The following is a 56115-nucleotide window of genomic DNA, read 5'->3' on the forward strand; positions in this document are numbered from 1 at the left end:
CAAGGCCACCACCGACGAGCGCGGCATCGCCTGCAAGATCAAGGGTTCGCACTCGATGTTCAATATCGCCTTCGACTACGCCTCGCCGAAATTGGTGCGCGACAAGATCGCGGGCACCAATATCAAGGCCAGCATCGCCCTCGCCTACTACATGCGCCCGCACGGGGTGTACTTCCCCGAACTGCACGGACTGTTCCTCAACGCCGCCCACACCACCGCCGACCTCGACCACATCGCCGAGGCATTCGGCAAATGCGTCGGCGAGATGGAAGAACACGGACTGTTCCTCGCCTGAGCCGCACCATTTTTCGAGGAGACGAGTCGAAATGCTGATGGAGCGCATCGAATCCGACGACCGGCGCGCACTCGCCCCACCCGGCCCTCGCCTGCCGTGGCCGATCCAGACCGTGGTGTTCACCTGGTGGCGGCACCTGTGGGCCAAGAGCCTGCGCGAACGCTACGGCGATGTCATCTCGCTGGATATCTACCCGTGGCGCAAGGTCATCCTGCTCTACGATCCCGCCCACATCGGGGCCATGTTCACCTCCCCACCCGCCAGATTCCATGCGGGCGAGGGCAATCGGGTGATGGCGCCGGTCATGGGCGAACGCTCGGTCTTCATGGCCGACGACGCCGAGCACCGGCGGCTGCGCAAACTGATGGCACCGCTGTTCGGCAAATCCGCCGTGCGCGGCTACCTGGACACGGTGCGCGAACTGACCGAGCGCGAGGTCGAAAGCTGGCCCGTGGCCGCATCATTCGAAAGCCACCACCGGATGCGCGAGTTGACCCTCGACATCATGTCGCGGGTCACCTTCGGCCTCACCGACGGCCCGCGCCTGCATCGGCTGCGCGAACAACTCGGGCGACTGCTGAATATGGACCTCGCGGTGCTCATGGGACTCAATGTGCCCGCCGCGCGTCGCTACGGGCCGTGGCGGCGCGCGCTGGAACTGCTCGGCCGTATCGATGCCCTCATCTACGAGACCATCGACGAACGCAGGAACGCACCGGATCTCGCGCAGCGCGGCGATGTGCTGTCGCGACTGCTCGCGGCAGGTGACGGCCCGGAGCGACTCAGCGCCAAGGAAATCCGCGACCAGGTGATCACCCTGCTCATCGCGGGCCACGAGACCACCGCCACCGGATTGGCCTGGGCGCTGCACGAATTGGCGCGCAACCCGAAGGTCGCGCGCGACGCGGCGCGGGCCGCGCTCACCGACGACACCGCCTACCTCGAGGCGGTGGTGAAGGAATCGCTGCGGCAGCATCCGGTGATCTTCGAGGTCACCTGGACGCTGACCGAGGACGTCGAACTCGCCGGCTACCGCCTGCCCAGAGGCGCGACCCTCATGCCGATGATCGGCATCGTGCAGAACGATCCGGCCAACCATCCCGAACCCGATCGGTTCCGGCCGGAACGCTTTCTCGGCGGGGAGATTCCACCGTCGACCTGGATTCCGTTCGGCGGCGGCGCGCGCCGCTGCGTCGGGGCGAATTTCGCCATGATGGAGGCCACCGAGGTGCTGCGGGTGCTGCTGTCGCGGCGCACCATCACCACCGATCGGCGGCGACCCGAGGCGGCCAGTTCCAAACATGTCGCCTTCGCACCCGCCGGTGGGGCACGCATCAGCGCACCGCCGCTGTCCGAGATCGACCGGGTGCCGCGATGACCGGCTATCTCGACCGGACAGCGGTCATCACCGGCGCCGGATCCGGTATCGGACAGGCGCTGGCGCGGCGGCTCGCGGCGGCGGGCGCGCGGCTGGCACTGTCCGATATCGACGAGATCGGATTGGCCGAAACCGTCCGGCAGGCAAAGGTTTTGGGCGCGCAGGTACGCAGCGACGTCGTCGACGTGCGCGATTCGGTCCGAATGGCGAACTACGCCCAGACGATTCGCGCCCAATTCGGCACCGTGCATCTGATGTTCAACAATGCGGGCACCACCTTCGCCGGATCGGTCGAGGAGACCGAACTCGCCGACTTCGAACGCGTGCTGGCGGTGAACTTCTGGGGTGTGGTCAATGGGACCAAGGCATTCCTGCCGCATCTCATCGCCTCCGGCGACGGACACCTGGTCAATGTGTCCAGCGTCTTCGGTCTGGTCGGGTTTCCGGGCCAGGGCGCCTACAGCGCCTCGAAATTCGCGGTGCGCGGGTTCACCGAGGCGCTGCGCATGGAACTGCGCGCCGCGCATCGCCCCGTGCGGGTCACCTGTGTGATTCCGGGCGGGGTGAAGACGGGCATCGTGCGGAATTCGCACGCGGCCAAGGGCATCGACCTCTCCGCGCTGGTCGAGTCCTTCGACCGCGATCCCGGCGTGACCGCCGACACCGCGGCCCGCGTCATCCTCGACGGTGTCCGGGCCGGGCGCGCTCAAGTACTCGTCGGCCGCGACGCGCTGGTCCTCGAACTGGGCCGTCGACTGCTCGGAACCGGATACCAGCGCATCGTCGGCCCCATCGGCGCGCGCTGGCTCGAACAAGTGCGCGCACCGCGCCGGGACCTACTACGGGAGCCGAAATGAGCCCGGAAATCACCGAAGCGGAGTTCGTCTCCTACGTCAGCGCCGCCACCGACAGCGAATTGGCCGCCCTCATGGCCGATCCCGACCAACGCCGCACCATTCTCGATCGCATCTTCGAACTCTGGTGCGCCGGAATCGATACCAACAAGACCCGCAAGGTCGAGGCCATCATCCGCTGGATCATCGGCACCCCGCCCGACACCTGGGATATGCACATCTGCCGCGGCGCCTGCACCGCCATCCACGGCCCCGGCGGCCTGCGCGCCGACACCACCATCACCGTCGACGACGTGGCCTTCCTGCGCGTCATCACCCGCCAGGCAGGCGGCCTGCAACTGCTCGCCACCGGCCGAATGATCGTCAAAGGCAGTATGTCCACCGCCCTGCGCATGGACGGCTGGTTCCGCTGAATCCGTAGCGCCGCAGCCCATCCGGTCGCGAAACCGGATGGGCTGCTCACGCCTCGAAGGTTCCTTCGAGTCTGCTGCGGGATCCGGGATGCAGCAGGCGGGCAGAGCTGACCAGGCCCTTGGCGGACCAGGTGCGGCGGCGGATCTGCAGGCAGGGTTCGGTGCGGCGGATGCGGAGGAGTCTGGCCTCCTCCGGATTGGCCTGCACTGCTTCCACCACGTGCTCGCCGCGCACCAAGGGGGCTACCGCGCTCAAGTAGCGGTTGGGGGTGACGGTGGTGAAATCCTGGGCGAGATAGTCGGGGACGATCACCGGGTCGACGAAGCGGTCCTCCAACTGGATCGGCACATCGTCGTCGAAATGCACCAGCACCGAATGGAAGACGTGATCGGCGGACCAGTCGGCCGGCAGGGGATGTTCCGCCAGAGGCTCGCGACGCAGCAGGACCACGCCCATGCGATGACGGTGGCCGCGGCGCTGGATCTCGTCGGCGATATTGCGCACCTCGAACAGCGGGGCCGCCACCTTCGCGGGGGCGACGAAAGTGCCGACGCCCATATTGCGCACCACCACACCCGCGGCGGCCAGCTCGCGCAAAGCTCGATTGATCGTCATCCGGGAGATACCGAGTTCGCGCACCAACTGGTGTTCGGAGGGCAGTTGGTCGCCCGCGACCCAGCGTCCCGCGCCGATCTGCGCGCGAATCAGCGTCTTTATCCGCTCGTAGGCGGGCGCGGAACGCGGTTCGGCGGCGGCGTACAGCTCCCGCAGATCCACATCGTCCACCACACCGGCCATTGCCGCGCCTCCCTCGGTCCAGGCACAGCCTAGCCGTTGACACGAACCTGTATATACAGGAATATGCATCTGGGTTGTTTCAGTGACCCAGGGCACAACCGAGGGCGCAAGCCGGGCTCCACCGCATCGCACTTCCGTAGCTGCTCCTCCATCGACGGAAGGCGGAAATCCATGCCGCACAACGAGTCCGATAGAAGGCCTGCCATTGAGCAGCGCACCATCGAGGTCATCCCCGACGCCGAACGCCACGGCACGCCACTGAGCCAGTTCACCCTGTGGTTCGGCGCGAACATGCAGATCACCGCCATTGTGGACGGCGCGCTCGCGGTCGTCTTCGGGGCGGACGCGCTGTGGGCGATCATCGGCCTACTGCTCGGCAATGTGCTCGGCGGCATCGTGATGGCACTGCACTCCGCGCAGGGACCCAGGCTCGGACTGCCCCAAATGATCTCCAGCCGCGCCCAATTCGGCGTGTACGGCGCGGTGCTGCCCTTGCTGCTGGTGATCGTGATGTACCTCGGATTCGCCGCGACCGGCACGGTGCTGGCCGGGCAGGCGGTGAACAAGATCCTGCACATCGACAATCCGACCGTCGGCATCCTCATATTCGGCGCGATCACCGCCGTCGTCGCCGTGACCGGATATCGACTCATCCACGTTATCGGGCGCATCGCCACGGTCGTCGGCGTCCTCGGATTCACCTACCTGGGTATCAGGCTTTTCCTCGAATACGATGTGAGCGCGGTGATCGGCGCGAAATCCTTCGACGCCGTCACCTTCGTCCTGGCCGTCTCCCTCGGCGCGGGCTGGCAGCTCACCTTCGGACCGTACGTCGCCGACTATTCCCGCTACCTGCCGCGCCACACGAGTGAGCGCGCCACCTTCTGGGCGACCTTCGCGGGCAGCGTGATCGGCTCGCAGTGGTCCATGACGCTCGGCGCGTTGGTCGCGGCAGTCGCCGGCAAGAAATTCCTCGGCAACCAGGTCGGATTCATCGGCGATCTCGCCGGGCCGTCCATGGTGGCGCTGCTCATCTACCTCGTGATCGTCACCGGCAAGCTGACCGTCAACTGCCTCAACGCCTACGGCGGCTTCATGTCCATCCTCACCTCGGTGACGGCGTTCACCGGGCGCTCCACCACCTCGGCCCTGGCCCGCGGCGGCTACATCGTCGGTTTCACCGCCGTCTCCATGCTCATCGCCATCGCCGCCAGCGCCGACTTCCTCGACAATTTCAAGAATTTCGTTCTCACCCTGCTGATGGTCTTCACCCCGTGGAGCGCCATCAACCTCATCGACTACTACCTGATCTCCCGCGAACGCATAGATATCCCAGCCCTTTACAACCCCGACGCCCGCTACGGCCGCTGGAACCGCACCGCCCTCACCGCCTACCTCCTCGGTGTCCTGTCCCAAATCCCCTTCCTCGCCCAAAAGCTCTACACCGGCCCCATAACCACCCTCCTCGGCGGCGCCGATATCTCCTGGCTGGTAGGCATCCTCGTCACCGCCGCCCTCTACTACCCCCTGGCCCGCCGCACCCCCAACACCCCCACCCAAATGATCTATCCCCCAAACTTCCTCCCAGATTCCGCTACCTCTCAACCCCATTCACGTACATAGTCATCAGCCCGGAGCCCTGACCGGTGCGATCCCGAAGCCGGGTAGACTTCCGCACGGGTCGGGGTTGGGGGCCCTCTTAGCCGCAGGACTGACGAGCGAGGAGTGGCCGTGAAATATTTCAACACCTCCGGGCCGTGCGACCCGGATCTGCACTACATGCTGCCCGCCTCCGAACGGTTGCCCAATGCAATGCGTTACATTTCGCGCGGACAGTACTTCGTCGTGCACGCGCCGAGACAGTCGGGGAAAACAACCACCGTTCAGCAGATGGCGTATCAGCTCACGGCGACAGGCAAGTATGCGGCCCTGAGCTTTTCATGCGAAATGGCAGCGCCCTATGGTGGTGATTTCAGCGGGGCAGAACAAGCGCTTCTGGACAACATCACCTTGCAAGCCGAATTGCAAGCGTTGCCACCAGAGTGTCAGCCCCCGACCGAGTGGCCTTCCTCTGCGGCCGGATCAGCTTTGAATAAGGGGTTGGGAACTTGGGCACGTAACTGCCCGAGGCCACTCGTTCTGTTCTTCGATGAAATCGATGCGATGGGCGGCGAAAGCCTGCGCAGCGTCTTGCACCAGCTTCGAGCTGGATACACATACCAGAAGAAGAGTTTTGTTCATTCGATTGTGCTGTGCGGACTTCGCGATGTCCGCGACTACAAGGCGGCTTCGGGAGGCGATCCAACCCGGCTCGGCTCAGCGAGCCCATTCAACATCAATGTCGAGTCGATGCGAATCGCGGACTTCACCCTCGCAGAGGTGACGGAACTGTATCGACAGCACACCGCCGAAACCGGACAGAAATTCACTACTCGCGCAATCGATCTCGCCTATTACTACACCCAGGGACAGCCCTGGTTGGTCAATTCGCTCGCCGCCGAGGTGATCGAACAGATGCGGGTCGAGACCGACATCACCGACGACCACATCGACGAAGCAAAGGAGCGGTTGATCCTGGCGCGCGCCACACATTTGGACTCGCTCATCAAAGTACTCAACGAGCCGCGGGTACAGTCGGTTATCGAACCGATAGTCGCTGGAACACTTCCGGATGTCGATCCCGTCTTCAACGATTCCATCGCCTATGTGCGTGATCTCGGACTCATCGCCCCCACCCGGCCCGCCAGGATTGCCAACCCGATCTACCAAGAAGTCATCGTGAGAGTCCTCGGCGGCGTCATCGAAGAGGCGATCGTCGCCGAACCGCGCAACTTCCGCCTCCCTGACGGCCGCCTCGATTTCCGGCTACTCCTTACCGAATTCGCCAACTTCTGGAAGCAGAACGGTGAGATCATGGTCGCGAAACACGGCTACCATGAAGTTGCCCCTCAATTGGTGATGATGGCGTTCCTGCATCGAGTCGTGAACGGCGGCGGCCATATCGACCGCGAGTACGGCGTTGGTCGAGGCCGGATCGATCTTTTGATCCGTCAGCCGTACAAAAACGCCGAGAACCAGCGAACCTGGCAACTCGAAGCACTCGAACTCAAGGTATGGCGCGACAAGCAGGCCGACCCGCTTGCCACCGGACTCGCCCAACTGGACGGTTACTTAGACCGCCTCGGTCTGAATACGGGGGTGCTGGTGATCTTCGATCGACGCAGCGATGCCGAATCCATTGACAAGCGAACCAATTTCACGACGGCTGCGAGTCCTGCGGGGCGGGAGATCACACTCCTTCGCGCATGAGGTTCAGCGAAGCCGTCGTAACGGTGGCGAACGCGCTGTTGGGGGTATGAGTCGTTGCCGCGGAGGAGAAACCGGCGGCGGCGGTGAGGCCGATGGCGAGGGTGCCGGAGACCAGGGCGAGGGCAGCCATTCTGGTCATCGCGCGTTTGGTGCGCGGGTGGGGTTGGGTGGGAACTCGTCGCATCGTGGCTCCTTTGCCTTTCTGCCGGCGACTTCTTCTACTGAGATCCAGAGTAGGTAGTCGGCCGCTCTGATCGCCGACCGGTGAGGTAGGACACCGGTTATGCGGAGCACATCCGAGAGAGCGGGGAATCAATCCGGTCGCTGCGTCGATATCAACTACCGCCGAACTCACCGACCTCGATCCGACCGATCCCGCCGAATCCCGTCTGCTGGCCGCCGCTTTGACCATCCACCGGCTCTATCCCGCGCAGGCGCGCGAGGATCGCTGACACGCCGGGCCGGGTCACCCAACCTGCCAATAACTAATGGTTTGCTAACTGCACCGGAACCCCTCCGGCGTTAGGAGCGATCCGGCCATGGCACACCTACTACGCATCGCCGCCGTGACCGCAGCGAGTTGCTGCGCCGTCCTGATCGCGGCCCCGATCGCGACCAGCGACCCGTTCGAACCCGTACTCTCCGCCGATCTCGGCTCCAGCACCCCCGCTCTCGCCTCGAAGATGATCGCCCGTTTGATCGTGCCGCCGCATCATTTCGCGGCCTTCGACAGCATCATCACTCATGAGAGCGGCTGGAATACCTTCGCCATCAACCCCGCGAGCGGTGCGTACGGTCTCGGTCAGGCACTGCCGCCGGAGAAGATGTCCTCGCACGGCTGGGATTGGCAATTCAATCCGCTGACCCAAATCCGTTGGGCCTACGACTATATGAACCTCCGCTACGGGAGCCCTGAAGCCGCGTGGGTGTTCTGGCAGGCCCACCACTGGTACTGAAATACCCTGGGGCACAGCTCAGATAGGTGTCGGCCGATCGCCCGCGAGCAGCATCTGCGGGACCTGGGTGAAATTCCAACGATCCGTCGGCGCCGCGCGATTGAAGACGTAGACGATGTCGTAGCGGTCGCCCGGCCATGAGGTCGGCGGCGCCGGCTCGACCGGCCCCAAATGCGCGACGATCGCGGCGATATTCTCGTGCTGCCAACTGATCAGCACCGGATCGGTGGCACCCGCGAGCCCGGAAACCAGTTCGGCTTCTTGGCCTTTGGTGAATCGCTGATTCGGTGTGAGACCGAGCGCGGCGGCCAGCGGGACAATCGTCTGCAATGGACGCTTGCTGCCATCCCCATTGGGGGCGGAGGCGAAAATCGTTGCGGGCCGGACCAAGTGCGGACGCAGCGGCGCGGGCGCGCCGTCGGAGCCGCGCGGATCGAACAGCGCCGTCAACGCGCCTGCGCGATTCCAGCCGAGCACGGTCAGCGATTTGTCGTCCTTCTCCCCCGCCTCGGTGATCCCGTCGGGTTTGCCCGAACCACTGGGTTTCTCGGCATGGCGGATGATCATCACCGTGCCGGGCATCGGCGCGCCGGGACGCGTGGGCGGCGGCGCGGCGGCCGGTTTGTCGTGCGCCTTCTTCTTTTCCGGACCGCACGCGGTCAGCAGCGCGCTCGACGCACCGAGCGCCAGCAGCGATCGTCGGTCCACAGGCATAGCGCACACGGTAGCCGACCGGTGCGGCACACCTCTTGCACGGTCGGAACAACAATCGGTACCGCCTGCGGTATTTGGCCAACGATTGGCGGCATACAACCGATCAGGCGCTCCGCGCGGCATCCGACACGGAGGGAACCCGGTCGAGCCATGATCCAAAAACATACCGTTTACCTGCAAAAAGGGGAGCGACTCCCCCATAGACACCAATGATCGCCGAGCGCATCATTGACCCAGGTCCTGTGCCGTTCGTCGGGGGAACGTCAAAGGTAAATCGGCAAGGATGAGGACTGTTCAATGTTCATCAGAAAATTGGTGGCAACCTCGGTGCTGGCCATAGCGGCAACGAGCATCACCACCGTCATGGCGCACGGCGAGGCCGAACTCGCGCACGATGTCACGATCAATGGGGTGGACGGCTCCGTCGCCTACACGACCACGCTCGCGGCCGACCATTCCACTGCGGTCGTCGATCTCGCCTCCGGCAAATTCGTTCTCGGCGGCGACGGCGTCACCGTGGTGGCCGCCGATGGCGCGACGGTGGGCACCATACCGACGGTGCTGCGGGTGCCAACCGGTGAAACCTATGCCGTCACACCGTCTTTGAGCCGCAATGACACCTCGTTGACGCTGACCCCGGTGGGTGGTCCCACGCAGGCCGCGCTCGATTCGCGGGATCTGCCATTCACGCATCAGGCCGATAGCGACGGCGGCGCGGTCGTCGCGGGCGCGGTGATCGGATGCGTCGTCGGCATCGTCATCGGTATCTGGTTCTTCCTGGTCGGCGCGATTGTCGGCTGCTTCATCGGCGCGATCATCGGTGGTTTGATCGGGCTGGCCCTCTGAGTATCGAACCCATTGCGAACGGCGAGCCGAACCGCGGCGCGAACTGCCCGCGGCTCGGCTCGCTGTTCGGGGTCCCGGTCATCGTGCCCGCACAAGCCGGACTGCTCGCACTGCCGTGTCACACTCCGAGGTTGGATTTCGTCATCATCGCGAAGGCCGAAACAACGAAGGGAAGTGCTCCATGAGGATCGCGGTGGCGGGTGCGAGCGGACTGGTCGGAAGCGGAGTGGTCGAACTGCTCCGCACGCGCGGGCACGAGGTCGTGCCGATCACCCGCGCGGCCGGTGTCGATGTCTACACCGGCATCGGACTGCTCGAAGCGCTGACCGGTGTCGAGGTGGTGATCGACGCGCTCAACGCCCCGGAGAATCCCGACACCGACGCGGCGGTCGACTTCTTCACTCGGACGGCCACCAATCTCCAGCGGGCGGCCGAGACCGCAGGCGTGCGGCGCATCGTGCTGACCTCCATCATCGGCATCGATCCGTTCGTGAGCGGACACAATGCCGGGAAGCTGGCACAGGAGCGGACGCTGCGGGCAGGGCCGGTGCCCGTGCACATCGTCCGTGCCGCCCAGTTCCACGAATTTCCGCGCATGATGCTGGAGTGGACCACGCAGGCCGACACGGCCTACATTCCGCCGATGCGCACCCAGTTGGTGGCCCTGCCCGCGGTGGTCGACAAACTGGTCGAGATCGCCGTGGATCCGCTGGCCCCGGAGCTGGTGAATATCGCAGGGCCGCAGGAGTTGCGTCTAGTGGACGCCGCGGCCGAATTGGCCGCGCGCCGCGGCTATCCCGCGCGAGTCGAGGAGATTCCGGTCACGGACGCCACCACGAAACTGCAGGACGCGGGCGCACTGCTCCCCGGACCGGATGCGGTCCTGACCGGGGAGACCTTCGGCGCGTGGCTCGACCGGAACTATCCGGTTCACTGACCTCGCGCCTGCTGCTCGAATCCGTAGCCGAGCCGGATATCGTGCGTGGCGCGGCCGCCGGTGACGGTGACGCGGCTGGTCACCGGCGGATAGCCGCGCGCAACGACCGTGTACTCCCCTTCCGGCAGATCGGGTACGAGGTAGCGGCCCGCATCGTCGGTGTGGGCGGTGGCGGTCAGATCCCCGCCGCCGTCGAGCAGCATGATCTGCACATCGGGCACGGATCTGCCCTCGGCCCATGCGGTTCCGGCGAGCACGGCCATGGGGTCGAGGGTGATGTCGTGGTGCAGTCCGCTGTCGGAGACGGTGAGGGTGGCGGCGGCCGGGCGCATGTGGTCGGCCACCGCGACCATGGTGTAGGCGCCCGAGACCACGCCGTGGCAGGAGTAGACGCCCGCCTCGGTCGTGACGGCCGCGCCGACCACCTCGCCGTGCGGGTCGGTGAGGGTGACCGTCGCGCCCTGCAGCGGATTGCCGCTTGCCGCCGAGCGGACCGTCCCGGAGACCTGTCCGGCGCCCATCAGTGTGAGGTCCAGATGCTGCGGCCACGGCCCGGCCACCACGCTGATGGCGGTGGGCTGGTGGCCGTGGGCCGAGACGATCAGCACGTAGCTGCCGTTCTCCGGCGCGTCGATGGTGTACCGACCGCGACCATCGCCCGAACCGCGCGATACCTGGCGGCCGCGCTTGTCGATGAGGGTCAGCGCGGCGTCGGGTACGGGGCGGCCGTCCTCGTGGCGGATCGAGCCGGACAGCGAATGTTCCAGTGCCACCGGCTCCTGCGTGAATTCCGCGACGGCGGTGCCGAATTCGGCAGCGGGCGCCTCGCCTTGCAGTGGTAGTTCCCGCATGAACAGCAGCACCACGCCCGCCAGCGCCGCGACCGCCGCCGCGACATAGAACACCGCCGAGATGGCGTCGGTGAACCCGGTCAGCACCGGAATCTTCAGTTGTGCGGGCAATTCGGTGATCCCGGCGGTATTGCGCTGGAGCTGATCCAGATGTTCGGCGGCGAAGCCGGGTGGCGGCGCGCCGCCGAAGGCCGCGATGATCTTGTGCGGCAACAGGTTGAACAGCACGGTGAGGAATACCGCGACGCCGAGTGTGCCGCCCATCTGCCGGAAGAAGGTGGCGGCGGCGGTGGATACGCCCATATCCGAACGTGGTCCGGCGTTTTGGGCGGCGAGGATGAGTGTCTGCATGCACGCGCCGAGTCCGGCTCCGATGACGGCCTGATACAGCAGCGAATGCAAGACCGGGCTGTCGTAGTGCACCCGCCCGAACAGCGCGGCCCCGCCGGCGATGACGAAACACCCCGCGATGGGCATCATCTTGTAGCGGCCGGTGTACTTGGTGACCATGCCCGCCGCCTGCCCGCCCACCATGATGCCGAGTACCAGCGGCAGCATGAGCAGACCGGATTTGGTGGGCGAATATCCGCGCACCACTTGGAAATACAGCGGCACCAGCACGATGGCGCCGAACATGGCCACGCCGAGTATGGTGCCGCCCGCGATGGCGACGCTGAAAGTGGAACTGCGGAACAGCCGCAGCGGAATGAGCGCGGCATCCTTCATCACGTATTCGGCCAGCAGGAACAGCACCAGTCCGGCGAGGGCGACGCCGTAGCAGAGCAGTGCGCGATCGGAGCGCCAACCCCAGGCGCGACCCTGCTCGGCGACGATGAGCAGCGGCACCACGGCGATGCTCAGCAGGAGCGCGCCGAACCAGTCGACGCGGTGATCCTGGCGCAGGTGCGGCACATTCAGCACCCTGGCCACCACGAGCAGCGCGAGCAAGCCGATCGGCACATTGACCAGGAAGACCCAGCGCCACCCCTCCAGACCCCACAGCAGATCCAGGCCGGAGAAGAATCCGCCGAGCACCGGGCCGAGCACCGTGGCCCCGCCGAAGACGATCATGAAATAGCCCTGGTAGCGCACGCTTTCGCGCGGCGGGACCAGATCACCGATGATGGTGAAGGCCAAGGACATGAGCCCGCCCGCGCCCAACCCCTGGATGGCGCGGAACCCGGCCAACTGGTACATCGAGGTCGCGAAGGTACACGCGATCGACCCGAGGACGAACACCCCGATCGCCAGCAGGTACCACGGCTTTCGACCGTAGATATCGGCCAGCTTTCCGTAGAGCGGTGTGGAGATGGTGGCGGTGATCAGGTAAGCCGTTGTGGCCCAGGCCTGTTCGTCGAAGCCGTGCAGGCTGTTGGCAATGCGGACGATGGCGACGCCGACGATGTTCTGATCCAGCGCGGCCAGGAAGATGCCGAGCAGCAACCCGGAGAGAATGGTCAGGATCTGCCGGTGCGACAGCGCCGCGCTGGAGCCCCTGTGCTGGTCCGGCGGCGACTCGGGGGCCAGGGTGGTCGTATTCGTCATGGATGAGCCCTGATTCTCACTCGGTCAACGATGGCAATATCGTGCGAAACAACAGCTGTGCGAAAAGCAATGGTGCTGGGCACGGGCGAAAATGCGCGGTCGAACTGATGGTGAATCTCAGCGTGCGGCAATGTCGGCGAGCTTACCGCTGTCCGAATCGCCACCGCCGCCGAGGCTCTCGTAGCCGGACCTGCGGCGATCATTCCGTCACTGGACGAATCGGCATTCTTCGCGGACCTTGGAGCCATGATCATGCGGCACAGGAGAACCACTGCGGCATCGACCGCACGGACAGGCGACACAGCAGGGGCCGTATCGACAGGCAGGGTCGCGCTCGCCGCACTGCTGGTGGGCACCGCGGCGCTCGCGGCCTGCGGGCGCGCCGAGTCCAAGCCCGAGACTCGCGACGGACTCTGGGAGAGCACCGATTACGCCGGGATCCTGGACATCGAGGGCGACCAATTGCAGATCTACGAGACCACCGCGGTCAGCTGTCTGAAGGTCGAGACCAGCACCGGGTTCGCCGCACCTGACCGCTTCCTGATGAAGGAGGGGGATGGCGTCACCGTGCGCGTCATCGACGCCGACCGTGCCGCCCTGCACCTCGAGGGCGCACCGGGCGACCGCCCGCTGCGACGGCTGTCGGGTCTGCCCGAGACGTGTAAAGCCGCACCGCCCAGCGCTTTCGACGTGTTCTGGCAGACCTTCCAGGACAACTACCCATTCTTCGCGGCGAAAGGTATCGATTGGAACCAGGTCCGGGACCGCTGTCGTGAGCGCGCGCTCAGCGCCGAGCGCGCGGGCGACGACGCCGGACTGTTCGCCGTATTGAAGGAGATGATCACCCCGCTCGACGATGCCCATGTCATGCTCACCGACGGGAAAACGGAGATGGTGGCCGAAGCGCGGCCCGGCACCACGCTGCCGAGCAAGGCACTCGACGAGCAGGTGCGGACCTTCCTCCGGGAGCGCGATCTCGGCGGGCAGCCGTGGGCCGAATTCGCCAATGGCCGTGTTGCTTTCGCGACACTGCCGAATCGACCCGAGATCGGATACCTGCGCGTCTCCGGCTTCTCCGCCTACACCGCCGCCCGCACCTTCGAGGCCAATAGCGCCGAACTCGCCCGCGCCCTCGACACCGTCTTCGACGGCCCGCGCCTGGCCGGGCTGCGCGGACTCGTCCTGGATGTGCGTCTCAATGGCGGCGGTTCCGACAGTCTGGCCCTCCAGTTGGCGGGCCGATTCACCGATCGCTCATATCTGGCCTACACCAAGAAGACTCGCACCGCCGACCCGCGCCCGATTCAGGTAGAACCGGCCCATGCCCCATACACCGGCCCGATCGCCATACTGACCGGCGGCTCCACGATGAGCGCGGGCGAGACGTTCACCCAGGCCATGATGGGCCGCCCCGGCCGGACCCTGCGCATCGGGCAGCCGACCCAGGGCGTGTTCTCGGATGTGTTGGGGCGCAAGTTGCCCGGTGCGAGCCGCGCCGAATGGAGCTTCGGACTGCCCAATGAGATCTTCCTGACCGCCGACGGCAGGGCCTTCGACGGGCCGGGTATTCCGCCCGATATCACCGAACCCGTCTTCACCGAGGACGAATTCGCCCAGCGTCGGGATTCGGCATTCGATCGGGCCGTGGCCGAACTCGGGCGCTGAGCGGCGCTCACGCCAGTATCTCGACCAACCGGTCCCGAACCATCCGGGCCACATTCGGTGTGAGCCCGACGCGCTCGGTGAGCAGTTCCAGGCTGCGCACCACTTGGAGCGCCCGAATGCGTTGCGGCAGTTGCGGTTCGGCCAGATCGATGCGGGCGGCGGCCAGGAATTCCGGCCACGCGGCCTCGAGCACGCCTTCGCCCGCGAAACCCACCGACCAGGCCCACCAGGCCGGGTCGAATAGTCGATCGGCCATGCGCACCGATTCGAAGTCCAGCAGGCCCGTGATCGCGGTGCCGTCGCTGAGGACATTGACCAGTCCGTAGTCACCGTGTGCCAGCACGGGTTGGCGGCCCGCGAAAAGGGCGGGCAGCTCGGCGATCACCGCGTCCACCGCCGCCCGCCCACGCCGTGGCAGCTCCGGAACAAGCTGTGCGGCCCAGGTTTTCGCGCGCGTGGCGAGTCGATCCGGATCGGACCAGAGACCGTCGAGCACCAAACCCGCCGTCGGCAGCCGCCGGAACGCGGCCAGCATCCGCCCCATCTCGACCGCGATCTCGCCGAATCGGTCCGAGTCGTATCCCATTTCGACGTGGGCGGAGACCGGGAGACCGGGCAGCGCGTCGAAGACGATCCAGGCCGGGTCCGCGTCGAGGTCGAAGTGCCGGATGCGCGGCACGACGATACCGCGCAGGGCGGCCGGTTCGCGCAGCGCGAGCATGACCCTGGCGCGCCGCTCGGCACTGGCGCGGCCCCGATAGCGTTGCAGCACAACGCGTTCGCCATCGGCAAGGGTCAACAGTTCGGTGCGGTTGCGAAACCCCCAGGCGTCGGGGGCACTCTCGGCGATGGGTTGGCCGACGATCTGCTCGAGCCAGTCGTACTGCGCGCGATCCACCCGCCATACCCTAGCGCCTGATGCTCGAGTCACAGTGGATGCCTTCGCCGGACGCCGGGGACTTGTGCGGCACGCACCCGAGGCCGATCTCAGAACAGCGTCATCGGCGCGGCGCGCGCCGGGTCCGGCAGCGGCGACAATTCCGGCAGACGTGCCCGCACCGCGTCGTGGAAGCGGCGCGAGAGTTCCCGCGCGGCGGCATTGTCGGGGGTGTGGATGAATACCGTGGGCGAGCGCCCTTCGCGCAGCCATTCGGTGACGACATCGAGCCAGGGCCGCCACCCGGCCACGGTGCGCGCCTCCTCGGCGCGGCCGTGATAGCGCACGATGGGGAATTCGGTGAGCGCGCGGGTGCGGCGCGGCACCCGCGGCTTCTTCGACCAGGCCTCCTCCTCGGTGGCGGTCGTGGGCGGACCGTCGAAAAGTACGGTGGTGTCGAACGGTATCCATTCGCCACCGACTCGGGACAGCACCCCCTCCAATTGCGCGGCGGCCCGCTCGTCGGCGAAGAAGGCGGGATGACGAACCTCGACGGCGGGCCGATACTCGGTCGGCAGCCGACGCAGGAACCGCGCGAGCACACCCAGGTCGTTCGGGCCGAAAGAGGCGGGCAGTTGCGCCCATACCGCATGCAGCCGAGGACCGAGCGGTTCGACGGCGACAAGGAACTCGCGCATCTCCGCCGCCACCTCGGTGAGCCTGCGCTCGTGGGTCACCGTGCGCGGCAACTTGATGACGAAGCGGAAATCCGGATCCGTCTGGCGCGCCCAGGATTCCACGGTCGCGCGGGTGGGTGTCGCGTAGAAGGTGGTGTTGCCCTCGACGGCCGTGCAGTGATCCGCGTACGCGCGCAACCGCGCACCGCTCGGGCCGCTGTCGTGCCAGGCCGGGTGCGTCCACATCGCACATCCCACGTGAAGCCGCATACCGTCGAAGTTAACGCACCTGCCCGACACCGATCGCGCCCGTCCCGGCCGGATTTCGGCTTCCGCTACGGCGCGTCGTGGCGCACACTGCTTTGCTATGACGACTCCGCAGTGGCATCGAGGAACGGTGCGCTGGTTCGACGCCGAAAAGGGTTTCGGCTTCCTGGATCCGGACGAAGGGTTCGGCCAGGTGTTCGTCGAGTACACCGCGATCACCACCCCCGGCTACAAAACGCTCGCCGCCGGCCAGCGCGTGGTGTTCGCCTACGAACTCAAACCGCGCGGTATGGAGGCGAGCGCGGTGCGCCGCGAATGAGCTGAGGCACCAACCGTTCCGTACCTGCCGGTACGCTGGCGGCATTGTCTGTTCCAGGTCTTTCCGAGTCTTTCCGAGCATTCAGCACGGCAGCACTGACCCGAAGGATGGCGAGCACGGATGAGTACGGCACCCACCACCTCGACCCGACGCGGCGCACCGCTGACCCGGCTGCTGCGCGGAGCACTGCTGCTGATCGCGACCCTGCTCGGATTGTTCGCGGCACTCGCGCAATTGGCCGCGATCATCCCGGTCGGCTGGACAAAACCCTTGCTGCGCAACGACCTTGCGCAGACAGCGTTCCTTCTGCTCGGCGGGCTGCGCGATCCGCTGGGCTCGTGGAATGTCGCCCTCGCGGTCGTAGCGGTGCTCATCGCGCTGGTGGCCCTGCGCATGCGCGGCCGCAGGCGACTCGCGGGCGCGATCACGCTGCTCGCCGCGACAGGTCTGGCACTCGCGCTGGTCACCGGCGTCGGCCTCATGGTCTCGGTGCACAGCGCGACGGGCCGCTGGATCACCTTCGCCCCCGAAATCCCCTATCGCCAGGCAGGCGAACCACCCACGCGCACCGTCGAATACGCGACTTTCGACGGCGTCCCGCTGCGCGCCGACCTCTACCTGCCCGAAACCGCCGCTCCCGCACCGCTGGTCCTCAGCATCCACGGCGGCGCGTTCATCATGGGCCACCGAGGCACCAACCCGTACACCACCTGGCTGGCCGACCAGGGCTATGCCGTCCTCGATATCGACTACCGACTCGCCGACGATCGAAACCACCGCTGGGATACCGAGGAGGGCGACGCCGCCTGCGCGCTGACCTGGGCGAACGCCTATGCGGCGGAATTCCGCCTCGACATGAATCGCGTCGCCACCATGGGCGGTTCGGCGGGCGGCAATCTGGCCATCAATGTGGCCAACAAGGTGAATGCCGGTGCGCTGCAACCCACTTGCGGCACAGCCGCCGACCTGCCGAAGGTGCGCGCCGTGCTGGCACTGTATCCGGCGGTGGATCTGACCGCATCGGGCACCGAGACCGCCGTGGGCGTCGATGCCGCCCGCCAGTATGTCGGCGGCCCGCCGTCGCAGTTCCCGGATCGCTTCACCGCCGTGGACTCCGGCCCGCACCTCACGAAGGCTTCGCCGCCGACGCTGATCATTCAGGGCGGCGGCGATCATCTGGTGCTGGCCGAACACTCGGCGGCCTTCGCGAAACGGTTGGCAGACGCCGGAATTCCCAACAGCTACGTCGAATTACCGTTCCTGGACCACGGATTCGGCGGCACCTCCCTCGATACCGGCGCCCAAGTGACCCGCGAACTCGGACTGTCCTGGTTGCGCCGATATCTCTAGGGCACAGGCCCTATGCCCCACCGAGTGAGTCGAGCATCGCGAAGAATTCGTGGGTGCCTTCGATATCTACCTTCCTGCCGAGGACCTCGGTCCTGGCCATGAGTTCGATGCGCCCGTTCCAGCGGTAGACGTGGTGACTGACCGGCCACGGGAGCCGCGCGTAGCCGGTCGCGGCGACTCCCGCCAGTGCCGCCGCCGCGCGCAGCGCTTCCCCATCGTTGATCGGGTAGGTGAAGAAGGGGCGTTTGGTCGGGATGACGAACAGCGCGCCCGCCGCGCCCAGCAGCTCCGGGTAGCGGTCGAGCCAGAGGATCTGCGCGGTGGCGTACTCCGAACCGCCGACGACCGAGATGGGCAGCCCCTCCGAGAGGGGATCGGCGAAGTCCGCGCGCTGTATCTCGAGGCGACCGTCCGCGCGCACATTCGCCTCGGCCAACGCGAACAGGTCCCGTTCGCCGATCGGCCACTCGCGCAGCATGTCGTAGGTCACCGCGTGGACGGCGTTCACCGAGTCGAACACCACGCGCTGGGCGAGGCCGGGTGCGATGAAGCGCCGCACCGCGCCGTTGGCCGGGCTGCCGCTCGGGTAGAGCCTGGTCCGCACGAGCGCGCGCACCTCGTCGAAATCGCGATAGACGATCGGGCTCTCCTGATCGAGTTCGAATGCGGCGATTCCGGTGCTCATATGGTCGGCGACCAGGGCGGGCCACTCGTCGCGCTCCTCCACGGCGGCTATGCGGCGCAGATTGGCCAGCGCCATGACGAATCCGTCCCCGTCCAGGATCAACCGCACCTCGTCCGGGCCGAGCACCTCGCACCGGTAGCCGAATTGCCGCGCGGTCTGCTCGATCATGCTCAGCAATGGATCCTCGGCGACCACAAACTCCCCCTCAAATAGACCCGCTTATTCTAGGCGTACCTCCGCCTTCGCTCCGGCCATGCGCAGGTCTGAGGACGGCTACGCCGACAGCGACCACTGTGATCCAAGCCACCAGGGCCGAATCGGGAATAGGTCCGGGACCAACCCTGTTCATTTGGTTGCCACATCCACCAAATGGATGGCAGACTACCCCTGGGAAGGAGGGTGTCGTGCAGTTCGGAATCTTCACCGTCGGCGATGTGACCGCCGATCCCACCACCGGTCGCACCCCGACCGAGAACGAGCGCATCAAGGCCATGGTGGCCATCGCCCAGAAGGCCGAAGAGGTCGGCCTCGACGTCTTCGCCACCGGTGAGCACCACAACCCGCCCTTCGTGCCGTCCTCCCCCACCACCATGCTCGGCTATATCGCCGCGCGCACCGAGCGGCTGCAACTGTCCACCGCGACCACCCTGATCACCACCAACGATCCGGTGAAGATCGCCGAGGACTTCGCCATGCTGCAACACCTGGCCGACGGCCGGGTGGACCTGATGCTCGGACGCGGCAACACCGGCCCCGTCTACCCCTGGTTCGGCAAGGACATTCGCGACGGCATCGCACTCGCCATCGAGAACTACCATCTGCTGCACCGGCTTTGGCGCGAGGACGTGGTGGACTGGGAGGGCAAGTTCCGCACGCCGCTGCAGTCGTTCACCGCGACGCCCCGCCCGCTCGACGGCGTGGCCCCCTTCGTCTGGCACGGATCCATCCGCAGCCCCGAAATCGCCGAGCAGGCCGCGTATTACGGCGACGGCTTCTTCGCCAACAACATCTTCTGGCCCAAGGAGCACTTCCAGCGGCTGATCGAGCTGTACCGCCGCCGCTACGAGCACTACGGCCACGGCCCGGCCGAACACGCCATCGTCGGCCTCGGCGGACAGGTGTTCATGCGCAAGAATTCGCAGGACGCGGTGCGCGAGTTCCGACCCTACTTCGACAATGCCCCGGTCTACGGGCACGGCCCCTCGCTGGAGGAGTTCACCGAGCAGACCCCGCTCACCGTCGGCAGTCCACAGGAGGTCATCGACAAGACCCTCACCTTCCGCGACACCTTCGGCGACTACCAGCGCCAGTTGTTCCTGGTCGATCACGCGGGCCTCCCGCTGAAAACCGTGCTGGAGCAACTGGATCTGCTGGGCGAGGAGGTTGTTCCGGTGCTGCGCGCGGAATTCGCCGCCCGACGCTCCGCCGGGATACCGGACGCGCCCACCCATGCCGCGCTGGTCGAGGCCGCGCAGCGCGAGGCGGTGACCCGATGACCCGCATCGCGGTCGTCTCCGCCGGGCTGTCCCAGCCCTCCTCCACCCGGCTGCTCGCCGACCGACTGGCCGCCGCCACCGAGCGTGCACTCGCCGACGGCGGCCGCGAGGTCACCCTCGATGTCATCGAATTGCGCGACCACGCACACGATTTGGCGAACAACCTGGTGACGGGCTTCGCGCCGCCTCGGTTGCGCGAGACCATCGAGCGGGTCACCGCGGCCGAGGGCATCATCGCGGTGACGCCGATCTTCAACGCCTCCTACAGCGGGCTGTTCAAGACGTTCTTCGATGTGCTCGAGGCGGATTCGCTGATCGGCACGCCGGTGCTCATCGGCGCGACCGGCGGCACGGCGCGACATTCGCTCGCGCTGGAACACGCCGTGCGCCCGATGTTCACCTATCTGCGTGCCGTCGTGGTCCCCACCTCGGTCTACGCCGCGTCGGAGGACTGGGCCTCCGGACAATCCGACGGATTGAATGCCAGGATCGCCCGCGCCGCAGGAGAATTCGCCGACACGCTCGGGGTGGGCCGACCGAGCCGACCCGTCGACCCCTACGCCGATCCGGTGCCCTTCACCCAATTGCTCGGCGACACCGCCCGCTGAGCCGACGGCTCGACTACATCGCACGCTGAACCATTCGGCAGCGCCGCCGAATCCGCCCACCGGACAACCGAATACCCAAGTAGTTCAACTCTTGATCAAACGAGGAGACATCATGTCCACCAGCACCGCCAACACACTCGCCGCAGGCACCTGGGTCATCGACCCGAGCCATTCCACCCTGGGCTTCTCGGTCCGCCACCTGATGGTGAGCAAGGTCCGCGGCCGCTTCACCGACTTCTCCGGCACGCTCGTCATCGGCGAGGACGGCAGCGCGAGCACCGATGTCGAGATGCGCGTGGAATCCATCACCACCGACAACGAGCAGCGCGACGGGCACCTGCGCACCGCCGACTTCTTCGATGCCGAGCAGTTCCCGGTGGCCACCTTCAAGTCGACCGGATTCCGGGTCGTCGGCGACGATTTCGAGGTCGACGGCGAATTCACCATTCGCGGTGTGAGCAAGCCGGTCACCCTCGAGGTGGAATTCCTCGGTGTGAACGCGGGTATGGGCAACGGCCCCGTGGCAGGCTTCGAGGCCAAGACCGTGATCAACCGGCGCGATTTCGGCATCACCATCGATATGCCGCTGCCCGACGGCGGTGCGGTCATCGGCGACAAGATCACCCTGTCGCTGCAGGTCGAGGTCGGCCTGCAGAGCTGAGTCGAAGGACCTCAGCCGTCGTAGGAGACGTGCGGCGTCCATTCGGATTCGGGTCGGGTGGCCGCGGCGTAGAGCGCCGCGGCCACCCGCTCCCGTGTGAAGGGGCCGGTGTCGAGTACGCCGTTGACCTGCACCGCTACCGCGCGCACCCCGTCCGGGGCGAGCGCGGTGTCCAAACTCGTGACCAGGTTGCGCACCGCCGCCTTCTGCACGCCCAGGGAAGCCGCCCGGTACCAGGGCTTGTCGGCGGCGGCGCTGCCGGTGACCAGGATCCGCGCACCCCTGCCGAGGTAGGGCCGGGCCGCCTGCACGGCGGGCAACAGGGCGGCCGCGCCGATGGTGAAATCGGCCACCAGATCCGCGACCGTCAACTCCAGCGGATCGACCTCGCGAAAGATGCTGGGGTTGAAGTGCAGCACATCAATGCGGCCGTGGCGGTGGCCGATGGTGGCGACCATGCGGGCCACCTCCTCCGGATCGCCCAGATCCGCGCCCGCGCCCCACGCCTGGTGCCCGGCCGCGCGCAGCCGCTGTGCCAGCGGTTGGGCCTCGGTCTCGGTGCGGGTGCACAGCACGATCGAATAGCCGTCGCGGGCAAAGCATTCGGCCACATTCAGGCCCAGGCCCGGCCCCGCGCCGATGCCGAGGAATACCGGGGCGGTCATATGCGCTTCCTCTCGCCGAAAAGCCTTCGCCGCTCGACGCTAGCAGTACCGACCGAACGCCCCGATACCATCGGGTCCATGGATCGAGGAGTTCATTGACGTGTCGTATGCCAAAGCCGCCGACGGCGTCCGTATCGCCTATCAGAGCGCGGGCGCGGGCGCGCCGCTGATCCTGCTGGCCGGACAGGCCAACAACCACCACTGGTGGGACGACATCCGCACCGATTTCCACGGCACCCACCGCACCATCACCATGGACTGGCGCGGCGCGGGCGACAGCGACAAACCCGACCGAGCCTGCACCACGGTCGATTTCGCCGACGATGTGATCGCCGTGCTCGACGATCTCGGGATCGAGCGGGCCGATGTGTACGGCACCTCGATGGGCGGACGCGTCGCGCAGTGGGTGGCCGCCAGGCATCCGGAGCGGGTCGGCGCACTCATCCTGGGCTGCACCTCCCCCGGCGACGCGCACGGCGTTCCGCGAGCACCCGAGGTGCGAAGATCACTGGCGCAACCGGATCGGGTGGCGGCCCGGCGCGCGCTCAAAGAGCTCATGTACACCCCCGCCTGGCTCGCGACCCACACCGGCCCGTTGCAGACCCTTGGCGATCCGACTATGCCGCCCTACGCCCAACGCCGGCACCGCATCGCCAGCGCCCAGCACGATGCGTGGGATGCCCTGCCGCACATCCGATCCCGCACCCTGGTCCTGCACGGCGGCGACGATATCTTCAATCCGGCCGCCAACGCACCGTTGCTCGCCGAGCGCATTCCGGGAGCCGAACTCCGGGTGATACCGGGAGCCCGGCACGCCTACTTCGACGAATTCCGGACCCTGGCAAGCCCTTTGGCGCTCGAATTCCTCACCGCCTGATCAGGAGAAGGCCCGCGCGACGAACGGCATGCTGTCGGGCAGCGACCCGGCCACCGTCGCGCTGTGATCCAGGCCCGGATAGATGTGCACCTCCGGGCGCACACCGTGAGTCTCCAGGTCCGCGATCAGCTTCAAGGTCAGCGGTAGGAAGACGTCGGTGTCATTGGTGCCCTGGCCGAGGAATAGCGGCCGGTCGTATCCGGTGAGCGGCACATCCATCACCTCGTGCGCGTACTCGGCGAAGGGGCCACTCGAAAGCGGTTGGGAGAAAAGCTGGTTCACGGTGATCGAACCGAACTTCTCGGCGGCCTGCGCGGTGAGACACATCTGCTCGGCCGCCGTGACCACTTCCTTGCCGATCGGGGTCAGATAGGCGTCCGCGTCGAAGGCCGGGCGCGCGGCCTTCAAACCGACCATGATGTAGGCGGCATAGGCCGTGAGGTGGCTGGACGGGATGGGCGGTGTCTGCGGACCGATCAGGGACGCCGCCTCGACCACATTCGAGGCCGGTCCGGTCGCCACCGCGCCGCGATAGTCGAGTTCGGGCGCGTACCGGGTCGCCATCGCCGCGGTGAAGACCGCCGCGCCACCCCCTTGCGACTGGCCGATGGCCATCCATTTCGCGGCCAGCGTGGGATCCACCGCCCGTGCGGCACGCACCATATCGATGCCCGCGTGCGCCTCGGCCCGACCGTCGAGGTAGGTGTGCACGCCGGGTGTGCCGAGGCCGATGTAGTCGGTGGCGACCACGGCGTAGCCCTGCTTCAGCCAGGTGGACAGGTAGTTCTTGTCGCGGTCGGAGCGACCGGCCACCGAGGGCGCGCACTCGTCGGCCACGCCGACGGTGCCGTGCTCCCACGACAGCACCGGCCAGCCGCCGGGCGGCGGCGTGCCCGCCGGGACGAAGATCGCTCCGGTGGACAGCGCGGGCTCATCGAGCGAGGTCCGGGTCCAGTAGGTCAGCCTGCGGGCCGAGCCGGTGCCGTCCAGCCACAGCTCGGCGGGCAATTCCGTGTTGCCGACGACCGCGCCCGGCGCGCCGCCCGCGGGTTCGGCCAGGGCGGCGCCCGCCAGGGATCCGGTCAATAGTCCGGCCGCGGCCAGGGCGGTCACTGCGCGTCGCAATTTCACGGGCGGCATCCTCTCGAATGGAATCCGATGTCACATTGAGACATCTACTGCGGACTATTCTTACCACGCCGCATCGAGGCGGCCGGTGATGTGACACACAGAACGGGAGGGTCGATGACGGCGGCGACGGGTGTGCGCGAGCGCGAGAAGACCAGAGTCAGACAGGAACTCATCGATACCGCACTGCGCCTGTTCGAGGACAACGGCTTCGAACAGACCACCGTCCAGCAGATCGCCGACGCGGTGCGCGTCTCCCGACGCACCTTCCACCGCCACTTCCCCTCCAAGGTGGCGGTCGTCTTCGCCCACGAAGAGGACCTGATGGGCCTGCTGCTCACCGCGTTCGATCGCCGACCACCAGGGGAATCCCCGCTCACCGCCCTGCGCGCGGCCATCCGCGAATTCCTGCTCGACCAATCCAATCCCGACCTGCGCCGCCGGATCGACACCGCCCGCAGGGCCCGCCACCTGCTGGTCACCAATCCCCAACTGCGCCAAGAGAATTTCATCGGCGCACTGGGCCGCCAGCACGCGCTGACCCGCCGTATCGTCGCGCGCTGCGGCCTGCCGGAGACCGATCTGCGCCCGCAACTGGCCGCCGCCTGCTGCTTCGCCGCCTTCGGCGTCGCCCTCGATCACTGGATGCTCACCGCGACCCCGGATATCCCGACCCTGCACCACATCCTGGACGCCACCATCCGCACCTTGCAGCGCGGAGTGGACTTCTAGGGTCTGCGTCGGAGACTCATTCGGATGCATCCGTGGCTCAGCTCGTCGTCTGGCAAGCAGGGGGAAGCACTCCTACACACATGTGTAACCCTTCTGAACAGGGACGATACCAATATTATGACCTTCACCACATAGCGTGGCTGAGTCGATCCGGGTGGCACGAAACCCGATGGCTCAGCGCGCGATGTGACCGATATCCTGCGGAATCGTACCCGCGTCGGATGTCAGTCCCTGGTGCGCTCGATGCCTTTACCCCGACCACCGATATCTCGGCTCCGGCCCTGGACTTGCGGGGGTTCTTGCCCCTCCCGCTCGCGTTCGCTCTCCAAGCCGGGTGCTTGCTGGTGTTGTATGAGCGCGGCCACCTCCGGGCTTATGCCACGCTCCCGTAGTGCTTGGCCGTACGCCTCTCGCGCTTCACGGGCTTCCCGCTCGCGCTGCGCCTTCTCCGAGGCTTCGCGCCGCTGAGCCTCCACCGCTTCGCGGCGTTGGTCTTCACGCTGCACGGCCAATGCAATGCTGTTCAAGTCCTTGACAACATCCTGCCGCCGTTCTTCCCGAGACAGTTCAAAGTTGAGTTCCATCTCGCGGGCTTGCTCTTTGCCCAAGCCAAGTGTTCCAAGCATGTCTCGGGTTTCTTCCCGTTCCTGCTCGCGAACCGCATCCAAGCCTTGCGTGAGGTCTTTGTGGATTTCATAGAGCCGGTCGGCATCTATTGTCCTACCGGCTTCTCGATCTTTCGCGATCTGCTGCGCTTGAGCCTGGATATTCTCGCGGAGTTGTTCGCGCATTCTGGCGGTTTCTTCACGATGCCGGGCTTGTTCTCGCTCCCTCTCTTCTCTCGCTCGCTCGACCCTTTCGCGGGCTTCTGCTCGGCCACGCTCCGCCGCCTCCCGGAATCGCTGCATCTCCCGAAGACGTTCGGCACGTTCGCGCGCCTTCACGATTTCCCGAATATGTTCCAACCGTTTGCGAGCACGGTCCGCGCGGTCCAGTTCGTAAGCCCGAAAGAGTTCGAGTTGCTGCGATACCAAGGACTGCCCGAGTTTCATTGCGCGAAGCGCATCCGCCCTCGCAACCTCCAGACACTCGTAGCGGCCGGGGAAGTCCTTTTCCATCGTCCGAATTTCATCGGCTACTTTGGGGTGGACATTCTCCCCGGCCACCCTCTCCCATGTATCACGTGTGATCTGGCCGGACGCGAGTCCGGACCGTTCTTTCCGCAATTGATGGAGTGCCCGCTCATCAATCTTCCCCGACTTGCGTTCCCTGGCCTCGGTTCCCGTGCCGTCGGTGCGAGCTGAATCCAGAACGCGCTCACCTTTACCGGTTTCAATCCGGAATTGCCGGACCCATCCCCGGTCCGGAGTCTCTCCTCGCTCGTGCGCCCGCCCAAGCTCGAAATATAATCCGCGCTCGTAGTTGCTCAGACCTTTGCGGAATTTGTCGTATTCATCGGGCACGATTGCACCCTCCCCCGCCATGCGGATATTACGAAGAACGCCTCGCGTTCGTGATCACGTAATCGGCCATGTGTGGGCCGTCATCGAACAGGTAGTCGGTCATGGAAACCATGCTATGAATGTTGGTTCCGTCTCCGTTGTGCACCGCTGGGCTGAAATCGCTGTACAGCGGAGCGCCGCTCCATTCGGGCCGGTTGGTCCATGCCATCCCGACCCGCCGCACAAAACATTCACCGTAGAATCGGATGAAACCGTCCGCGGCATCCCTGTTTTCGGGCGAGAGGAACCCGTCGCGGTCGTGGAACAGGTCCTTGGCGGCTTTCAGGATTTGTTCCGTCGTCGGTCGCTTCCACCACTCCGAATCGAAGCCTATAGACGGTGCGGCCTGCGCCAGAAACGCTCGGATACCGGATTCCATTCGTTCGGGTGCAGCCCAATCCAGATAGGCTTGGGTTTTGGCGTCCCAATCGATATCGAAACCGAATTGGTCGTCGCTCACAGTGCCTCCTCGTGTCCAGGTGTGTCCAGGTGCCGAACGCTCCAGTATCTCAGCGTCGGCACCTGGACACGTTGTTCAGCCGCCCAACTCGCGGCAGTGCACCGCCAAGGCCCCCGACAAATGTCCAGTGTCGTTGTGGGCCACCAGGACAGCGCGCCAATCGCCCAGCGAGTACGGGTGCGGCTCGATCTGCCACCGGGTGATACCGGTGTGGTCGATTGTCATCTTGGCGTTCGACGGGATACCGAGAAGGGTCTCAGCGCTCGCGGTGATGTTCTCCACCGACCCGAACAACACGACATGTTGACCGACATGGGCGCTGATCACGTGGTCGAGTGCGAAGCGTATCGATGCCCTGTAGTGGCTCCTGGTCTCCGCACCCGGCGCTACCGGAACATCTCTCCGCAGCAGTAGCGGGTTCTCCTGGCGAAGGCGGCGCAGCGCAGTCCAGGGCATCCCCTCCGCCGCCCCGTACCCGAAATACCGCCAACCCGGCGAGTTCTCGACCGTGAGACCCAACCGCCGCGCGACCGGGACCGCTGTCTCACGCACCCGTGCCAGACGTGTGGAGTAGACGGCGCTGATCGGGTCCTGGCGGTCCTCGGCGCGCAACCGGGTCGCGAGGTGGAGGGTTTGCTCACGCCCGCGCTCGGTCAAGCCGGTACAGGTCTTCTCGCCCCGGATCACCCGTTCGATGTTCGAGACGGCTTCGGCGTGCCGGATGAGAGTCAGCCTCACAGTGGATCCCGCTTCGGTCATGACCGCATCCGCCTGTACATGTATTTGCAGGCTCGCACCGCGTAGACCACACCCGTCGCCACAACTTCCGCCATGACGGCAAGCTTGATGGTTTCGATGATCACCTTTCCCCCTCGTCATCGTCGTGGTACCGCATCGCATCCCGGCGGACCTTGAAAACAGCCAGCGGTGCCGCGATCACGACCACTCTCAGAACCTCGACCCAGCTCACGGCCGCCTCCCCGATCCGACCTCACGCACAGGCCAGTACCGCAGTCCGGCATCACGCCGGACACGAACCCGGTGCCGATCGACTCGCAGCATCTTCGCAATGATCACCGCAGGCACCACCACCGCGAGAATGGTCGCTACCATCTCCATCAAGGTCACGACTCCACCGCCTCGGTAGATGTCGGTTCACGCATTCGTCTTCCTTCTTCTTCGTAATTGTTTGTCTCGCAACTGGTTTCATGGCTCGATGAGGTCATCGCGCTCGCCGAGTCCCCGCGCCGCGACCGCATGATCTGCTCCCACATGACGACCACCAGCCCCCCACCGATGGGCAGCGCCACCGCGAACAGCTCTTCCCAGCTCACGCCCGCACGGCTTTCATCCGGCCCGACTCGGCGGTACGGACTGCTGCGGTCGCGGCCAAGTACTCCATGCGGGCAGTGACCACCGCATCCCGCAGCGGCCCCACCAGCGGGGCTCGCGCCTTGTCCCAGGCTTTGGCGGCACGCTCCCACGCCTTCCGGGCACGGTGGCAGCGGCGGACAACGGTCACCCAGATCACGACCGCATCCCCGGGTTTCTGGACGGACCGGCCCCCGCTTTCGCGGCGTCCAGAAGCTCGGCCACAACCGCCTCCATGCGCTCCCACACCGGCCCCTCGACCGGGCGGCCGACTATGTGCCAGGTGTCCAGGGCGGCGAAATACTCCGTGATCGCACGGGCTTGACGGGAATTCACGACACCCCTGTGGGTGCGATCCGGGTGAACTTCGCCCTCGGCTCCATCACCAGCACATCGGCCAAGCGCATCAGCGCCTCGGGCGGCCGACCGTCTCCGAAATGCTTCAGGCTCGGCACGATCACGGCGGGCACCCCGAGGTTCGCTACCAGAGCGATCAGGGCTCTTTCCGAAGCGAATGGATCGGAAAGAGCCAGGGTCTTGGTGTAGCTGTATCCGAAATCACCTGCGGCGCTGCGCATCAGGGGCTCTATCGCCTGCTGGTGGATACCGGCGATGTCACGGCGCAGGTACCCCAACACATTCGGGCGGGTCATGACCACGCCTCCTCAGAGGGTTGAGTGATGGCACGAATCCCGGCCAGCACGTACGCCACCCACTCCGACGGCGGCAGTTCGAAACGCTCCCCGGTGTCCAATGCCGGATGCATGTGTGTTCCCGGAACCCGTTCCTGCGGTGCCTCTTTCGCCTCAGACATGGGTTTCCACCTTCAGTGCACATTCAGTGATCGCCACCAGTACCGAACGCAAGGACGGCAGAGGCACGTCCACGGCGGGTGACACCACCCATTCCCTGCGCTCGACCCCCGTCGTAGCTGGGGTCGGCAAATCGACTTCCAGCCCGGCGCAGATCTCTCCCACACCGAACCCGCGCAGCGCGCGGTACAGCTTGGAAATCGTCCTGTCCAGATCGGGGCGTACCAGCACCGTCCAGCGGTTGTTTCCAGGATCGCGCAGGATCGGCCCGCACGCACCCGTGGCCCGTGTGAGATGCGCTCGCACCCGCTCGCCCGGCATCACCACCGCACCGACCTGGGAAGATGTCCGCACTGTGATCCGGCCCGTATCGGGATGGAGTGTCACGGGGAAGTTGAACAGGTTGCGGTAGTGGCGGTGTCGCGCTTCCGGCGATTCTGCCTTGGTATCCATCGATAGACCTCTGATCGCTATCGGAGTGAAGTTGGGAGTGCGCCCGGCCCTGGCGTCCCCAGGAAGCGGAGGTCCGTGGGAGGGATGGGACGGAACCCCCAACCGGGCGCACCTTCAGTTCAACACCGGCGAATGCCAGATGGATACGTATGGTGAATATTCAAAGAGATTGATTCAAACACCGAGTAGATACTCACAGTGAATGCGAACATCATTCAGAGTGAATGAACACCCAGGTCGGAGGTAAGACGGATGGATGGTGTCGGGTCTACGTTCCCGCGCAGGCAGTTGGGGCGTCACCTACGCGAGTTGCGGACATCGGTCGGGTTGACGATCGAAGCAGCGGCCGAGCTGATGCAGTGGAGCTTTGCCATGCTCCAGCGCCTTGAGAAAGGGCAGGTGGACAAGGTTCGCGACGTGGATGTCCGGGAGCTGTGCAGGATCTACGAGGCAGACACCGGAGACGTTGACATGCTGATCAAGCTTGCGCGACAAGCCAGCGTGCCCGAGTGGTGGCAAGCATACGAAGACCTGTTGCCCGAGAAGTTCGACGTTTACATCGGCTTGGAGAACTCCGCGAAGAAGCTCGTGGCCTATCAGTCGGAGTTGGTGCCGGGACTTCTTCAGACAGAGCGGTACGCGCGAACGCCGATCACTGCGGGCTTCCCTGAGCAGTCTCCGAGTGAGATTGAGAGGCTAGTTCAGTTGCGAATCAAGCGGCAATCGCTGATCACCCGGTCTGTCGCCCCACTGCATTTGGAGGTTGTGATCCACGAGTCGGTGCTGCGAACCGTGATCGGGTCGCGGCGGGTCATGGCTGAGCAGCTCAAGGCACTTGCTGACGCTAGTACGCGCGACAACATCAAGATTCAGATTCTCCCGTTCGACGCGGGATACCCCACAGGCAATCAGATCGGACCGTTCACCATCATGGATTTCGGCACAGGAGGGAAGGGGCGGCCGGTTGAGCCCCCGGTCGTGTACGTGGAAGGCTTTACAGGAGCGCTGTACGTCGACCGCCCCAAGACCGTACAACGGTATCGTGAGGCACACGGGGTACTCAGGAGTAGCGCTCTTGATGTCCCGGCAAGCCGGAGGAAACTTCGGAATCTCGTAAAGGAGTTGGAACGTGAGCTATGACCTGTCCGGCGCTCGGTGGTTCAAGAGCAGCCACAGCGGAGCGAGCGGGGACTGCGTAGAGGTGGCGCACCTTAGTGGGGGTCGGGTCGGCGTTCGGGACTCTAACAACCCTGGCGGCCCTGCCCTGGTCTTTACCCCGAGCGAGTGGGATGCCTTCCTTGCAGGCGCACGTGACCGCGAGTTCGACCGGCCCTGAGGCGCGACTCCAGACCGCCTGCACTCCAGGTCTTGAAACGCGAAACAGTGCCCCACCTGCACAAATGCAAGTGGGGCACTGGTCTATCTAGATGTCTCGGCCGTGAATCGCATCCACACGTCATATGGAGTGGAAAGCGTTCGGCCGCTACTGTTTTCATGTCAACGGCTGGAGTCGCCCCCGGTTTCGATGGTAGGACTATCCCATGACCGTCCGTTTGAAAGTCGCGGCGATCGGAGCGGTGACCTTCGCAATCGTCCTCGGTGTTGGCGTCCTGTCATGGAGCTACCACGACGGCAAGTCCGCGGACGTGGGCAGCGGCCCGCACGCCGAGATGGTCTCACAATGCCAGCAAGCTGTACGCGACAAGTTGAAGGCACCGAGCACAGCGGCTTTCGGCCCGATGGATGCCAGGACGCCGATGAAGTCCGCTCCGGGGTGGGTGTACAGGTCGTGGGTCGATTCGCAGAATAGTTTCGGGGCACTGCTGTGGGCGGATTTCGAATGCGATGTGTTCGTCAAGGACGGTCGAGTTGTCCAGGTCGTTCCGATCCTGACTCAACGGGAATAGTGGCCGAACGCATGGAATGCCCCGTTTCCATCTGAAGCGATGGACACGGGGCATCTTTATTTTTGGCTGACTCGTGGTCAGATATCGGCGGCGGCCCAATCATCGATTCCCCAGCCCACACTGTCGTAGTTTCCGAGGAAATTCTTGTTGCCGACAACGATGAAGACGGGGCGGCGATAGTCCGGGCCGGTCGGGACGATTCCTGCTGTGTCCACCCATTGGCAGACCTGGGCGCTTCCGATATAGGCAGTGTAGGTGTTGTCGATTGCGGTGAGGCGCAGGCGTGATCCGACGCCGATGTTCAATCCGGTTTTCTGTGCACGTTCGGTAGATTTCCCGGTGTTGTCGTAGCTGTAGATCGAGGCTTGGTTATCCCACATCTGGGCTACGACACCGGTACTTGATCCCGCTTTGAATCGTGCGCCGACACTGACCCCGTATCTGTTCGCGTTCAAAAGATTTTCTAGCCCGTCCTTGGGCGATACTGCGACCGCCGATACTTCGATATCGTCGGTAGCTAGCGGCTGTCGCCAAACACCCCAATAGAAATTGGTCACGCCGGCCGATTTCTCATCGGGCCGACCAGCGGCATTTCCGTATATGTAGGCCGAGAGGCCCGACGTATCCCAATTCGGCCCGAGTGGACCATTGGCGCGGTCGAAATTATCGGAGAATTCCTGCCGATTGGTCCAGATCAACGATGTTCCGACCGATATTCTCCGGACTCCTGCGCCGCCGATGCTGATGGCCTTGATTTCGCTGGCACCGATGCTTTGCCCCAATTACGCCGTCCTCAGATAGACGGTATTCGGATCTTTCGATGCCAGTGCGGTGTACTGGGCTTCGGTGCCTACCCAGAGTGTGAGGGATCGAGGGCCGGACTGGTCGCTGCCGGTTACCCGCCCGGTCGCGAGTTTGGCAGTGGTCACTGCGCCGTCCGCGAGCTTCGCTGTGGTCACGGCCTGGTCTGCGAGGTCGCTGGTCGGGACACCGCCCGCGGGCTTGGTGTACTTCGCTCCGATCGTTGCCGCCGTGGTAGCCGCGTACGAGGCATCATTGCCGATGGCTGCCGCGAGCTTCTTGAGCGTGTCCAATGCGGTTGGCGCGGAATCCCGCACTGTGGCAATCGCATTTGCAGCCGCCCCAGAGGGCTCTTTGGAATCGATGGCGGTTTGAAGCCCGGTCACATCCGTGATGGCGTGCGAATGGCCTGGCTGACTGGCGGTATCCGCTTTTGCCAGGGACGCCCGAATTTCGGGTTTCAGTTTCGGCGCGGCGACTCCATCGTCGGGCAGTACCGCGCCGACTGCGGCATCGGCCCACTTTTTCGCGTCGGTGGCAGATTTGGCGGCGTTGGTTGCGGAATTCTGCGCTTGGTCGCGCCAGCCTGCCAGCGAATCAACTTCCGGCAGAGATATCGGCGTGAGGTCGGTTGCTGCGACTGTGAACACGAGCGTGGAACCATTGCGTCGGGCGGCTGTTACGCTGTCGCCTTTCGGTCCGGTGTCGCCTTTCGGGCCGATATCTCCGCGCACGCCTGCCATGGGTACCAATAGACCACCGCCGGGGGATTCGAATGGCATCGTAGTCGGCACGTTGGGCGGAACGGGGGTCAGTTGTTCTGTCACTGTTGCGGCCACCTCTTTACATATCCGAACTGGAGCACCGATCTATCCGGCGGCGTGGTGTTGTCGTCTGCGAATACGAGCCGATACAGAGTGCGCGACAGGATCACGCTGTGTATTTCATATTGGGTTCGAACCGACGCCCATTCGCCCGAGATTGTGAAGACCCACTTGTCGCCGACTTTGCCGTCTGCGCCGTTCAGGAACTCCAGATTCAGTCGAACCCGACCGGGAACCCGCCTGCCCAGCGGTAGGACCATTTGAAATCTTCCCCGTCGGTGAGGTTCAACGTGTAGATGGGCGCGATGCGCCCGATTTCACCGCCTGCCATCTTCCCCCCTGTACTGCGCCAACTCTCGTCGTAGCGCCGCGATTTCGGCGCGAGCCTCGACCAATTGATCCTTCAGTTCGGCTATTTCGCTTTGATGGCGTGCACGGTCTTCGGTGCGTTGGCGTTCGTGTCGTTCCGCGTCGGCTTGCCGTGCTGCGGCCAACGACTCGAGTTGGGCGCTCACCCCGGCCAACTGAATCGAGAGCGTCGCTGTGCGTTGATCGTTCAGCAGCGCGTATGCCGCTTCGAGGTGCCGCAGTCGAGCGACTCTCCGAACGCGTCGCCCGGAAGCGAACGCGAGGATCGGTGCGAGGATTGCCCGGACCTTCGGGACTGCGGCGGCCGCCATGGTCAAGACCGCAGCGGCCACCCCCGCCCACATCACCCACGGATGCTGATCCACTACGGCCTACCGGACCGGGCGCGCGGCCAACCACGGTGCGTAGGTCTCGATGACCGCGTCAACCGCCGGAAGCGCCATCAATCGAGTGATGAGCGCCGTCACAGCGAGTACCTGCGCGCCGTACACGGTTTGGTCGACGCCGGTTGTGGTCAGCAGGACGGGTATCACTGACAGCAGCGCGACGAGTACCGCGACCGCGGTTCGTGCCGTGGCCCGCCAACCGTGCTGTACCTGGGTGGCCTGGTTCATGCCGACGCTCCTTCGCCGTGACTCGCTGCCGCCGCCATCGCGGTTTCGAGTGCCGCGAGTCTGGTGCGGATATCGCCGATCGAATCGACCAGGGTCATGGGAGCGCCGTCCTTGCTCCCGAGCTGTGCCCAGCCCGGATACTCGCCCACGTTCGGACTGCCGGTGAGCTGTGCGCGAATGTCGCGGACCGCCGCCAGGATGTCTTCGGATGCCGCCATCTCTTCCCCCTCTTGTTGTCTGCCGAACAGCTCGGCTAAATCGTTGCGTGAACCGCGGAATGCATTCACGTCCAAAGTCATGCCTGCTACCTGTCCCCGGTCGCTGAATTGCAGGATGGCTACGGTGTTTCCGCCGTACCCTGTCCAGCGGGAATCGTCATCACCCGGATACAGCACGGACGCGGGCAACCCGCCACCGAGCACGTAGCTCGACGCCATCAACGGCGGCAGGCCCGCGAGATCCGGGGAACCGATGTGATCGCGCCAGTACCACTGGGGCAGGTACACCAGATTCACGACGTACCCGCGCGCCCGGAATTCGGCGCACACCGCGCGCAGGGTGGAGATGTCTCCGGAGCCTTCTTCGTGGTCGAGCATCACTGGATAGGCGCGGTTCGGTTCGACGCGTTCGTAGTTGTCGACCTGCGCGGCCGCATCCTCCTGGGACACGTAGTGATACGCGCCGAACAACAGGCCCGCGTCGGCGGCCTGGTCGCGCTGGGTTGTGTACTCCGGGCTCACATAGTCCGTACCCTGGCTGGCCTTCGCCAACACAAAGGCGAACCCTTCCCGCGCGACCCGCGCGAGATCGATTCCGGCTTGCCAACCGGAGATGTCGATACCGTAGTGCGTCATCGGGTCCCCCTTCTGCGCCAATGGTCGGGTACCGGGTTCAGTCGCTCCTTCGAGCCACGGTGCCGGATCGATCTGCGACCCGGCGCGCCACACCGATGGATGCACCTCGAAATGGCAATGCAGACCAGTGGATTCCCCAGCACTGCCGACGTAGGCGATCACCTGGCCCGCGTCCACCCAATCGCCAACCGACAAACCGGTCGCGTACGCGTCCCACATGTGCCCGTAGACCGTGGCGCCGCCGCCCGCGGACTCGGGATGGTCGAGAACGATCCACTGCCCGAAACCCTGTGCCGCACCGATATACGCCACGGTGCCGGCCTGCGCGGCGTAGATGGGAGTGCCATCGGCCGCTGCGAAGTCGAGGCCATAGTGGAGCGTGCCCCAGCGCGGTCCGAATCCGGAGGCGAGTGTGTAGGTGCCCTCTGCCAGTGGCATGTATCGAGTCATTGCAGCTTCCCCCCATCAGGTACCGATGGTGTGTAGATCTTGTTCGTTGCGTCTTTCGACCAGCGGGTTGCGGTCAATCCGGACATCACTGAGCCGCCCCGCAGATTGCACTCCGCGACCGACACGGCCGCCCCTCGAGTGGAGGCGATGCCGTCGTATCGCATGGTCACCCGCACGTATGCCCAACTTTCCGGTGCCGCAGGATCGTTCTCCGGTGGCATGTCATCCAATACGACCGTGTGCGCGAATGTCGTGGTGAATGGTGTGGAGACGATCGTGAACAGTTGCGCGCTGTATACGGCGACGTTGGTCAGCGCGTCGCATTGTCGGACGGTCAGCAGATCGCCTTTGCCGTTGAAGACCTCGATCCAGTAAACGGGGGCGATCGGGTCGTAGCTGATCAACACAATGAAGTAGGGCGGGGTCGCGATAGGAACGATCAGTTCGTTCGTGGTATGCCCGACACTCGTCAGATGGGTATCCACTCGCCACAGGCCACCGGCTTTCAGGACCAGCCAACCCGACTTGTCTCCGCTCGGCTTGACGACACCAGCGTGCTTGACGGGGCCGACGCCGGTGTCGAACGGAAGCACCACTTTCGCACCGGCCCGCACACTCCAGTTCCGCCCGAGGTACGCGGACGCGAACCCCGATACCCCACGCAGGAGGTCCAGCCGATTCGACAGCGCCGCTTGCCCATTCAGCACCGACGCCAATCCATCGTCGTTGGCTCTCCACTGCTTCCGGAACGTGTCCTGCGCGCCTTGCCACGCCTGTTTGATCGGTAGCCCCATCTGTTGACGGGTCCCGTCCTCGGTCTGGTCGGCACCGAACCGACTGCCGATCGTGTAGGCACCGTCCGGGCGGTTGCCCGATGGTGTGGTCACGACAGCACCCCACCATCCGGCACGGTCGGCGCTTGCACGTTGTTGTCGGTGCGCGAGTCCCACTTGTTCACCGACAACGCCGATTTCACGGTCCCGCCGTCGATCCAATGCCAATCCTTCGGATGTGCGGCATGACACTGCACAACGAATTTCTGGTCTTCGGGAATGACGAATGTGTGGGAGAAAGCGCAGGTTTCGGGACCATACGGCGTGATCACGCCGTCGAATTCCTTCTCCGTGTACACCGCGCCGCTATCGGCATACAGCACCACGATTTTCGTTTGACCGGCCGTGTTGCTCTGCCCCCACCCGCTCGGCGCGGGCCGCCATGTCAGATGCGCGTCCGCGCGCCAGAGTCCCTTACTCAGCAGTCGAATCCCGTTCTGCGCCAACTCAGTTCCCTTCCGGGGGCCGAGCTGGGAGTCGAACGGGAGTCGCCGGTACGCGCCGCCCGCGAGCTGCCAGTTGGCGGACAAGAATAGGCTGCAATACCCGGACACGCCTTCGAGTAGGTCCAGCCGGTTGTTGAAGTCGAGCTGGCTGTCCCGAAAGTCATTGAGCCGGTTTGTGATGCCGTCGTTGACCTGCTTGATGCCGGTTTGGGCATCCTGATACCCGCCGAGGACGTTGCCGCGCAGCAACTTTCGCACGTCCGCTTCGGTGATGCCCTGCCCGTATCTACTACCGAGGGTCCAGGCCCCGTCCGGCGCGTTCTGGCCCGGCATGGTCATGGACTGGTCACCTCCTTCTAAACGCCGGGGTAGCGGCGCATGATCCCGTCACGGCGCTTTCCGGTCATCTCGGTCGCTATCACTCGACGCCGCTCACCGGGCGACGCGTTCATCAAATAGCCGAGGACGAATGACACCGAGTGATCCGCCGGGTTGAACTGCGGACCCACGACTTCCGCGCCTTCGGCCGCGGTCGGTCGATCACCGATCCGGCCGAGCTGCCGCAAGCGCTCGAGCATGACCTCTTGTTCGTGCACGGTGTATTCGGCTGGATCGGGGATGCTGATGGGCTCGGTGTCGGGTTCATCGATACCGACCACCTGCATGGACGGATTCAGGGCGTGTTGCTGGCCGCGCCAGGGCGGCCGAATCTTCTTCGTCTGCAATTCCGGGTGGTGCCGGAATCCCAAGTCCCAGAAGAGTTCCGACCATTCGGCGCGGGCTTCGGGCTGCACGATCAGTGGCGTTGTCCCATAGAACGGCAGGCAGACGAAAGCCCATTGGTACGCCTCTTTCGGATCTTCCGGATCGCAATTTTCCTGTGTCGGCAGACGCATTACCCGAGCACCCCGAGATCACGCAAAATTCCCAATATCTCCTGGAATTGTTCCCATGCCTTGACGACCGGGTCCTCCGGTTCCCGCTCGCCGAGGACGATATGCCATTTCGGGGCTTGGTCCCGTGACCATTCTAATGTCAGCTCCGATACGCGTTCGATGTTGATCTGACCGGGTGGAAGCCCCAGTGCTGCCACGCCTATGCGTGATCCGATGTAGTAGTGGCCGTGCCCGTTCTGGCCTACGCGCCACCCTCCGGCCCCGTCTTCGATCGTGACTTTCAGTCGTGTTGTTTCGCGTGTTTCCCAGAGCGCCGTTCGCATGGCCAGCAGCCAGGCGATTGTGTAGGCTTTGTCGCCGTTCGGGCCGAATCTTTCCTTCAGATGGAATTGGCCGAGGCGGGCGATTCTGTCCGCATCTTTCCACGCACCGAATGCCATGAAGACGTTGCTGTAGATGGGGTGCAGAATCGTGTCTGCGACATTTCCGAGATCGGGCACCCCCGGAATGAGGGCGAGCAGTGATCCCGCCAGTTTTATTGCCGCCGAGATGCCTTCGTTCACGCCCGGCATCGAGGAACCACCGGCGACTACCTGAACATCGGATGCCGGTTTCCACGAGTACTCCGATGTTTGTACGGCACCGTATTCGTTTTCGTGGTAGATGATTCCCGGAACGGCCGCGAGGGTGCCTTGCCATCCCGGTCGGTAGTATTCGGTCGGCATATTCGGGTCCGGTGCCTTGTCGACCGCGTCCCATTTTCCGTCCGGTGTCGTGATGATCTTCTCGTGGCGTAGTCCGGTGAATACGTCTCCGCCGAACGCGGTGCCGGTTCGCGCGCCGGAGTGGTCTACGGCATCGATCACCAAGCAGCCGTGCCGGAGCTTCGCCCCCGGCCACGGTGGTTCGTCCCCGTCGAGGTAGCGGCGCACTTCCCAGGTGAGTTGCGCGTCCTTCATGACGTTCTTGGTGGCGTCGTGCAGTGTTTTGAATCGGGAATGAACCACTGCGGTGACAGATTCGTCCGGGGTCAAATCGGGCTTGACTATCATGGTCCAGTTCTGGCCCGCGAAGTCGCCCCACTGCCGAAAGTCGAGCGGATTGTCCGGCAGCATCCACAGCGATTGTTCCAGCCGTCGGATTTGCGCCATTGCCGTGGTCTTCACTGCCCAGCGCGCTTTGCCCCAGGCCAGCCAAAGTTTCGGAAACTGAAATTCCGCCGGAGTGAATGGATTTGCTCATCGACTTGTGCCGAGGTCTGCTCCCCCACCATTTTCAGGCGGGGGAGCAGACCCAGCACAGAACATGTTTCAAATTCTCGTAGTCATGCTTGAAAATCAGGCGAACAAACCGCTTCCCATCGCGGTCCTTGATGACCAGGAGTTCATCGAGAGCGCCACTCCACCGCGACCCGTCTTTGTCGACGGTCACGAATACGCCAGTGGTCTTGCGCTGTTGAACATCGATCAGCCATTTGGACAGGTAATAGTCGAGCGGCATTTCCAGCTGACCCGTACCCGTCTCGTTCAACAGCACTTGAAACGATGCCGAGATGGTCTTTGTCACCGTGCCGCGATAGTTGAGATCACCGTCCCACAGGCGTACCTCCGGCGTATGGAGTCGGCGCTCCATTTCCGCGTCGAGTCGACTGGAGATATCCGCGAATACCTTGTCGAAGTCGATTGTTGGAATCGTGGCCGTAGCCATGCTGTTCCCCCCAACGAATGTTTGTGGTGCTCGGATCAGCCGATCAGCAATGGTGAGGACCAGTTGCGGCGACACCGCACCTGGACCCCCACCCCGGCGGGCGCACCCGACACTCCCACCTCTATTCGCGTCGGCCGTGTTTCCGGTGGCACCGGGTACATGAATCTGACGCCGTTCATCCGCTGATATATCTGGGTATCGATGTCGGAAACGACTTGCGCGGTATCAGGATCGGTATCCACCCGCAGATGCTCGCCCGCGATCAGTGTTGGTAGCTGAATGACTCGGTTCTTGTCTGCGTCGGCGCGTTCGTGCCGGTCCGAGCCCCACGAGTAGTCAGGTAGCCGATATTTGGCACCGGCGTACGCCTGCACTACCCATACGAGCCACATAGGGTAGTCGCACGGATTGGCTATCGTGACCTTGCCGTAGGCCCAACTGCCGTCCGTGGTGTCGATCGTGCTGACCCATTTCGCTGTCGCATCGGGTTCTTTCCAGCGCGGATCCCCCGCAGTCACAAATGTTTCGACGCGACCATGGCGGCGGACGAAAGGATCGGTCTCAGGGTTGAACCCCGGAGTCTTGGTCAGCCGCCCGGCGAGGTAGCGGCGCGAGTTCGCGGTGGACACCCACAGCCGAGAGTCGCGCGTTGTCGACCAGGCCCGCCGCCACCCCGAATAGCTCTCTCCCCAGGACCCGTGCTCGGTGGGAAGGATCTCCACCCCGAGATGCAGATCCTTGCGGTTGACCGTGACGCCGTCCGGTGTGGCCCCGAGCTGGAAAGCGTGGGAATACCAACGTGTCTCGAACGGCTCATCGTCCAGCAGTCCTTCGGGTTTCTCGCCCAGGACCACTCCGCGGTCGCCCTGATTCGGGCCGTACAACGTGAACCAGTCCCCCCGCCAGGATTCGAGTTCGACCACCAGGTCAGCCACACGCCCCCTTTGTATCTATCGACGGCTGAAGCTCAATGCTTGCCGTCTCTGCTCGGCCCGCCATGCCGCCATGGCCGAATCAATGTCTGTCACTTGGAAAGTCACGTTCGGCCGGTTCGCCAACACCGCGTGCAGATCCTCGAGCGAAACCCCCGCACCCCGAGGCACCGTGAGGTTGCCCGCGAACGCCCGCACCTGCGCCGGGCTATTGAAGATGGGCTCGGGCCGGTTGCTCAGGTTGACGGCCATCTGTCCCGGTTCCAGCCAGCCGCCGGAGTCGTAGACGGCTGTGCGCCTACGTACTTCGCGCGCCCATTCCGGAACCCCGGCAGCCGGGTTGTAGCCGAGCTGTTTGTCCACCTGATCGCGGGCGGGTGGATTGATCGCCGCGAGTGCCGCTCGTACGTTGGCGATGGCGTCGGCTCCGCCGCTGCCGCCCTCCTCCTTCGACTTGTCCCAGTCCCGTGCAATGGCGATTCCCTGATCGGCGACGCTCCACCATCGGGATTGGCCGATCTCGGGCGACAGTTGCTCCTTGATGGCGTCGAAGGCGACTCCGACCAGGTCCGATCCGGCTTTCTGTAGGACGCCTTTGAGTGTGGTAGGCCGGTCGGCGCTGCCGTCGGAGCTGGTGCCGCGCGCCTGGTTCTTCAGCGCCCGTTGCAGTTCCGCTGCGGCGAGCTTGGTTTCCACGTCGTCGGGGCCGTAGTCGTCGGATGCCTGTTCGTACTTGTCGCGGGCGTCCTGTACGGCCTTGTCGAGCGCGAGTTGCCGGGTTTCCCGATCGGTGTACTCGTGGTCGGGCAACGGTAGGTCCATGGGGATGCGGGAACCGTCTTCGACGTCGCCCACATGGTCACGTTGCCACTCCTTCTTGCGGATCTTCCGCTGGATCGATTCGATTTTCAGGTCCGCGTCGCGTTTGTCGGCGTCGGTCGCCTTCGAGCGTGCGCGGTCGAGCTTCTGCCGCTTCTCTCGCGCTTGCTGGAGATCGGTCTCGAGCTGGCTGAGCTGTAGCTTGTCGTCCTCGGTCCACTCGATGACCCGACCGCCCGACATGCGCGAGTTGTAGCCCGCGACAAGCGCATTCGGCAGATAGAACCGGAACGGGAACTGTGCGTCGAAGGCACCGGCGCGGGCCCCGCCGATACCGGAGGTGCCGAGCTTCCCGCCCGCTTCGACATTCTGTCCCGCGATGGTGGCGGCCATGTGCTCCGGACCGGCACCGATCACGAAGTACGTTCCCGCCGGTCCCACGCCCGGTTTCAAGCCGAACCTATCGGGGTTGTCGAGAAGCGTGTAGGTGGTATAGATGCGGTGCGTGTTCCGGCCGAGACCTTCCGCGATCTGCTGGAGCCAGCCGATGAAGCCACTGCAATCGAATCCGGTCAGCAAGGTATCGCCGCCGAGGACGTATTTCATGCCCTCTGCCTCGCGGGCGGCTTTGATCGCTTCCTGGATGCCGGTCGGGGTGCCGCCCCGAGCGAACCGCAGCCCGCCCGCGCGGGCCCGCGCCCGCAGCCCGTACATGGCGTCCTGGCCGCCGACCGCAGCCACCTCCGCAGCGGTCCACACATGCTCACCCGCCGACAGCAACGCCGGGATCGAATCCGATGTGGGACCGCCCAACCCGAAGATCGGGCCACCCCCCGCGCGCGGGTGCGGGGGAGCCTGAGGCGATGGCGGCGACGACAGGTAGTACTTCATCCAATCCGGGTAGCCCGGTGCCAATGGCACCGTGACCGGCTCCGGCTTGAAATCCCGTATCGCCGTTTCGATATCGCCCATATCGGCGCGCAGGACCCACTTGTTCTTGTCCGCCGCCAGTTGGATATCGACACCGAGTCCGGCCAGGGAGTTCCTGGCGTCATCGGTGAGGAAGTCGAGCCCGACCGTGGCCTGCCCATCGTGGGCGTGCAGCATTTGAAGGATCGTGCCGATGCGTTGGGTCACGTCGTCCGCGCCCCGCATCCGCACCATGAGTTCGATATCGGCAGGGAGATATCCGACCGTCGCGGCGACATCCCGCAGCTTGTCCGCGGACAAGCCCGACTTCTCCGCCAGCACATCGAACGCTCTGTTCGCTCGTTCGAATACCTCGGGCAGTCTCTCGCCCTTGGCCGCCGCATCGATCGCCGCATCGGTGACCCGCTTCAGCTCGTCATGAAGCAGTCCCGCGTTGGGAAGCGCGTCCGGCCCGAGGTCGACACGTTGCTGATCAGCACTCAGCAACGCCGCCCCGCGCCCGTCTGATGCGGCCCAGGGCTCGGCCCGCATCTGCTCGACGACGGCGAGCTGGGCGCGCGCGGCGTCGGCGGCATCGCGATAGCCGCCGTTCATCGCGGACAGCGCGTTGTGCATCGCTTGCGCACGCCGCCCCGCCGTACCGGTCTCGTCAGCGAGGCTCCGCATGGCGTCACGCAACGCGTACACGCCCGGAGTCGACGTGCGGGCGACATCGGCTGCGCGTTGGATCTCATCCCGTGCCCGTGTCAGGGTCTCCGCCAAACCCTCGCCGGCAGTGCCCCGGTCGGCGGTGATCCGCTCGATGAGCGCGTTCGATCTGGTGTCCGACAGGATCGAACCCAGATCATCGAGGCTGTACCCGGATTTGGCGAGGGTCGAGGTCAGCAGCCGGTATTGGTCGCCGAGAGACGACACCCGGTTGTAGCCGCGTTCCCACTCGTCGTTGCGGCCGAAGACGTTTCCCGTGGCGTTGTCGATCCAGTGACCGACGTTCGCGTACCAGGCGTGCCCGTCTTTGCCCCACGTGGTGACCTCGGCCAGTCGACCACTCGCCATGCGCCCGGCCGCGGATTTGGCCTGCTCATCGAACGCGCCGTTGGCGCGCTGGATCGCCGCGCCCAGCTCGGCCTCCGCCTTGGTTGCGTCGACCGCCGCGTCGCGGATCCGCTCGGCGTTGTATCGGGCTTGGGTCGCCCCCTCGAGCGAGCCCGCGCCCAACACGGTAGCGGTAGTCAAGGCCGCGCCCCACGGTCCGCCCACCGCACCCAGCAGACCCCGGAATCCGCCTGCGACAGCACCGATTCCGGCCGTGACACCGCGCACCTTCCGTCCCGCGGTCTCAGCGGCGGTTCCGGTCCGCCCGAGCGCCGTCGCGGCGGCCGTCGCGGCGTCGGCGCCACGCGCCCCGGCCCCCTGCAACCTCGCCAACTCCGCGTTGACCTTGCCGAGCCCGGTCACCCCCAACACGATGCCGGTGGCGCGGCCACCGAGAACGGCACCCGCGCCGGACAGGCCGCCACTGCGTGCCAATGCTCGCGTCGATTCGGCGATGTTCGCCATGGGCCGCACCAGACCCGCGATGACGCTCGAGACAGCGCGCAGGCCCAACCAGGCCGTTACGAATCCGGTCACCGCGCCGGTGTGTTGCTCGAACCAGGTCAGCAGCCGGACGACCCCACCGAGTAGGGGTGTCAGGGTTTGCAGAGTGCCCAGCAGTACATTCCAGGCACCGGCCCCCACGGCCGCACCGGCCTTCAGGCTCGCTTCGGCGAGCTGACGCACTCCCGGTGCCAACTGGGTGACCGTATCGCGCAGAACTGTGAAGGTGTCGCCGATCTTGCCGCCGAACAACCCCGCGCCGTCGTGCAGTTGACGGAAGACCCCGAGGGCTCGCGGCCCCCACTCGTTGACCGCGAGGTCGTCCAGACGCTTGGCCAGCACGGCCACCTTCGGTGTCACCAGGTCGACACGTTTGGACCAGTCCGTGAACCAACCGGTCATTCGCGAGAACACGGGCGCTTCGGCCGCTTCGCCCACGCGGGCTATGGCATTGCGCAGATTGCCAAAGGTCGTTTTGACGGTGCCGCCCATCGTTTTGGCGGCACCGCCGATCTTCTTTTCGATGATCGCGGCCAGGACATCGGCACTGATATTGCCGTCCTTCTGCCACTTCATCAACGCTTTCCCGCTCAGCCCCGAGTACTCTTCGAGCCATTTGCGGACCGGCAGTCCCAGAATGCCGAGCTGCCGAATCTCGGTACCGTACGCCCGACCCTGGGAAACGACCTTGTCCATGATCTGAGTGACCCTGGACAGCGGTTGATGGGTATAGACGGCGGCATCGCCCAAGGCACGCAGCCAGGTGGACATCTTGTCCCCGGACCGCACGCCCGCGGCCGATGCCATCGCGGCCGATTGCAGCATCTCGGGCAAAGTGAGAGCGGTGCCCTTGACGATCTGATCGGCCTCGCCGATCAGTTTCTTGATCTCGATACTGCTCTTGCCCAGCGCGTGTAACTGCGCCTCGGCCTGCTGCTTGATGTTCAGACGCTCGAAACCGCCCTTGACAGCGGAATCGAAAACCTGATTGAAACCCTTCGAGATCAGGTGACCGGCCCGGCTACCGATATCACCGAGAAATCCGCCGCGAACCCAATCCGACGCCGCCGACTGAAGACCACCCGAAACACCGGACCCGATCGAAGAACCCATGGATTTGCCCATAGAATTCCCCGCACGGGTAGCGTGGGTTTCCGCCAGTCCCAGCGCGGCCTTGACCTGTCCGGGTATTTTGCTGGTGTCCGCGACAATCGACACATACGCCGCAGCCAACTCGATAGCCACGAACCACCCCCAACTATTCCCCGATCAACGCTTTTCGGCGCGCGGCCAACTCATCGTTGATCCGATCCAACGGCACCGTGTCCGGATCGGCTGCGACCGGAGCATCATTCGGCCGTGCCACCGGTTTCGGGGCCTCCCCCTGCCCACCGGACCGTTGCCAATTCGCGCCCTGAACCGCGTACAGAATCGCGGCCAGGAAATCCATTTCCTGAGTCCACCACCACGACCGAGGATTGCGGGCGCGATACAGTGCGCTCTCACCGTTTCGCGGCATGAACGCTATGAGGGTGCCGAATTCCGACCAGGACAGTCGTTCGGTGCCGATATCCGCCACACGGTAGCCCGCGCGGAGCAAGTCGTATTCGATCGGCCCCGGAAACTCGGTCAGGAGTTTTCGGAGCCAACCGATTCCCCCACGGCCGCGCTGGACGCCTCGGTCCAGGCCCGCGACAGCGAGATCACCTGGTCATTGGCCATCTTCAGTACCGCGTCCGCCGCAGCGGGGCACTCGACACCGATCAGCCCCCGAGTGAGCCGCGCCTCATCCCAGTTCTCGTCCACCGCTTTGCCGACCATGGCCGCGGATTCACCAGAGAGATACTGGAGAAACGGAACCGAATAGATGCGCCCGCCGTCCTTGCCGCGAAAAGCGAACCTGTTGCCCTTTTTCGAGCCTTCGGACTCGGGAACGATGAAAACAGTCATGACCAGACCTCTCGTGACAAATGCGATGGACCGGGAGACCCCGCCCGGCAGCGGGTCACGGTCCGGTCAGAAATGAACATGCCGAGCAGCATTCGGAAATCAGACGTCGGGCGACAAATATTCGACGACGTGCACGGTACTGCCATCGGCGATGGTGAATCCGAAGGCTTCCACGGTCACCTCGTATCGAATAATGTCCTTGGAGACCTGCGTCACGTCGCCCACGGTAATCGGTTGCCCCTTCGGGATGACCTGGCGGCGCAGTTTCGACCCCTGGATGGTCTCGGTGACGAAAACCCAATTGGCGAGAGGCGCGGCGGTGTGATTGACCTGGACCGCAACGACGGTATTCGCATCCGCGCCGGTTCCGCCCTTGGTGATAGGCTTGACATTCTCGACGCCGTAGACCAAACGTAAAACATCCAAATTAGTGGATTCCACGAAATCCAATTTGAACGTGGACGAAAAATCGCTCTGCGGCGTACTGATGACGGAGCCGCTGAAGTCTTTCACCTTCTGGTGATCTCTCGCTTCGGCATTCACGATCCCCGCGTCGGACAAACCGCCGAGATTGACGAGCACCGATGTGCCGGCCAACGTCAACCCATTCAGATCCTTCGTGAAATCCTTGGCAAGATCGATCCCTTTCTGGGCATTTTCCTTGCTGTAGGGAGCCGCGAAAACGACACCCTTGACACCCGGAGCGGGCGTATAAACCTTGTCGGTATTGGTAGGCAACTATTCCCCCCGAAAAACCTCGGACACCCCGCGCCCGATTTCCAATAATCAATCTCCGAACAACACCGGGCACAACACCCGACAGGCAAACCATCCGCTCGGCTACACATTTGTCGAAATGCCGAGACGCACTGTAAGCGTCCACCGGTCCTGTGAGAGCACATCCGGGTCCGGGTGCCGCACCGGACCGCCGACCTCATGCCACGAAGAAATCCAGGCATGAGCGGGCTTCCCGTCGTCACCCGTGTAATTCACGTATCGGCCCGGTGCCAGCTCGAAAATATCGGCCACCTCCCCGGCCAGCGCTTCCGCGCTGCGGACGTCCCAGCACTCGGCGAGGATCATCGGACCGTCGGTCACCTTGGTCAGGCGCGGGCCGCCGACCCGCGTGATCCGCACGAACCGATTCGGGCGTTGAATATCGATATCGGTCAGCACCGGGACATTCCCGAGCTGCGCCACCAGCAGCGCTCGCGCCACGAGCAGCGCGGGCTTGCGTGCGTTCATCGGCCCGCTTCCAGAGCCGAGATCAACGTCGCCCCACCGTGTTTCGCTTCGTGCGCCATCGCATGTGGGTCCGCGGTCGTCACCGAGGTCCGCCAGCGGCCCTGTGGGGCCGCCCGCCCCTGCTGGCTGTACACGACGTACTGACCCCCGTTCCCGCTCGCGGTGGCCGCCTCCTGGACCCGCTTCGCGCGTGCCTCCAGATCGGCGCGAACACCCGGCGCGGCACGCAACGTGCGGAACCCACCGATATTCCATTTGATCCGCATCAGCCCTCCACTCTGCGCAGATGCACCACAAGCCCCGGCGTGAAGGCGAACGGCCCGGTGCCGAAATCCTGCGGCCAATCGAAAACCTCGAATTGCCAACCGAACCCGCGCACCCGGTCGAACGGCTTGCACCCGAACCCCGGTGGTACGTACAGCTCGTGGGTGATCACGAGCCGGTTCGGGCCAACGGTTTTCGCTTCCCCGGTGCCCATCACCGAACGTTGCGACTGAGCCGGACCGAGCCCGTACACACGCTGAGCGATCGGTGGCCCCCACGTCCTTTTCAGGGCGCCGCGCCCGTCACGCTCCGGGCCATCCGCAACCGGGAGCACCTCCACGCTGTACCGCAACGGAAACAACGCCACGCTTCCACCCCTCGCTAGTAGTCGAATCCGGCGAAGTTGTCGCAGTCGTCCGGCCCATTCACCACCCGTACCCCGCTCAGATCCATCGGTCGATCCGGATAGACAGGAGTCATGTCGATCGTGAACGCTGACGCGCGCCGCGCCCGGCACAGCTTCTGGAGATCGGAGATCTCCAAAGGCCAGAACATCGAACGACGTTGCTGCCGCGTATCGAGCGTCTGCGAGTACGGACCGGCCGAAACCTGCACCGCCGCACCGGAGCCCGTGTCCAGCCAACGCAGGATCGCCCCGCGGATGAGAGCCTTGGCGGCCGGATACTCCGGCGCAGTGACGGCCATGTCCCGCAAGCACGGAGCCACCACACCGGCAGTAGCCACGGCATCCGCCACCATCAGCGCCACTTTGGCCTTGTCCAGCCCCGGCGAGAACGGTTCGAGATCGGCGGCGATATCGAAGGTGATCGCCAAAGCCTCACTCCCTCAAAGGTTCGCGGCTACTTGACGATCGCAGCCGGGTAGCGCTTGGTCTTGTCCTTCTGCAACGCGGTCAGTGGATTCGCGACCACGAACCCCGCGCGGAAGGTCACCCGCATCGCCTTGCTATCGGCCTGCATGAGGTTCAACAAGACCTTTCCGGCGGCGTCGGTAATCACACCCTCGGAGAAAATGCGATATTCGATGTCCTGACGGATGCCGACGACCACTTTCGACCAGTCCGCCGCAATGATGCTGGCCTGGGCGTCATCCCACGCACCGTTGTCCACTTCGCCCATCGGCTTGCCGTACAGCGTGCTCGGCGTGCCAGCCGCGAGCGAGGGAACATAGATCGGTGTGCCCTGGCCGTTACGGAGACCGATCAGTTCCCATTCGATTCCTGGGGCGCTGGCGAACCCGCTGATGCCGTACCCCTGCTTACGCAGCCGCTTACCGGCCTCGGCGACATCCTCACCGAGATCCGACTTGCGGCTGGTCGACGCGGCGTTGGCACCAGTTCCGGATGTGGACACCGGGATGTCGCGGTTGCGTGTGATGACGTTTCCTGCGGCAATCGCGCCGGCCAGGAGGCTCGTACCGAAGCTCACCGGCATGTCCGCGCCGAAAATGCCTGCCTGGTCCAGCTTCCGGCCGATCGCCTCGGCGACACGCGGTGCGACCTGCGACCACAAATCTATGCGGGCATCGGCGACCACGTTGTCCGGGATCGGCACCACGACCGCCAGTTCCTCAGCGGTGATCACGATGTCTTCCCACGCCTGCAAGTCGGTCTCTTTCATACCGGACTTGCTGTCCGATTTCGGCTCGGAACGCACCCAGTAGGCGTCCGGTGCCGACCCCAACACCGATTGCCGCGCGGTACCCGCGCTCATCTGCACCTTGTTCGCCATCGTCAGCAACGCCGATGCCTTCGGCGCGGCCTGCAAGATCTCCGTAATAGCCTGCGGCGGCATGAGATTGGACCCATAGCCGCCCGAAAGCTGGGCACTGCCCAGCACATTGGCGTATCCCGCCACAATTCCCCCCAAAAAATTGAACGCTCTACTTGATCAATTCCCCGCGCAGCCAGTCCGTGAGATTCGCCCCCGAGATCCCCGGACCGGTGCTCGCCCCTTGGCGCGGGTCCGGCCTCGGTGCCCGCGGAGTCGCCTGTTCCCCCCGGAATTTGAGCAGCGCCTCCGCGCTCGCCTCGAACTCCTCGACCGTGCCCCCGCTCAACAGGCCAGCCGGAACACCTCGCGCTGCGGCGACCTGCGCACGTGCGGTCGAGACCTCGAGGTCGCGCGCTCGCGCTTCGGCCACCTCGGCACGCTTCACAGCCTTTTCGACTTCCGACAGGTTCGCGGCCTCGGCCGCGTCATACCTCGCAGCCTTGTCCCGCAAGGTGTCATAGTCGGCGTACTTGTTTCGTTCACGCGCGACGCGCTCACCAATGATTCGGTCAAGCGCTTCTTGCGATTCGATCGGAGTAAACGACGCTGCTGTCCCCTCATTTTCAGCAGCGGCGCTATCCGACCCGATCTCATCCGCCATAGCAGACACCTTCTTTCCGTTTCCTGCTCGTCAGCACATTGAATCCGTACTGTTGACCGCCGTACGTGCCGCGTAGATCTGCGCAGAATCGACTAGCCGCAAGGGTTTTCAGTAGAACCGATGGCGATCATGTCGAGCAGCAGCGCAATCGCGTGCGCGGCTTGCGGCGGTATTACGCCGTTGCCGAGTAGATGTAGCTGCCCGTAGTAGGGCAATCCGAGTTCGGGGGCGGTTACCCAGCCCGCAGGTAACCCCATCATCCACTCCACGAAGCGGGGCGACAGCCGAGGCTGTCCGTTTCTGTTGGGCTCAGCGATCCACGGTGCCGGACGTGTGCGACGTTCCCATTCCTGCACAGCGGGCAGGAACTCACCCCAAGCGTTTTCGCCACGTCGATCAGTCGAATTTGGTGATCCTGTCGAACACGAACCGCTATCGGGCTCCCCCCGCCGACCGCCTCCGATGCCGCTGGAGTCGGCAATAGGCGATTCTGGGCCGGCGCGTTTCCATTCGGCGAATCCGCAGGCAGGGTCGGTAATAGCAATGAAGACTCTTTCGCGCCTGTGCGGCGCTCCGACATCAGATGCTCGTACAGAGACCCATTGCGCAGATAGCCCGATCTCGGCAAGGTCCCCGAGTACCGTATCGAATCCCTTGCTTCGATGTCCTGCCACGTTTTCCAGCAGCGTGATTCTCGGTCGTAGTACGCGAATGGCTTGATAGATGTAGGGCCAGAGATGGCGCGGGTCATTTTCTCCTTTCCGCCGCCCCGAGGTAGAGAACGGCTGACATGGATAACCGGCCGTCAAGATATCGATCGGCGGTACCGCGTTCCAGTCGATTTGTTTGACATCGCCGAGGTTCGGAATGTTGGGCGCGCGGTGTCCGAGCAGTTTGATCGCGTTGCGGTCGATGTCCGCGACCCAGACCAGTTCTGTATCAGCGAAGATCGTTTCCACGGCCATATCCAACCCGAGATAGCCCGAACAAAGGCTACCGATTCGAAGCATGTGTTCCTATTTTCAGATACCGTCTGTGAGCGCAGAAGGAAACCCCTCGGCTGCTACAGTCCCAAAAGTGGCCGCACGAGCGGTCCCAGATCACCGATCAGCTTGATAACGTCGAGCAACACAGCGAGCATCCCTATCACCCCCTCACCGGATTGTTCTAGGCGTAGCCGAGTTCCCGGTACGCCTTTCCCAATGACTTTCGATCTGTCGCCCCCGCGAGTCGGGATGCCTCGATGTATTGCTGTTCCCACTCGCCCAGGTCGGGCATGTGAGGGATTTCGACATCTTTTCGCAGTGGATAACCCACGCAGCGGCAATTGGTGTGCGCGCTGAATGAAGCTCGTTCTTCGGAGGCGTACACAATGGTTCGGGTGGCGATCATCCGGCAGAACCAGCACGCGGCCGGTGCCGCGTAGCGGATCGCCCCCACCTGCTCACGAACGGTGTTGTCCAACACCGTCGTTCGCTGCTGCTGGTACAGATGCCGTTGACCGACCCCGAGAATCAGATCCCATACGGCGTCCTTGCCCAGAGCCCAGGCGACACCGGGCTGTAGTGCCTCCGGCGCGGGCATCTCAGCGGGTATCGCGCGGTAGTCCAGGTCCGGCGCGAGCCGGTTGTACCAGTCCACGGTGAGGTCACCGGCCGCCGACAGGTACGGATACACCGTGGAGGGATACCGCTCGTAGAAGGCGTGCTTCCAGCCCTTCGCGGAAGTACCGCCGCCCACCTCGTTCCACACCGCGTGCAGGTCACCGGCCATAACCACGTTCAACTGAGCGAGTGGTACCCGGATATCACTGACCGCGGTCATGCCGTTTGATTCCCCGCAGAATCGCCTGTGCTCACGCTGCCGCTCCGCATAGCCGCCTGCGCCACATCGGGTTTCGTCGCCTGGACATGCGCCGCCGCGCCCGGTAGTCCGGCAACGAGCTGCTGCACGCGGCCCCGCCGGAGGTCTTGCTCGACTTGGCGTTGCTCGATCTCGGTGAGCCCGATACGCCGCCATGTCACCGGCGAGCTGGCTGGAAGAATCTGTGCCTGGACCAGTTTTGTTGTCGAGTCGGCTTCGGCGGCCATCGTCGGTGTGGCCGCGTCGCGCCAGTCCAGCCCCACTACTCGGTCGTAGTCGGCAGGGATCGCGCCATCACGGATCAGTAGGGCGAGACGGCCGACTTCCCGCCAGGCCCGGCCGAACATCAGCTGACGGCGTTCGGCGCGCTTGACCAACCGCGATTCCATTGCCCGGATGGCGTCCGCGGACGCTGCGGTGTCGGTCGCGAACCCCAACATCATCGGTGGAATCGCCGTTTCAGCGGACAGGAGCTGCGCCAGGCCGCGAAGGTAATCGAGATATGGTCCCGGCCGGCCTTGCTCGAATTGCCCGACCGCCGGTTTCGCATCAGGGCTGTCCTCGTCGTGCGGGATGGCCATCATGCGCCCGATCACGGCTTCCCACCCGGTTACCGCGCTACCGTCCGCCTTCGCGAACTGCTCGGGCGCCACACCAGTAGCCCAAAGCCTCGGGGCACTGAAGAATTCACGGTTCAGCTCCATCGCGCCCAAGGTCCGCACCGCGTTGTCCACCAGGCCCCGCACGCCGCGCGTGATCTCGCTGCGCCCGAATGGCCTTGACGCCGTGGGATGGTTCGCCATCTGCACCACGGGCAATCGGCCCAGATTGTGTTGGTCGCGGTCATAGACCCGCCACGGTCCTGCGCCCAGCTCGCCGCGCTCGAGGTAGACCGTCTGATCCGGCAGATACAGCCGAGCCGATGTGTACACCTTCCGATCGTCGTCCCAGTACCGGGACACGGCCACCGACAGCCGCCGTGTGCGCACGTCCCGGATGCCGGACATGTGCAGCGGCGATTCGACTGTGATCAGCGGGTGTACGTCGTCGCCGGTGCCAACGGTGATGAAGTCGCACCCGTACACGAGCGAATCGACGTGCGCGAGGCTGGAATCAGTGTCCAACTCGTTCCGCCGGTAGATCTCGGTCAGCCCGTAGTCTGCGCCCTGTTCGACCCAACCGAGCCAATCCAGGCGCTCATCCAGCACGTCCACAGCGACCCCGGCCCACCCGACCACGGTGTGGACCAACGGTGCGATACGGCGGGGAATAGCGATATCCAGCGACCGGACCCGTTGCCGCCCCTCGTAATACGCCTTCGCCGTGCGGTTCGCGATCTCGTGCCGTTCGATCAGCAACCACACCCGATTGAACTGCTGCTGCTCGTCATCCGATAAAAGCCCGAGCGTCGACAGATTCACAGCACCAACACCTTCCCCCCACCCCGACCCAACCGCCTACGCGCCGGTCGCGCGTCAAGGAACCCGTACAGCGCCAACGTCACGGCCACGGTCGGGGTGATATCCGCGGTCGAGTCCTTCCGGCCCCACGCCCACAGATCACCCACCGGCCGCTTCCTCGCCACGTCCACCGATTCCGACAGAATCGGTTGATTCACATGCCGCAGCCGCGCCGAGTACACGTAGTCATAGAAAAGCCCACACGCCAACCCGAATTCGCTCAGAGTTGTTCGCACCACCGGAACCCCCAGGTGATCCAATTCCGGGATCACCGTTGCGGCGGGGCCGTCCGCGATCACCACACACGGCCCCCACTGCGCCACCAGCGCGGCGAGTCTCGGTGCGAGCCAATCGGTTCCACGCCGATTGTCTACGATTTCCACGTGATACAGCCCGTCGCGGCGTGCGCCCGCAATTGCGATGGATGCTTGCGAGCGGTCCGGGCTGATATCCACAGCAACCGCGATCGGGTCGAGAACCTGCGACGTGCCGTCCGCCAGGAGTCGCCAGGATTCCGGATCGATCACCGCGCCCGTACTTTTCGCGATCCACATTCCGAGCCGTTCTCGCATGAAAGTCTCGTCATCCATCGCGGCGCGTTCATCGGCGATGGTCTCGACTTCCAGCCGTATACCGGCAGCCGGATTCGCGGCCTTCCACACTTCGACCGAATCCAGGTCACTGCCTTCGGGTGCGGCCCATTCCAGCCAGCACACCCGTGGATTGCTTCCCTCCAGCGCGGACGCCCGAAGTTTGGTGAAGACCTCCCCCTCGGCCGATGGACCGGGAACGGTGCCGACATAGATGACCTGACGGTTACGCGATGCCGAAACGGTCGGAAGCAGGCTGGCCAGTGCGAGAGCCGAAAAATGTTGAGACTCGTCGGCCAAGATCAGGTCCGTACTGAAACCGCGGCCCGATGACTTCGACCGTGCGATGAAATCCACGCGTCCGCCGTTGCGAAGCTCGATACCCTCTTGCCCGTTCGTTCGGCGGATCTGCTTCACCATGCGGGACAATTCCGGATACCGCTTGTCCTCGAAAAACGAGACAAGGCGAAGGAACTGTGCCCGCGCCGTTTTCACCTCGTGCGCGGTGAAAAGAATTCGCTCACCCAGTGCGACCATGCCGTACAAGCAACGCGCCTCCAACAAGGCGGACTTGCCTTGCTGTCGAGCGACGCACAATCCGCACGAGGTGGCAGCCCACCGGCCGCCTTCGACGGTCAGCCAGCAGCGCATGACCTCGCACTGCCACTCGTCCAGTACGAGCCCGTATTGCGCGGCCAGATAGATAGCGTCCTCAGCCTCGGAGTGGCTTCCGGAAGGCGATATGCGTATCAGGGGCGGCGGATTCCCGGTCTGCCCGGCGGCGCGCGAGTTCGTCAAGCGGCGTCACCTCCTGGACCTCCGGTGGTGCCAGCTCCCGAATGCGTTCCAGCACGTCAAGCAGTGCTTTCGCAAGCTGGGCGCGGCCCACGCCGCGGGAAGAATCGATGTCGTCCATGAGTGCCCGGCGTATCGCCTGAAGGTCCGCCAGTTCGGCGCTGGGAGGCTTCCTGTCAGCCATTGGTCGGAGCGGGATCGGGTGCACCGGCCGGAACGATCTGCATGTCGTCGGTCAGCAACGGAATGTGGATCACCCGAGGCTTACCTGTCGCGAACGATGTGATCGTCGGACCGATATCCGAGATTTCCCACGGGAATTCCCGACCATCCAAAAGGAGACGCTTCTGCTTCAGGTCCACCGTTGTCATTTTGACTCGATCTGCCATGAATTTCCCCTGGTCATGAGTTGTTGGGGCGCGCGAATTCGTGTTAGTCTTCAGCCATGCGAAACCAAGCCACTCGAGAAGCCCGCGAGGCGGCCGGTGCGTATTCAATGTTCTTCGCCGCCCGGTTCGCTCGCTACGCGAACTGGATTCGAAGGCGATAGAAATAGGGGGCGGGGCCGAAAGGCCCCCTTTTTGTGTTCGGGGGGATATCGGCCTGTGTGCCTGAGAGGAGAAGTGCCCTCGATTCGAGGGGTTGCCCCCTACCCCCTGCGAGTGTGTTTCACCATTTGCGCGATGTAGGCATTCGATCGGCCATCGTGTCGGCTCGATTTCCTCGGGCCGCATTGCAGGCCCGGTGTGCGGCGCGGAGTTCCCCGAGCAGGTGACCGCCTTTGCTACGTGGGGTCACATGGTCAGCGGTCCAATCCATGCCTCGGCCGTCTTCCTGGGTAAGTGACGTATCGATAGGTTGGCCACATATCCAGCACACGCGACTTTCACGTCGCAGTGCCGCCTTGGCGCGGCGATACGCCCTGTGGTCGAGCCCGTTTCGTTTCCCTGCCACGATCACCCCCGTTCCGCACCTGCCCATTGAGCTAGACGCCTTGAGCAAGCCGAAAGGACGCCAGATTCAGAATCTGGCGTCCTTTCGGCTTTGCACGGGCCAAGACTGCCGTCGACTGCGCGGCCACCCATACCGCGCAAAGGAGTCTGCCCGTTCTCGGCGATTGAACGCCGAGCGGTTCCGATGTTGATTTCCGAGCGCCACCGGATAGCGCTGTCGACCACCCCCTATGTTGGTGGTGGCGTTGCGGTTTCGTCCGCCGGTATCGAGTCTACACACCCGATGTAGTGCGATTACGTTGCTCGTTGACGTCCAGGTGACCTGTTCCGATCGTGTTACGGTCACAGGTCGGGGGCGAGGCATCTAGGGAATGCCTCGCCCCCGACCCGGCCTAACGGGTTAGCTCATCTGGTCGACCGCCATGGCGTCCTGGCTGGCCAGATGGGCGCGGTACCGGTACGGTGCGACGCGCGGCGGGTCCACCTGTTCAGCGTAACGTGCGGCCAGATCGAACAACTCTGCGGCTTCGCGGAATTTCCGCGCAGCGAATTGGTAGGTGCCCCTGCGCTCTGCCGAGTATCCGGCAACCCACGAATCGTTCGCGGAATTGTGAATCTCCCTCATGCGACCGATAGTCGGCACCTTCTCCACGCGGAGGAGGAATCGAATCACCAGCCCGTAGGGAATAGTGGGAATAGATTCCCAGTCCCATCCTTTCCGAATCGCGCGCAGTGTCGCATGATCCAGTTCCTCGCCGGCGGCTTCAAGGTTCAGAGTTTCGATTCGGTTGGCGAAAACGGATCGAACTCGGCGTTGGTATTCATCGAGGTTGAGGGTCACTGATCTTTCCTTCCGATTGGTTCGTCACCTTGCGGCGACACCATGACTGTATAGGCTATACAGTCATGGTGCAAGGCGTGACTCAGAAACCTGATCGGGTGCCGCTTCCGGAGATGCGCACCGGCTGTATAGTGCTCGGCGTGAGTGAACCGGTGAACAGCGCGCGGTCTCGAGTGGCGGAAGTTCTTGCCCTGTATTCGCGTAGCGGCGATGCCGCCTCGCTGGCGGATGTGCGGCGAGCGGTGACGGCCGCTATGGTCGGCGGCGTGTCGTATGA

Annotated in this window: 66 protein-coding genes (2 of these 66 only partly in view); 21 read left to right on the forward strand and 45 right to left on the reverse strand. The window is 64.5% G+C overall.

Annotated elements, in window-relative coordinates:
- The 4 genes in view from D5S18_RS02735 to D5S18_RS02750 are tightly spaced (at most 31 nt apart) and all read left to right on the forward strand, a layout consistent with a single transcriptional unit that may run on beyond the window.
- Window positions 1-295, forward strand: partial view of an aminotransferase class III-fold pyridoxal phosphate-dependent enzyme gene (locus D5S18_RS02735; RefSeq protein WP_120037627.1) — the final stretch only. It extends 2375 nt beyond the left edge of the window; only the last 295 of its 2670 coding nucleotides appear in the window; its start codon lies off the left edge, out of view; its stop codon occupies window positions 293-295.
- A 31-nt stretch (window positions 296-326) separates the two neighbouring features.
- The gene (locus tag D5S18_RS02740; protein WP_239003490.1) at window positions 327-1673 is read left to right on the forward strand and encodes a cytochrome P450; all 1347 of its coding nucleotides are present in this window, start codon (window positions 327-329) and stop codon (window positions 1671-1673) included.
- Entirely contained in the window at window positions 1670-2530 is an 861-nt protein-coding gene (locus D5S18_RS02745) for an SDR family NAD(P)-dependent oxidoreductase (protein ID WP_120037629.1), read from the forward strand. Before D5S18_RS02740 ends, D5S18_RS02745 begins: the two co-directional genes overlap by 4 nt.
- Window positions 2527-2940, forward strand: a complete 414-nt coding sequence (locus D5S18_RS02750) for an SCP2 sterol-binding domain-containing protein (protein WP_120037631.1) — start codon at window positions 2527-2529, stop codon at window positions 2938-2940. Before D5S18_RS02745 ends, D5S18_RS02750 begins: the two co-directional genes overlap by 4 nt.
- A 46-nt stretch (window positions 2941-2986) precedes the next feature.
- Here D5S18_RS02750 and hutC read toward each other — a convergent pair whose 3' ends face one another.
- Entirely contained in the window at window positions 2987-3739 is a 753-nt protein-coding gene (gene hutC / locus D5S18_RS02755) for a histidine utilization transcriptional repressor HutC (RefSeq protein ID WP_120037633.1), read from the reverse strand.
- A 171-nt stretch (window positions 3740-3910) separates the two neighbouring features.
- On the opposite strand from hutC, the gene D5S18_RS02760 reads away from it, so the two are divergent.
- The gene (locus D5S18_RS02760) at window positions 3911-5362 is read left to right on the forward strand and encodes a purine-cytosine permease family protein (protein WP_120037635.1); all 1452 of its coding nucleotides are present in this window, start codon (window positions 3911-3913) and stop codon (window positions 5360-5362) included.
- A 108-nt stretch (window positions 5363-5470) separates the two neighbouring features.
- Entirely contained in the window at window positions 5471-7048 is a 1578-nt protein-coding gene (locus D5S18_RS02765; RefSeq protein ID WP_203236548.1) for an ATP-binding protein, read from the forward strand.
- Here D5S18_RS02765 and D5S18_RS34315 read toward each other — a convergent pair.
- Window positions 7029-7232: a hypothetical protein gene (locus D5S18_RS34315; RefSeq protein ID WP_147403828.1), complete on the reverse strand. Its 204-nt coding sequence runs from the start codon at window positions 7230-7232 to the stop codon at window positions 7029-7031. The genes D5S18_RS02765 and D5S18_RS34315 overlap by 20 nt on opposite strands.
- 355 nt (window positions 7233-7587) lie before the next feature.
- On the opposite strand from D5S18_RS34315, the gene D5S18_RS02770 reads away from it, so the two are divergent.
- Window positions 7588-8004, forward strand: coding sequence for an aggregation-promoting factor C-terminal-like domain-containing protein (locus tag D5S18_RS02770; RefSeq protein ID WP_120037637.1), 417 nt, complete (start codon window positions 7588-7590; stop codon window positions 8002-8004).
- 18 nt (window positions 8005-8022) lie between these two features.
- Here the strand turns inward: D5S18_RS02770 and D5S18_RS02775 are convergent, their stop codons facing one another.
- A complete protein-coding gene (locus tag D5S18_RS02775) occupies window positions 8023-8718 on the reverse strand; it encodes a histidine phosphatase family protein (RefSeq protein WP_203236549.1) in 696 nt (231 codons plus the stop codon).
- A 297-nt stretch (window positions 8719-9015) separates the two neighbouring features.
- On the opposite strand from D5S18_RS02775, the gene D5S18_RS02780 reads away from it, so the two are divergent.
- The gene (locus tag D5S18_RS02780) at window positions 9016-9564 is read left to right on the forward strand and encodes a DUF8020 domain-containing protein (protein WP_120037639.1); all 549 of its coding nucleotides are present in this window, start codon (window positions 9016-9018) and stop codon (window positions 9562-9564) included.
- A gap of 181 nt (window positions 9565-9745) precedes the next feature.
- Entirely contained in the window at window positions 9746-10501 is a 756-nt protein-coding gene (locus tag D5S18_RS02785) for an SDR family oxidoreductase (protein WP_120037641.1), read from the forward strand.
- On the opposite strand, the gene D5S18_RS02790 is transcribed toward D5S18_RS02785, so the two are convergent.
- Window positions 10495-12897 (reverse strand): MFS transporter, encoded by a 2403-nt coding sequence (locus D5S18_RS02790; protein ID WP_120037643.1) that lies wholly within the window; start codon window positions 12895-12897, stop codon window positions 10495-10497. The genes D5S18_RS02785 and D5S18_RS02790 overlap by 7 nt on opposite strands.
- A 252-nt stretch (window positions 12898-13149) precedes the next feature.
- Here D5S18_RS02790 and D5S18_RS02795 point away from each other — a divergent pair, with 252 nt between their 5' ends.
- Window positions 13150-14562 (forward strand): S41 family peptidase, encoded by a 1413-nt coding sequence (locus D5S18_RS02795; protein ID WP_120037949.1) that lies wholly within the window; start codon window positions 13150-13152, stop codon window positions 14560-14562.
- A gap of 7 nt (window positions 14563-14569) precedes the next feature.
- Here D5S18_RS02795 and D5S18_RS02800 read toward each other — a convergent pair whose 3' ends face one another.
- Together D5S18_RS02800 and D5S18_RS02805 are read right to left on the reverse strand one after the other, a co-directional pair.
- On the reverse strand, window positions 14570-15460 hold the full coding sequence (locus tag D5S18_RS02800) for a phosphotransferase family protein (protein WP_120037645.1): 891 nt from the start codon (window positions 15458-15460) through the stop codon (window positions 14570-14572).
- Window positions 15461-15549: 89 nt separating this feature from the next.
- Window positions 15550-16386 (reverse strand): DUF72 domain-containing protein, encoded by an 837-nt coding sequence (locus D5S18_RS02805; RefSeq protein WP_120037647.1) that lies wholly within the window; start codon window positions 16384-16386, stop codon window positions 15550-15552.
- Window positions 16387-16483: 97 nt separating this feature from the next.
- Between D5S18_RS02805 and D5S18_RS02810 the strand changes: the two genes are divergently transcribed.
- Window positions 16484-16702 carry a cold-shock protein gene (locus tag D5S18_RS02810; protein WP_120037649.1) on the forward strand — a complete coding sequence of 73 codons (219 nt, stop codon included), beginning with the start codon at window positions 16484-16486 and terminating at the stop codon, window positions 16700-16702.
- Between the two features lie 120 nt (window positions 16703-16822).
- On the forward strand, window positions 16823-18052 hold the full coding sequence (locus tag D5S18_RS02815; RefSeq protein WP_120037651.1) for an alpha/beta hydrolase: 1230 nt from the start codon (window positions 16823-16825) through the stop codon (window positions 18050-18052).
- 10 nt (window positions 18053-18062) lie between these two features.
- Here D5S18_RS02815 and D5S18_RS02820 read toward each other — a convergent pair whose 3' ends face one another.
- Window positions 18063-18905, reverse strand: a complete 843-nt coding sequence (locus tag D5S18_RS02820; protein ID WP_147403829.1) for a hypothetical protein — start codon at window positions 18903-18905, stop codon at window positions 18063-18065.
- 236 nt (window positions 18906-19141) lie between these two features.
- Between D5S18_RS02820 and D5S18_RS02825 the strand changes: the two genes are divergently transcribed.
- The 3 genes from D5S18_RS02825 (at window position 19142) to D5S18_RS02835 (ending at window position 21502) form a co-directional block, all read left to right on the forward strand.
- Window positions 19142-20233: an LLM class flavin-dependent oxidoreductase gene (locus D5S18_RS02825; protein WP_120037655.1), complete on the forward strand. Its 1092-nt coding sequence runs from the start codon at window positions 19142-19144 to the stop codon at window positions 20231-20233.
- Complete coding sequence (locus tag D5S18_RS02830) at window positions 20230-20841, forward strand: FMN reductase (protein WP_120037657.1); 612 nt, start codon at window positions 20230-20232, stop codon at window positions 20839-20841. Before D5S18_RS02825 ends, D5S18_RS02830 begins: the two co-directional genes overlap by 4 nt.
- 112 nt (window positions 20842-20953) lie before the next feature.
- Entirely contained in the window at window positions 20954-21502 is a 549-nt protein-coding gene (locus D5S18_RS02835) for a YceI family protein (RefSeq protein WP_120037951.1), read from the forward strand.
- Between the two features lie 11 nt (window positions 21503-21513).
- Here the strand turns inward: D5S18_RS02835 and D5S18_RS02840 are convergent, their stop codons facing one another.
- Window positions 21514-22167: an SDR family NAD(P)-dependent oxidoreductase gene (locus D5S18_RS02840; RefSeq protein WP_120037659.1), complete on the reverse strand. Its 654-nt coding sequence runs from the start codon at window positions 22165-22167 to the stop codon at window positions 21514-21516.
- A 100-nt stretch (window positions 22168-22267) separates the two neighbouring features.
- On the opposite strand from D5S18_RS02840, the gene D5S18_RS02845 reads away from it, so the two are divergent.
- Complete coding sequence (locus tag D5S18_RS02845; protein ID WP_120037661.1) at window positions 22268-23044, forward strand: alpha/beta fold hydrolase; 777 nt, start codon at window positions 22268-22270, stop codon at window positions 23042-23044.
- Here the strand turns inward: D5S18_RS02845 and D5S18_RS02850 are convergent, their stop codons facing one another.
- Complete coding sequence (locus D5S18_RS02850) at window positions 23045-24169, reverse strand: lipase family protein (protein WP_439651077.1); 1125 nt, start codon at window positions 24167-24169, stop codon at window positions 23045-23047.
- Between the two features lie 120 nt (window positions 24170-24289).
- Here D5S18_RS02850 and D5S18_RS02855 point away from each other — a divergent pair, with 120 nt between their 5' ends.
- Window positions 24290-24904: a TetR/AcrR family transcriptional regulator gene (locus tag D5S18_RS02855; protein WP_120037666.1), complete on the forward strand. Its 615-nt coding sequence runs from the start codon at window positions 24290-24292 to the stop codon at window positions 24902-24904.
- Between the two features lie 224 nt (window positions 24905-25128).
- On the opposite strand, the gene D5S18_RS34320 is transcribed toward D5S18_RS02855, so the two are convergent.
- The 8 genes from D5S18_RS34320 to D5S18_RS34725 form a co-directional block, all read right to left on the reverse strand.
- Window positions 25129-26367, reverse strand: a complete 1239-nt coding sequence (locus D5S18_RS34320) for a coiled-coil domain-containing protein (protein WP_147403830.1) — start codon at window positions 26365-26367, stop codon at window positions 25129-25131.
- 28 nt (window positions 26368-26395) lie between these two features.
- On the reverse strand, window positions 26396-26866 hold the full coding sequence (locus tag D5S18_RS02865; protein WP_120037670.1) for a hypothetical protein: 471 nt from the start codon (window positions 26864-26866) through the stop codon (window positions 26396-26398).
- A gap of 75 nt (window positions 26867-26941) precedes the next feature.
- Window positions 26942-27604, reverse strand: coding sequence for a histidine phosphatase family protein (locus D5S18_RS02870; RefSeq protein ID WP_158607781.1), 663 nt, complete (start codon window positions 27602-27604; stop codon window positions 26942-26944).
- Between the two features lie 386 nt (window positions 27605-27990).
- A complete protein-coding gene (locus D5S18_RS02875; protein WP_120037674.1) occupies window positions 27991-28200 on the reverse strand; it encodes a hypothetical protein in 210 nt (69 codons plus the stop codon).
- The gene (locus tag D5S18_RS02880; protein WP_120037676.1) at window positions 28197-28397 is read right to left on the reverse strand and encodes a hypothetical protein; all 201 of its coding nucleotides are present in this window, start codon (window positions 28395-28397) and stop codon (window positions 28197-28199) included. The genes D5S18_RS02875 and D5S18_RS02880 overlap by 4 nt, the downstream gene beginning before the upstream one ends.
- Window positions 28398-28569: 172 nt before the next feature.
- The gene (locus tag D5S18_RS02890; protein WP_120037680.1) at window positions 28570-28890 is read right to left on the reverse strand and encodes a hypothetical protein; all 321 of its coding nucleotides are present in this window, start codon (window positions 28888-28890) and stop codon (window positions 28570-28572) included.
- Window positions 28887-29051: a hypothetical protein gene (locus D5S18_RS34720; RefSeq protein WP_158607782.1), complete on the reverse strand. Its 165-nt coding sequence runs from the start codon at window positions 29049-29051 to the stop codon at window positions 28887-28889. The genes D5S18_RS02890 and D5S18_RS34720 overlap by 4 nt, the downstream gene beginning before the upstream one ends.
- Window positions 29044-29502, reverse strand: a complete 459-nt coding sequence (locus D5S18_RS34725; RefSeq protein ID WP_158607783.1) for a hypothetical protein — start codon at window positions 29500-29502, stop codon at window positions 29044-29046. The genes D5S18_RS34720 and D5S18_RS34725 overlap by 8 nt, the downstream gene beginning before the upstream one ends.
- A gap of 252 nt (window positions 29503-29754) precedes the next feature.
- Here D5S18_RS34725 and D5S18_RS02900 point away from each other — a divergent pair, with 252 nt between their 5' ends.
- The 3 genes from D5S18_RS02900 to D5S18_RS02910 all read left to right on the forward strand — a co-directional run bounded on the left by D5S18_RS02900 (window position 29755) and on the right by D5S18_RS02910 (window position 31409).
- On the forward strand, window positions 29755-30642 hold the full coding sequence (locus D5S18_RS02900) for a helix-turn-helix domain-containing protein (RefSeq protein WP_120037684.1): 888 nt from the start codon (window positions 29755-29757) through the stop codon (window positions 30640-30642).
- Window positions 30632-30838: a DUF397 domain-containing protein gene (locus D5S18_RS02905; protein WP_120037686.1), complete on the forward strand. Its 207-nt coding sequence runs from the start codon at window positions 30632-30634 to the stop codon at window positions 30836-30838. Before D5S18_RS02900 ends, D5S18_RS02905 begins: the two co-directional genes overlap by 11 nt.
- A 205-nt stretch (window positions 30839-31043) precedes the next feature.
- The gene (locus tag D5S18_RS02910) at window positions 31044-31409 is read left to right on the forward strand and encodes a hypothetical protein (protein ID WP_120037688.1); all 366 of its coding nucleotides are present in this window, start codon (window positions 31044-31046) and stop codon (window positions 31407-31409) included.
- A 77-nt stretch (window positions 31410-31486) separates the two neighbouring features.
- On the opposite strand, the gene D5S18_RS02915 is transcribed toward D5S18_RS02910, so the two are convergent.
- The 28 genes from D5S18_RS02915 to D5S18_RS03055 all read right to left on the reverse strand — a co-directional run bounded on the left by D5S18_RS02915 (window position 31487) and on the right by D5S18_RS03055 (window position 55838).
- Window positions 31487-32191 (reverse strand): hypothetical protein, encoded by a 705-nt coding sequence (locus D5S18_RS02915; protein WP_120037689.1) that lies wholly within the window; start codon window positions 32189-32191, stop codon window positions 31487-31489.
- Entirely contained in the window at window positions 32192-33037 is an 846-nt protein-coding gene (locus D5S18_RS02920; protein ID WP_147403831.1) for a phage upper tail fiber protein, read from the reverse strand. It abuts the gene before it with no gap.
- A gap of 314 nt (window positions 33038-33351) precedes the next feature.
- Entirely contained in the window at window positions 33352-33768 is a 417-nt protein-coding gene (locus D5S18_RS02930; protein WP_147403832.1) for a hypothetical protein, read from the reverse strand.
- A 6-nt stretch (window positions 33769-33774) separates the two neighbouring features.
- Window positions 33775-34017, reverse strand: a complete 243-nt coding sequence (locus D5S18_RS02935) for a hypothetical protein (RefSeq protein WP_120037698.1) — start codon at window positions 34015-34017, stop codon at window positions 33775-33777.
- A complete protein-coding gene (locus D5S18_RS02940; RefSeq protein WP_120037700.1) occupies window positions 34014-35321 on the reverse strand; it encodes a peptidoglycan DD-metalloendopeptidase family protein in 1308 nt (435 codons plus the stop codon). Before D5S18_RS02940 ends, D5S18_RS02935 begins: the two co-directional genes overlap by 4 nt.
- Window positions 35318-36208: a hypothetical protein gene (locus tag D5S18_RS02945; RefSeq protein ID WP_120037702.1), complete on the reverse strand. Its 891-nt coding sequence runs from the start codon at window positions 36206-36208 to the stop codon at window positions 35318-35320. Before D5S18_RS02945 ends, D5S18_RS02940 begins: the two co-directional genes overlap by 4 nt.
- Window positions 36205-36939, reverse strand: a complete 735-nt coding sequence (locus tag D5S18_RS02950) for a hypothetical protein (protein WP_120037704.1) — start codon at window positions 36937-36939, stop codon at window positions 36205-36207. The genes D5S18_RS02945 and D5S18_RS02950 overlap by 4 nt, the downstream gene beginning before the upstream one ends.
- Window positions 36940-36956: 17 nt before the next feature.
- Entirely contained in the window at window positions 36957-37496 is a 540-nt protein-coding gene (locus tag D5S18_RS02955; RefSeq protein ID WP_120037705.1) for a phage gene 29 protein family protein, read from the reverse strand.
- Window positions 37496-38689, reverse strand: a complete 1194-nt coding sequence (locus D5S18_RS02960; RefSeq protein ID WP_500797134.1) for a Gp37-like protein — start codon at window positions 38687-38689, stop codon at window positions 37496-37498. The genes D5S18_RS02955 and D5S18_RS02960 overlap by 1 nt, the downstream gene beginning before the upstream one ends.
- 82 nt (window positions 38690-38771) lie before the next feature.
- Window positions 38772-39278, reverse strand: a complete 507-nt coding sequence (locus tag D5S18_RS35545; protein WP_239003514.1) for a Gp37-like protein — start codon at window positions 39276-39278, stop codon at window positions 38772-38774.
- Window positions 39239-40138 (reverse strand): phage tail protein, encoded by a 900-nt coding sequence (locus tag D5S18_RS02965; RefSeq protein ID WP_120037707.1) that lies wholly within the window; start codon window positions 40136-40138, stop codon window positions 39239-39241. Before D5S18_RS02965 ends, D5S18_RS35545 begins: the two co-directional genes overlap by 40 nt.
- A gap of 15 nt (window positions 40139-40153) precedes the next feature.
- Window positions 40154-44728 carry a tape measure protein gene (locus D5S18_RS02970; protein ID WP_147403833.1) on the reverse strand — a complete coding sequence of 1525 codons (4575 nt, stop codon included), beginning with the start codon at window positions 44726-44728 and terminating at the stop codon, window positions 40154-40156.
- A 13-nt stretch (window positions 44729-44741) separates the two neighbouring features.
- A complete protein-coding gene (locus D5S18_RS02975; protein WP_120037710.1) occupies window positions 44742-45062 on the reverse strand; it encodes a hypothetical protein in 321 nt (106 codons plus the stop codon).
- Window positions 45063-45112: 50 nt separating this feature from the next.
- Window positions 45113-45433 carry a hypothetical protein gene (locus tag D5S18_RS02980; RefSeq protein ID WP_120037712.1) on the reverse strand — a complete coding sequence of 107 codons (321 nt, stop codon included), beginning with the start codon at window positions 45431-45433 and terminating at the stop codon, window positions 45113-45115.
- A gap of 99 nt (window positions 45434-45532) precedes the next feature.
- Window positions 45533-46171, reverse strand: a complete 639-nt coding sequence (locus D5S18_RS02985) for a hypothetical protein (protein WP_120037714.1) — start codon at window positions 46169-46171, stop codon at window positions 45533-45535.
- Window positions 46172-46273: 102 nt separating this feature from the next.
- Window positions 46274-46678, reverse strand: a complete 405-nt coding sequence (locus tag D5S18_RS02990; RefSeq protein WP_120037716.1) for a hypothetical protein — start codon at window positions 46676-46678, stop codon at window positions 46274-46276.
- Entirely contained in the window at window positions 46675-46944 is a 270-nt protein-coding gene (locus tag D5S18_RS02995; RefSeq protein WP_120037718.1) for a hypothetical protein, read from the reverse strand. The genes D5S18_RS02990 and D5S18_RS02995 overlap by 4 nt, the downstream gene beginning before the upstream one ends.
- Window positions 46944-47156, reverse strand: coding sequence for a hypothetical protein (locus tag D5S18_RS03000; protein WP_120037720.1), 213 nt, complete (start codon window positions 47154-47156; stop codon window positions 46944-46946). Before D5S18_RS03000 ends, D5S18_RS02995 begins: the two co-directional genes overlap by 1 nt.
- Window positions 47157-47323: 167 nt before the next feature.
- Window positions 47324-47776 carry a hypothetical protein gene (locus D5S18_RS03005; protein WP_203236550.1) on the reverse strand — a complete coding sequence of 151 codons (453 nt, stop codon included), beginning with the start codon at window positions 47774-47776 and terminating at the stop codon, window positions 47324-47326.
- 26 nt (window positions 47777-47802) lie between these two features.
- Window positions 47803-48819 carry a phage major capsid protein gene (locus tag D5S18_RS03010; RefSeq protein WP_120037722.1) on the reverse strand — a complete coding sequence of 339 codons (1017 nt, stop codon included), beginning with the start codon at window positions 48817-48819 and terminating at the stop codon, window positions 47803-47805.
- Between the two features lie 25 nt (window positions 48820-48844).
- Window positions 48845-49336: a hypothetical protein gene (locus D5S18_RS03015; protein WP_120037724.1), complete on the reverse strand. Its 492-nt coding sequence runs from the start codon at window positions 49334-49336 to the stop codon at window positions 48845-48847.
- 92 nt (window positions 49337-49428) lie between these two features.
- Entirely contained in the window at window positions 49429-50346 is a 918-nt protein-coding gene (locus D5S18_RS03020) for a DNA cytosine methyltransferase (RefSeq protein ID WP_120037726.1), read from the reverse strand.
- Window positions 50347-50503: 157 nt separating this feature from the next.
- A complete protein-coding gene (locus D5S18_RS03025) occupies window positions 50504-51160 on the reverse strand; it encodes a VG15 protein (RefSeq protein ID WP_120037728.1) in 657 nt (218 codons plus the stop codon).
- Complete coding sequence (locus tag D5S18_RS03030) at window positions 51157-52620, reverse strand: phage portal protein (RefSeq protein WP_120037730.1); 1464 nt, start codon at window positions 52618-52620, stop codon at window positions 51157-51159. The genes D5S18_RS03025 and D5S18_RS03030 overlap by 4 nt, the downstream gene beginning before the upstream one ends.
- Window positions 52617-54047 carry a terminase large subunit domain-containing protein gene (locus D5S18_RS03035; protein ID WP_147403834.1) on the reverse strand — a complete coding sequence of 477 codons (1431 nt, stop codon included), beginning with the start codon at window positions 54045-54047 and terminating at the stop codon, window positions 52617-52619. The genes D5S18_RS03030 and D5S18_RS03035 overlap by 4 nt, the downstream gene beginning before the upstream one ends.
- A gap of 173 nt (window positions 54048-54220) precedes the next feature.
- Window positions 54221-54406: a hypothetical protein gene (locus D5S18_RS03045; RefSeq protein ID WP_120037736.1), complete on the reverse strand. Its 186-nt coding sequence runs from the start codon at window positions 54404-54406 to the stop codon at window positions 54221-54223.
- Between the two features lie 307 nt (window positions 54407-54713).
- On the reverse strand, window positions 54714-55025 hold the full coding sequence (locus D5S18_RS36330; protein WP_120037738.1) for an HNH endonuclease: 312 nt from the start codon (window positions 55023-55025) through the stop codon (window positions 54714-54716).
- 372 nt (window positions 55026-55397) lie between these two features.
- Window positions 55398-55838 carry a hypothetical protein gene (locus tag D5S18_RS03055; RefSeq protein WP_120037740.1) on the reverse strand — a complete coding sequence of 147 codons (441 nt, stop codon included), beginning with the start codon at window positions 55836-55838 and terminating at the stop codon, window positions 55398-55400.
- A 29-nt stretch (window positions 55839-55867) separates the two neighbouring features.
- Between D5S18_RS03055 and D5S18_RS03060 the strand changes: the two genes are divergently transcribed.
- Window positions 55868-56115, forward strand: the start of a protein-coding gene (locus D5S18_RS03060; RefSeq protein WP_147403835.1) for a hypothetical protein. 274 nt of this gene lie beyond the right edge of the window; only the first 248 of its 522 coding nucleotides appear in the window; its start codon is at window positions 55868-55870; its stop codon lies off the right edge, out of view.

The sequence above is a fragment of the Nocardia panacis genome (assembly GCF_003598715.1).
GTDB classification, from domain to species: Bacteria; Actinomycetota; Actinomycetes; order Mycobacteriales; family Mycobacteriaceae; genus Nocardia; species Nocardia panacis.

Bases quoted from the DNA above. Each gene is read 5' to 3' on its own strand.
- D5S18_RS03020 (WP_120037726.1), bottom strand. From the start codon at position 50,346: ATGCTTCGAATCGGTAGCCTTTGTTCGGGCTATCTCGGGTTGGATATG.
- D5S18_RS02940 (WP_120037700.1), bottom strand. From the start codon at position 35,321: ATGACTCGATACATGCCACTGGCAGAGGGCACCTACACACTCGCCTCC.
- D5S18_RS02990 (WP_120037716.1), bottom strand. From the start codon at position 46,678: ATGAACGCACGCAAGCCCGCGCTGCTCGTGGCGCGAGCGCTGCTGGTG.
- D5S18_RS02910 (WP_120037688.1), top strand. From the start codon at position 31,044: ATGACCGTCCGTTTGAAAGTCGCGGCGATCGGAGCGGTGACCTTCGCA.
- D5S18_RS36330 (WP_120037738.1), bottom strand. From the start codon at position 55,025: ATGGGCAGGTGCGGAACGGGGGTGATCGTGGCAGGGAAACGAAACGGG.
- D5S18_RS02840 (WP_120037659.1), bottom strand. From the start codon at position 22,167: ATGACCGCCCCGGTATTCCTCGGCATCGGCGCGGGGCCGGGCCTGGGC.
- D5S18_RS02760 (WP_120037635.1), top strand. From the start codon at position 3,911: ATGCCGCACAACGAGTCCGATAGAAGGCCTGCCATTGAGCAGCGCACC.
- D5S18_RS03025 (WP_120037728.1), bottom strand. From the start codon at position 51,160: ATGACCGCGGTCAGTGATATCCGGGTACCACTCGCTCAGTTGAACGTG.
- D5S18_RS03015 (WP_120037724.1), bottom strand. From the start codon at position 49,336: ATGGCGGATGAGATCGGGTCGGATAGCGCCGCTGCTGAAAATGAGGGG.
- D5S18_RS02795 (WP_120037949.1), top strand. From the start codon at position 13,150: ATGCGGCACAGGAGAACCACTGCGGCATCGACCGCACGGACAGGCGAC.
- D5S18_RS02740 (WP_239003490.1), top strand. From the start codon at position 327: ATGCTGATGGAGCGCATCGAATCCGACGACCGGCGCGCACTCGCCCCA.
- D5S18_RS02980 (WP_120037712.1), bottom strand. From the start codon at position 45,433: ATGACTGTTTTCATCGTTCCCGAGTCCGAAGGCTCGAAAAAGGGCAAC.
- D5S18_RS02995 (WP_120037718.1), bottom strand. From the start codon at position 46,944: ATGCGGATCAAATGGAATATCGGTGGGTTCCGCACGTTGCGTGCCGCG.
- D5S18_RS02935 (WP_120037698.1), bottom strand. From the start codon at position 34,017: ATGAACCAGGCCACCCAGGTACAGCACGGTTGGCGGGCCACGGCACGA.
- D5S18_RS03000 (WP_120037720.1), bottom strand. From the start codon at position 47,156: ATGGGCACCGGGGAAGCGAAAACCGTTGGCCCGAACCGGCTCGTGATC.
- D5S18_RS02770 (WP_120037637.1), top strand. From the start codon at position 7,588: ATGGCACACCTACTACGCATCGCCGCCGTGACCGCAGCGAGTTGCTGC.
- D5S18_RS02815 (WP_120037651.1), top strand. From the start codon at position 16,823: ATGAGTACGGCACCCACCACCTCGACCCGACGCGGCGCACCGCTGACC.
- D5S18_RS02955 (WP_120037705.1), bottom strand. From the start codon at position 37,496: ATGCGTCTGCCGACACAGGAAAATTGCGATCCGGAAGATCCGAAAGAG.
- D5S18_RS02750 (WP_120037631.1), top strand. From the start codon at position 2,527: ATGAGCCCGGAAATCACCGAAGCGGAGTTCGTCTCCTACGTCAGCGCC.
- D5S18_RS02855 (WP_120037666.1), top strand. From the start codon at position 24,290: ATGACGGCGGCGACGGGTGTGCGCGAGCGCGAGAAGACCAGAGTCAGA.
- D5S18_RS02810 (WP_120037649.1), top strand. From the start codon at position 16,484: ATGACGACTCCGCAGTGGCATCGAGGAACGGTGCGCTGGTTCGACGCC.
- D5S18_RS02745 (WP_120037629.1), top strand. From the start codon at position 1,670: ATGACCGGCTATCTCGACCGGACAGCGGTCATCACCGGCGCCGGATCC.
- D5S18_RS02780 (WP_120037639.1), top strand. From the start codon at position 9,016: ATGTTCATCAGAAAATTGGTGGCAACCTCGGTGCTGGCCATAGCGGCA.
- D5S18_RS34720 (WP_158607782.1), bottom strand. From the start codon at position 29,051: ATGTCTGAGGCGAAAGAGGCACCGCAGGAACGGGTTCCGGGAACACAC.
- D5S18_RS02830 (WP_120037657.1), top strand. From the start codon at position 20,230: ATGACCCGCATCGCGGTCGTCTCCGCCGGGCTGTCCCAGCCCTCCTCC.
- D5S18_RS02790 (WP_120037643.1), bottom strand. From the start codon at position 12,897: ATGACGAATACGACCACCCTGGCCCCCGAGTCGCCGCCGGACCAGCAC.
- hutC (WP_120037633.1), bottom strand. From the start codon at position 3,739: ATGGCCGGTGTGGTGGACGATGTGGATCTGCGGGAGCTGTACGCCGCC.
- D5S18_RS02820 (WP_147403829.1), bottom strand. From the start codon at position 18,905: ATGATCGAGCAGACCGCGCGGCAATTCGGCTACCGGTGCGAGGTGCTC.
- D5S18_RS34725 (WP_158607783.1), bottom strand. From the start codon at position 29,502: ATGGATACCAAGGCAGAATCGCCGGAAGCGCGACACCGCCACTACCGC.
- D5S18_RS02900 (WP_120037684.1), top strand. From the start codon at position 29,755: ATGGATGGTGTCGGGTCTACGTTCCCGCGCAGGCAGTTGGGGCGTCAC.
- D5S18_RS02775 (WP_203236549.1), bottom strand. From the start codon at position 8,718: ATGCCTGTGGACCGACGATCGCTGCTGGCGCTCGGTGCGTCGAGCGCG.
- D5S18_RS02950 (WP_120037704.1), bottom strand. From the start codon at position 36,939: ATGACCATGCCGGGCCAGAACGCGCCGGACGGGGCCTGGACCCTCGGT.
- D5S18_RS02890 (WP_120037680.1), bottom strand. From the start codon at position 28,890: ATGACCCGCCCGAATGTGTTGGGGTACCTGCGCCGTGACATCGCCGGT.
- D5S18_RS34315 (WP_147403828.1), bottom strand. From the start codon at position 7,232: ATGCGACGAGTTCCCACCCAACCCCACCCGCGCACCAAACGCGCGATG.
- D5S18_RS02835 (WP_120037951.1), top strand. From the start codon at position 20,954: ATGTCCACCAGCACCGCCAACACACTCGCCGCAGGCACCTGGGTCATC.
- D5S18_RS02805 (WP_120037647.1), bottom strand. From the start codon at position 16,386: ATGCGGCTTCACGTGGGATGTGCGATGTGGACGCACCCGGCCTGGCAC.
- D5S18_RS02785 (WP_120037641.1), top strand. From the start codon at position 9,746: ATGAGGATCGCGGTGGCGGGTGCGAGCGGACTGGTCGGAAGCGGAGTG.